Genomic DNA, 52,858 nt, shown 5'->3' on the forward strand with positions numbered 1-52,858 from the left:
AGCGAGAGCTTCGGGGTGACCCGATAGAGCGGCGGGGCAGGCGACGACCACCGAGCCGGGTGGCCCGACCACCGAGCCGGGTGGCCCGACCGCGGAGCCGGGTGGCCCGACGGGCCGAGCCGGACGGCGCGACGGCCGAGCCGGCCTGCCTCACCTGAACGGCGATCCGCAGGGCCGGTCCCGCTCCGGAGGCTGCCTCTCAGCCGGTGAGCGGTCGGACGAAGATGGTCGTCACGCTCGACGACCGGCAGCCTGTCGTCGGGTGCGGAATGTATTTCGCGAGGGTGGAGCCGGGCACGTAGACGCGGAGCCCGTCGACGGGTGTGGGCAGGCACGTGGCGGCGGGGTAGTTCCGCGCGTCGACCATGCGGATCGGGCTGTCGGCGTGCTGGCCGGGGGCCAGCGTGATGGTGCGGACGGTGCCCGTGTCCCACGCGGCTGCGCGTCCGATCTGGGTGCCGTTGCCGTAGCCGACGTAGGACACCCCGGGATATCCCCTCGTCCAGCAGGAGCCGGCCGCGACGTTGGTGAGCCGTAGGTCGCCGACCTGGCTGCCCGCGGTGCCCTGGAGGTTGACGAGGCTGGCGCGCAGGTCGGAGTTGGCGCAGTACGGGATGGTTGCGTGTGCCTGGGCCGGGAGCGCGCTGAGCGTGACGGCTGCCAGGGCGGTGGCGCAGGCCGTCGCCACCTGTGATGTTGTCTTCATGTTCGATCGACCCCCTCGTGGTCGTGCCTGGCGGGCGATTGCTCGCCACTTCCTAGGACGTCGTGGGTCGAACGGGGGTTGGACATACCTCAGACGGCGAGGTCGCCGGCTGCGGGTCGGGGTCGGTGGTGACCACCTGTCCGGATACCTCGAATGCGGGACGTGTGGGGATGGCCCGGCGTCCCCGGCCGCCCGGCGGCGGACGTGCGTGGTGCAATTGAGATCGAGGCACGGTGCGACAGCGGACGGGAGCGGAACGGGCGATGACGAGCTGGAGTGAGCGACTTGGCACCGTCGGGGTGTGGCGAGGGGTCACCGACGTCGACCCGGCGCTCGCCAGGACCATCGAGGGGCTGGGCTACGGCACCGTCTGGCAGGGCGGTTCGCCGGGCTCGGACCTGCGCGCGGCGGAGGCGCTCCTGGACGCGACCGCGAGCATCACGGTCGCCACCGGCATCGTCAACATCTGGAAGTCCGACGCCGCGGAGCTGGCCCGCGCCTACCACCGGATCCGGGCCACCCACCCGGGTCGCCTCCTTCTCGGCATCGGCTCCGGTCATCGGGAAGCCACCCCCCAACGGACCCGGCCGCTCGAGGCGATGGCCCGCTATCTCGACGTCCTCGACGAGGCAGGCGTTCCCGTCGCGGACCGCGTGCTCTCCGCTCTCGGGCCGCGCATGCTCGCGATGGCAGCCGAACGCAGCGCCGGCACCCACCCCTACCTGTCGATCCCGGAACAGACGGCGCAGGCGCGGGCCGCGCTCGGCCCGCATGCCCTCGTCGCACCCGAGCAGACCGTCGTCCTGGATACCGACGCTGCAGCCGCCCGCCGGACGGCTCGCGCGTTCCTGCACCACTACCTCGGTCTGGCCAACTACACCGGCACCATGCAGCGTGCGGGATTCACGGCCGCCGACGTCTCCGGCACGGGCAGCGACCACCTCGTCGACCGGATCGTCGCCCACGGCGACGCCGCACACCTGGCCGATGCCGTCCGCGCCCACCTCCGAGCCGGGGCCGACCACGTATGCATCCAGGTCCAGCCCGTCGCCGCCGACGTCACTCCGGTCCTGCGCGCCGTCTCCCGCGAGCTGGGCCTGGCCACAGCCCCGGCCTGACGTCGGCCCCCGAGCCACGGCATGGATGACCGCAAGGTTCCGAGGCTGCCGCCGGGCGTCCGCGGTCATCGGCCGACGTGTCGGCCGCTCGTCGAGGCGCGGACGTCGCAGACGGCAAGAACGCCGTCGAGCCAGTCGAAGGCCCGCTGGTGGAAGACCGCACGACCGGACATCTCGCAGTGCCCGGTCACGCCGTCGGCGGCGGAGAAGGTGACGGACTCGTGCGGGGCAGCGAGGGCAGCGGCGAGCTCGCCCGCACGGCTCGCGACGTCGTCGCCTTGGGTCGTGCACACGAAGGTCGGGCACTCGATGAGCTGTTCGTGGCCCCGCAGCGTGTAGTCGGCGGTGAGGTCGACGTAGTCGAGGGGATCGTCGACGCCGTGGACGTACATGCCGCGGCGCAGCCCCCAACCGGCGGTCGGCCTGGCGAGCATCCGACGCATGATGCGGGCCAGGAGTGCCCTCGCGACGGGGGAGCCGTGGACCACCCGTCGGCGCAGCGGTCCGGGGATCCGGTCCAGGGTCGCCGCTCTCAGATCGTAGGGTCCGGAGTCGGAGATGCAGGCGGCCAGGCGGTGCTCCGCCGTCGCGGCGCGTGGCGCGAGGTAGCCACCGAAGCTCCAGCCCATCAACGCGACTCGTGAGGTGTCGACGCCCGGGAGGGTGGGCGCGAGATCCAGGACCGGGGTGATGACGGCCTCCCAGTCCGGGCGCATCGGCAGCCGTTGCTCGGTGAGCACCGACCCCTGGCCGGGGCCGTCGAAGACGAGGACGTGGTAGCCGCGCCCCAGTGCGGCCGCCGCGTTGGCGAAGTACAGCTCCTCGGCGGTCCCGTCGTAGCCGTTCGTCACGACGAGCAGCGGCCGAGGTCGATCGTCGGTCACGGGATCGACGGTCGGGAAGAAGTACCCGGGAAGGTGGGTGTCGGCATACGGGATCCGCACCGGCGTCGGGGGTACGTCGAACAGGTCTGCGGCGCAACGGAAGGCGTGCGCCTGCCGGCGGATGCTCTCGGCGAAGCGGGGATCCGGGCCGATGAGGAACAGCCCGGCCGTCCGGTGGTAGTTCGAGGCTCGCAGCCAGGCGCCGCGGGCGCTCACGCGGTGCCCGTCGGCCAGGCTCTGGACGGCGATGCGCTCCAGGCGATCGGCGGTGGCGAGCCACTCGTCGTACCACTGGGTCGCGTCGACGCGGGTGATCCGTCGAGCCGTCTCAAGACACTCGCCGAGCTCCGCGCCGCCCTGTGCGGCATAGGCGACCGTGCGCGTCAGCTGGGCATCGAACAGCTCGTCCGCGAAGTGCAGGGTGCGGGTCATGGACAGAGCCTCCGTCCGGAAGGGGTCGCTCGGGGACCGGGAAGGTGGTGACGGTGTCGTCGGTTCACGCGGTTCATGACGTCTGCTCCGGGTCTGGTTGAGGGTCTCGGCAACGCCATGGACGCTAGGGAGCCCACCTCTCAAACGCCTCACACGGACGCGCGGGATCCCCCGTGCGTCCGGCCCGGCACACCGGATGTGAGCCGTCCGTGAGGTGGACGACCGACCATGGCACGGCCGCATCCCAGGAAGGCGTGACCCGATGACGATGGCCCCTGTCCGACCCTCCGGCGACGACGATGTCGTCGTCGTGACGGCCTTCTTCGCCGATGCCCGCGCTGCGCGCGGTGCCGAGGCGGGGTTGGGCGACCTGTCCGCCGACGGTGCCCTCGACGTCCTCGACGGGGCCGTATGCGACTGGTCGGGTCCCCCCGCGGCACCGCGATGGCGCCCGGTGGAGAACCTCGTGCGGCTGTCCCCGTTGCCCGCCTCCGTGTGGACCGACCTCGCCGACCATCTCGTCGAGGGCGGGCGCCGGGGCCGGGTGCCCCTGCCGGACGGCGCGGCCCTGCATCCCGGTGGGTATCTCCTCGTCGTGTTCCTCGCGGACGGGTCGGCGCCGGCCGGGCTGTGCTGTCGCTGGGGACCGACGACGCGGTGGGCGGCGGTCCCGCCCGTGAGCTACCTCAGCCTGCTGGACGGCGGACGGGCATAGCTCACTCGCCGTGCGCAGGGTGCGAGCAGCCCGGGACGCGCACGCTAGTCGCGGGTCGTGCCGATGCGCCGGGACAGCTGGAGGTCCTCCCAGCCCGTGAGCTCGCGGATGGCCTGACGGCTGGCCGAGAGGTGCGGCCAGGAGGTCCCGGCGCGCATCGCCTGCTGTCGAGCCTGTGCCAGCAGGCGGGTTCCGCGATCGAGGTCGCCGGCCAGGACGGCGAGGACGCCGGAGTGCTCGAGGACGCTCGCGGTCGGCAGCGATCCCATCCGGCGCTGGAAGCCGTCGACCTGCCCCATGAGGTGCTCGCCCGTCGCGACGTCCTTGGTGAGGATGGCGCAGACGACGCCGATGAGGCCGGCGAGCCACGCGCCGTACAGGCTGCCCAGGCGCAGGGCCCGGTCGAGCAGCTCACCGGCGCGGGGCGCCACCGCTCGCGGCCCGTCCACGAGGGTGGCGCCCCGGGTGGTCAGCAGGTCCGCATACAGCCGTGCCCGCTCGTCCCCGCTCCTCGCGAGATCCGCCAGGACGTCGTCGACGAACTCCAGCCCGGTCCCCTCGTGGAGAAGGGTGATCCAGCGGACCGACACGAGCATCTGGAGGTACAGGCCGCGGTCGTCCAGATCCGTGCACCGCAGCGCCTCGCGCACGAGCGGCTCGGCGAGGTCGGACCGGCCCGTGAAGGAATGCACGCTGGCCAGCCCCAGCTGCGCCAGGGCCCGGTCCAGGGGAGCGGCGTCCGTCTGCTGGACGGCGAGGGTCATCCAGCGGCGCGCCTCGATCATCCGGTTGCGGAAGTACCAGTAGATCCCCGTCGTCGCCATGATGCGGACCCCGAGCGGATCCGGATCGGTGAGGAGGGTCTGGTGGAGGACGGCCGTCACCGTGTCGTGGTTGTCGGCCACCCTGAAGATCCACGGACCGGTGTCCGCGACGTCGGCGACGGGTCGATCGGCCATCAGGCCGGCGACGAATCCGGCCCGCCGGTCGCGGGCGGCCGCGGATCCCTCGCTGGACTCCAGCGCCCGCTCGGCGTGAGCGCGGACGGTCACCAGCTGGCGGTATCGAGTGGGCCGGTCGGGTCCGTCGGGCCGGACGACGTCGAGCAGGGAGCGATGGACCAGCTGGGAGACGAGGCGGGGGACCGCCGCGGGTGGGACGCCGTCGTCCCCGACGACGGCCGTGGCGGCGTCGATGGTGAAGACGCCGGGCAGGACCGACAGGCGGGAGTGGGCGATCCTCTCCTCCGCGGTGAGCAGTCGGACGCTCCAGTCGATGGAGCGCTCGATGGTGTCGTGGTGGTCCGGTCGGTCGGCTCCGACCCGCGACAGGTCCGCGAGGCCCTCGGTGATCTGGGTGAGGATCTCCTCGGGTCCGAAGCTGCGGATCCGCGACGCCGCGAGCTCGATGCCCAGGGGGAGGCCGTCGAGGGCCGCGCAGATGGCCTCGACGACAGGGTCGTCCTCGGCGAGGTCGAGCTGCGGCTCCAGGCTCTGGGCGCGGAGGTGGAAGAGCCGGGCCGCGGGTGTCGGTCCCGCCTCCGGCCCGCCCTCGCCGAGGGTGTCCCGGGTCGGCAGGGGCGCGAGGCTCCACAGCACCTCGCCCGCGATGCCGAGAGGCTCCCGGCTCGTCGCGAGGATCCGGCTCTCGCCGGCGACGCCGAGCAGCTCCACCGCGAGCGTCGCGAGGTCGGGCAGCAGATGCTCGCAGTTGTCGAGGACGAGCAGGATCCGCCGGTCATGCAGGTGGCCGCGCAGCATCCCGAGCGCGTCTCCCGTCACCGACGCCGCCACGCCGAGGGCGGAGGCGATGGCATACACCGCCTCGGCCGGGCTCTCGACGGGGGTGAGGTCCACCAGCCACACGCCGTCCGGTGAGGCCTCCCCGGCGGCTCGAGCCGTCTCGATGGCGAGCCGCGTCTTGCCGCAGCCGCCGGCTCCGACGACCGTGACGAGGCGATGTCGACCGAGCACCCGGGCCAGCCGGCTCACCTCCTCCTCCCGGCCGACGAGAGGCGTCAGCGTGACGGGCAGGTGCATCGACACCGGCTCGGCGCGCCTCGACGGTTCGTCGACCGCCCGTGGGGCCTCCGGTCGGGGTCCGAGGGCGGGATCCTGGCTGAGGATGCCCTGGTGCAGCTCACGCAGCAGCGGCCCCGGCTCCATCCCGAGCTCGTCCAGCAGGAGCCGCCGCACCTGGCCGAACGTGGCGAGGGCCTCCTGTGTCCGGCCGGCCCGGTAGCGGGCGAGCATGAGCAGCATCCAGGTCCGCTCCCGCAGCGGCGAGGAAGCGGTCATCTCCTCGAGGAGGACCATCGCACGGTCGGCCAGACCCGCCTTCAACAGGGCGTCGGCGTACTGCTCCTGCACCTGGGCGTGGAGCTCGGTGAGGCCCGCGACGCTCGCGGCCGCCCACTCCAGATCCGCGATCGCCTCGAACGGCCGACCGCGCCACAGCGCGAGAGCCGTGGCATACCGCTCCACCGCGCGCTCCGTGTCACCGGCGGCGAGCAGGGCGTCCCCCTGCTCGGCGACCTGGGCGAACCGCAGGGAGTCCGCCCGCTCGCGGTCCACGACGAGGCGGTAGCCACCCCTGTCGTTGACGAGCACGGTCCACGGGGTCCCGCGTCGATGGTCGGGTTCCAGCACACCGCGCAAGCGCCAGATCAACGACTCCAGCGGGCCGGCCACCTCGCTGGCCGCGCGATCCCCCCACCCCACCGCCACGAGGTCGTCCCGGGAGACCCGGCTGTTGGCATGGGCCAGCAGGGCCGAGAGGATACGTGCCGGCTTGGGGCCCCCGACCGGCGTGGATCCGACGACCCTGCCCTGCGCCTCGACGTCGATGGCGAGCGGACCCAGATCTCGCAACCGAAGGACCGTGCGCGAGGACGCGGCGCCCTCCCTCTCGGCTCGGCTGCCCACGGCCGAATCGTAGTCACGGAGCGTCGAAGAGCTCAGCGAGGCCGAGCCGAAGTGCCGACACGTCGGTGTCGACGGCGACGACGTCGAGCGGCGGGAGGAGGGGTTCCAGGGACCGGCTCCCGGAGAAGGCGCCGGCCAGGATGCCGTGCCGGCGCGCCGCGGCGGCGACCGCGCTGATGGCGGCGGCGACCTCGGGGTCGGCCACCGTGGGGCGGCCGAGCGAGAGGGACAGGTCGTAGGGACCGACGAAGACACCGTCGATCCCGGCGCAGCCGGCGATCTCCTCGACGGCCGCGAGGCCCTCTCGAGTCTCCACCATGGGCAGCAGCAGCGGCCGTGCGGGGCCTCCGACGAGCGCACTGCGCGAGGCGCCGGTGCTGCGGCGGCCCTCGGGCGGCACGCGGCAGGCGGCGACGAGCGCTGCCGCCTCACTGCCCGAGCCGACCCCGGGGACGATGACGCCGGCCACCCCGGTGTCGAGGACGCGAGCCAGGTGGGCCGGGTCGCCACTGGCCGTCCGCGCGAGGACCGGGACGCGGCAGACTCGCAGCAGACCGGGGAGGTCCGACACCTCGAGCGCGCCGTGCTGGAGGTCGACACCGATCCAGCCGATCCCCTCGGTGACCACCGCGCCCGCGGTGAGCACCGCCTCGACGACATCGGCCGTGAGGACGGTGAGCCACAGGCCCCGCAGCGGGCCGGAGTCCGCGGATGCCGCGGCTCGCAGGGTCTCGGCGCTGTCGCTCATAGGTCTCCGTTCATCGGCCGACATCGGGTGGGGACGCGTCAGGCAAGGATCTCGCCGCCTTGGACGACGGCGACCCGTGCGTCCTCCCGCCAGAGGACCGACGGCTCCTCGAACGGATCTGCCTGCAAGAGCATGAAGTCCGCGACACAACCTACCGCCACCCGGCCGAGGTCAGGGCGCCCCAGGATCGCCGCGTTGCGGGAGGTCGCCGAGCGCAGGGTCTCCAGGACGCCGAGCGCCTCGGCCTGCAGGCGCAGACCAAGAAGCTGGTCGTCCTCGAGTGGACCCATGAGATCGGTGCCGAAGCCGACGGTGACCCCGGCCCGATGAGCCAGTTCGAGCGAGGTGAGGCCCGCTTCGAGGACCTCGAGGTTCTTGTCCCGCGAGACCCGAGGCATACCCAGACCGGCACCACGCCGCGCCATCGCGTCGTAGGCGATCAGGGTCGGGACCAGCGCCGCTCCGCGCTCGCCCATGAAGACGGCCGTCGGCTCGTCGAGCAGGTTGCCGTGCTCCACGGACCGGACACCGTTCTCGACGGAGTGACGAATCGCTTCGGGGGAGTAGGCATGGGCGGCGACGTAGCTGCCACGTCGTGCTGCCTCGTCGGACACCGCCGCGATCTCCTCCGCGGAATACTGGGCGACGCGGAGGGGATCGGCGGGCGAGACGACACCTCCGGACGTGAGCAGCTTGATGGCGTGGGCGCCCTGCCGGAACCGGTCACGGACGGCGACGCGCAGGGCGTCGACTCCGTCGACCACCTCTGCGGTATGCCCGGTGGGACAACACATGTCCCAGTCCGGGTGCCGTCCGTCCCCGTGCCCGCCGGTCTGGGACAGGGCCGGGCCGGTGAACAGATAGCGCGGCGAGGGGAGCAGCCCCTCACCGATCGCCCGCGCGAGCCCACCGTCACCCCCGGCGACGTCGCGGACGGTCGTGAACCCGCGCCGCAGCGCCCGCCGGAGCCGGGGCGCCGCGGCGAGCGCCGTGTAGCTCAGCCGCGGCGCCTCGAGATCGACGAGCCCGAGGCTGTGGCCGTAGGCGTGGAAATGGGCGTCGACGAGGCCGGGAACGAGAGTGCCGCCCCGGCCGTCGATGACCGGACCGTCGACGGCCCGGCCGTCGTGCGCCTCGGCCGATCCGACCGCGGCGACGCGTCCGCCTCGGACGAGGACCGGGCCGTCGAGCAGGTCGCTGCTGATGCCGTCGAACACCGTGACGTTCGTGACGAGCAGATCACCCGTCATGGCCGCTCCGGGTCCGTCGCAGCGTCGCCGTGGCGGCGGAATCGATCGCGAAGGTCGTCGGATCGACGACGACGCCGTAGTCCCGGGCGGCCGCCGCCACGCTGACGAACTCGTTGCGGACGTCGCGGGCGACGAGGGCGGGGTCACGGTCGAAGGGATGACCCCACCCGCCACCGCCTCCCGTGTTGTTGACGAGGACGTCTCCCGTCGCGAGGTGGTTGTAGCTGGGCCCCTTGACGACCTCGTCAGGTCGGCCCGGGTTGATGATCACGTGGTTGTTGTCGGCTTCGCGGCCCTCGCCGATCCCCCACGGCCGGGTCCGCGTCTTGTAGGTCATGCAGATCCCGGTCGACGGCGCGGTGAACCGGTAGGCCCGCCCGACGCCCACGCCACCGCGGTGCGCGCCGGCACCGGCGGAGTCCTGTCGGTAGCCGTAGTGCTCGATGAACATGGCGGACTTGGTCTCGAGCACCTCGACGGGATTGTTGCGGCAGCCGGGCTCCGACATGTGCATGATGCCGTCCTCGCCGTCGCCGCCGGCGTGACCGCCGAAGCCGACCGCCTCGTTCGTCGCCTCCAGCCACTGCTCCCCGGTGCGCGGGTTGATCCCGAGGCCCATCATGCTGCAGACGTCGCCGCCGGAGCTCGCGGGAACCCGGTCCGGCATCCCTTGGGCGAGGGCCTTGAGGACGACGTCGGTGGCGAGCAGTCCGGTCCACAGCGTGAAGGTCGCCATCGGGGGCACCGCATGCATGACCGAGCCGGGTTCGGTGACGACGCGCAGCGGCCGGAAGTTGCCCGCGACGACCGGGGTGTCCGGGGTGGTGAGGGACTTGAACACCAGACACGACAGTGCTTCGGTCAGACCACGGGGGACGTTGATGGGCCCCTTGACGCCGGTGTCGCTGCCGGTCCAGTCGACGACGAACTCCTCGTCGGTGATGGTGACCGCACACTGCATACGCACGAGCTGACCGATGTCGACCCCGTCCTCGTCGACGAAGTCGTGGGCCGTCCAGGTGCCCTTCGGAAGGTCCCGGAGGGCGAGCCGGGCGAGCCGTTCACCGTGGTCGTTGATGGCGGCCATGGCGTCGACGACGGCGTCGGTGCCGTACTTCTCGGCGATCTCCTGGATGCGACGAACGCCGGTGACGCATGCGGAGACCTGGGCATGGATGTCGCCGATCGTGCGCTCCGGAAGCCGGCTGTTGAACCGGATGAGGTTGAAGATGTCGGCGTTCTCCCGGCCGCGGCGGTACAGCTTGGTCGCCGGGAAGAAGATGCCCTCCTGGTACATGTCCGTGGAGTCCAGGACGTAGCCGGGGTCCTTCTGCTTGAGGTCCAGCACGTGGATGCGACAGGCCGTGAAGCCGATGAGCCGGCCGCCGTGGTGGATCGGCGCGAGCACGAGGGGGTCGAGGGTGTGGGCCGAGGACCAGTAGGGGTAGTTGAGGATCAGCACATCCCCGGGCTCGAAGGTCTCGCGGCCGAGGAACTCGACAGCCTTCTTGATGCCGTAGTCGTTGGCCCGCGTGAAGATCGCGATGCCGGGCGCGTCGGCGACGATGTTCCCGTCGGCGTCGTGGATGCCGAGACCGTAGTCGTGGATCTCGTAGACGACGGTGTTGTATGCCGTGCGGCACAGGCTGCGGGACATCTCCTCGGCGGCCGCCAGCATGCCGAACCGGATGATCTCGGTGGTGATGGGGTCGGTCATGGTGATCACTCCTGGGCTGCGACGTGGATGATGAGCTCGCCGTGGGCGCCGACCTCGCCTCGGTCACCTCGGTGGAGCACGGTGGTGGCGGTGTGCTCGGCGATGACGGCGGGTCCGTCGATGTGGTCCCCCGGCGCGAGGGACTCCCGTATGTGGAGGGGGTACGGAACGGCCGGCCGGTCGGAGCTGACGTACACCGACCGGGTGGACCGTGCCACGAGCGGGTCGCCCGGTCGTCTGCCGGACCCCTCGGGGACGGTGGGCTTGTCGACGGTGCCGATCGCCTGCACCCGCGTCGTCGTGACCTCGACCGGATCGGGCATGACATGGCCGTACTGGGCCTCGTGGACACGTGCGAACTCGGCCGCGATGCGTTCCCGAGGGTTCTCGGCATCGGGATACGGGATCGTGACCGAGTGCTCCTGCCCGAGGTAGCGGACGTCGAGCAGCCGCCTGTGGGTCTGGTCGGGCGGTGCGAAGCCCTCGGACTCCAGATGCGCCCTCGCCTCGGCCTCCATGGCGCTGAAGACGCTCTCGGCATGGTCCGCGGTGAGGTCGTCGAGCGGCATGACTCGCGTGCGGGCGACGTCGTGCTGGACGTCGGCCATCAGCATGCCGAACGCGCAGAAGGCGCCCTGGCCCGGTGGGACGACGACGCGGCCGATCCCGAGCTCCCTCGCCACCTCCACGGCGACCAATCCGCCGGCACCGCCCAACGACAGCAGGGCGAAGTCCTTGGGGTCTCGGCCGAGGTCGACGGTGATGGCTCGGACGGCACCGACGATCTTGGTCGTCGAGATCCGCACGATGCCCCGAGCCAGCTCGGGGACCGGAAGACCGAGGGATGCGGCGAGCGGTGCAAGCGCGGCGGCGGCGAGCTCTGCGTCGAGGGCGAGGGTCCCGCCGAGGGCCGCGTCCGAGCCGAGGTACCCGAGCACCAGCGCAGCATCGGTGAAGGTCGGATCGGTGCCCCCGCGGCCGTACGACGCCGGCCCCGGCGCGGCGCCCGCGCTCTGTGGTCCCACCTGGAGGACGCCGGCCGCGTCGAGCCAGGCGATCGACCCGCCCCCGGACCCGATGGTGTGGATGTAGAGCGAGGGCATGTTGATCGGCATCTGCTCGAACTCCGCGCCCTGGTAGAGGACCGACTCGTGGTCGAGGATCAGCGAGGCGTCGAGGCTCGTGCCTCCCATGTCGATCGTGATGAGGTTCGGCTCGTCGACGAGGCGGGAGAAGGTCGCCGCGCCGACGACGCCGCCGGCGGGCCCGGAGAGGACCAGCGAGACCGGCATCTCGCGCGCGGCCGCCGCGGTCATCGCGCCGCCGCCGGAGCGAGTCATGAGGAACCGTCCGTCGAACCCGCCGTCGGACAGCTCCGACTCGAGCCGGTGGAGGTAGGTGGCGACGATGGGCTTGATGTAGGCGTCGATGACGGCAGTGCTCGTCCGCTCGTACTCGCGGTACTCCCGCGACAGCTCGTGCGACAGGGTGACGGCCACCTCGGGCGCCAGACGGGTGAGGACCTCGCGCATCCGCAGCTCGTGGCTGGGGTTGGCATACGCGTGGAGGAAGGCGACGGCGACCGCCTCGTACCCGCGGTCGGCGACCAGCCGGGCCACCCGCTCGGCGTCGGCCACGTCGAAGGGCTCGTGGACGGAGCCGTCGAAGAGGCTGCGTTCCCGGACCTCGAAGGTGTCGCAGCGCTCGAGCAGGGGCGTGGGCTTCCGGTAGGTGATGTCGTAGTTCACGGTGCGGTCGGTCCGGCCGAGCAGGTAGACGTCGCGGAACCCTGCTGTCGCGATGACGGCCGTCCGGGCACCGGTCCGGGTGAGCAGCGCATTGAGCCCGAGCGTCGTGCCGTGGGTGAACAGCTGGACGTCGGCGGGGCTGGCGCCCACCTTGGCGAAGGCGTCGAGGACGCCGCGCGTCGGGTCGGAAGGAGTCGTCGGGACCTTGTCGAACAGGATCCTTCCCGTGTCGGGGTCAAGACGGACGACGTCGGTGAACGTGCCCCCGACGTCGACGGCGAGGCGGGTGGTGACCATGAGCGGTTCTCCCTTGGCGGTGGTGGACGAGTGATCTGGTGGGCGGTCGTGGAGGGCAGTTCGGGCGGGCCCCGCGTCGGCGGTGCGAGGGTGTCCGGTGCCGTCCTCGTCGGCTCGACGGGTCCCGCCGGACTCTCACGAGGGACACCATGGCGGTGGTGCCCTCGTCGTGTGGATGGGCAGATCGCATACCGGCCTGGAGGTCCGGGGTCGTTCCGCACATCGTGCCCTCCCGAGGGGGAGACCTAGCGTGGCCGCCAACGTCGTTCCGCTCAGGAAGGAACCATCGAATGCGACGCATCGCCTCAGAGGACCTGGACCACCTCACGCTCGGCGCCACGCTCCTCGGGACCGGGGGTGGAGGTGACCCGTTCATCGCCAAGCTCATGGTCGAGCAGGCCATCGAGGACTTCGGCCCCATCGACGTCGCGACGCTGGACGAGCTCGACGACGACGCGCTCGTCGCGACGGTCGCCGTCCTCGGAGCACCGACCGTCATCATCGAGAAGATCCCCTCGGGCAGCGAGTTCACCGACGCGGTGCGGGCCCTGTCCTCCTACATGGGACGGAAGATCCAGGCGATCATGCCCGTCGAGGTCGGGGGGATGAACACGCTCATCCCGTTGGCGGTCGCCACCGAGCTCGGAGTGCCCTGCCTCGACGCCGACGGGATGCGTCGTGCCTTCCCCCAGATCGAGATGACGAGCTTCACCCTCGCCGGCCTCAGCTCCTCGCCCATGAGCCTGGCCGACGAGAAGGGCAACAAGATCGCCTTCGAGACGGTCAGCAACCAGATGGGGGAGAGGCTCGTGCGCGGGTCGGCGATGATGCTCGGCCTCGCCAACGCGGTCTCGCTCTACCCCATGACGGTCGCCCAGGCCAAGGACGCCGCGGTGTGGGGGTCGATGCGGTACTGCAGCGAGCTCGGCGGTCACCTGAGGGCCGTGCAGCGTCAGGAGCCGGATGCGTGGGACCGGCTGCTGGCCTTCACCGGGGGGCGGATCGCGTTCGAGGGCAAGATCATCGACCTCGACCGGCGCACCACGACGGGCTTCGCGCGCGGCACGGTGACCATCGAGGACTTCGCCGACCCGACCCGGACGATGCGGATCGAGATCCAGAACGAGCTGCTCCTCGCCATCGAGGACGGTCGGCCGGTGGTCACTCCTCCCGACCTCATCTGCATGCTCGACCATGAGACGGCCGAGCCCATCACGACCGAGACCCTCGCCTACGGCCAGCGGGTCCGGATCCTCGCTCTCCCGTGCGCCCCCGAGCTCAAGCGCGGGGACTGGCTCGACGTGGTCGGTCCCTCGGCATTCGGCTACGACGTCGACTACGTCTCCCTGGAAGGTTGATCATGAGCTACAAGATCGGAATCGACGTCGGTGGCACCAACACGGACGCCGTCATCGTCGACAGCCGCGGCGAGGTGGTCGCCGCGACGAAGTCCGCCACGACACCCGACCCGTTCGACGGCATCCGCGAGTCCCTCGCCAAGGTCATCGCCCAGGTCGACAAGGCCCAGGTGACCCAGGCGATGCTCGGCACCACGCATCCGGCGAACGCCATCATCCAGCGTCGGGATCTGCAGCGGGTCGGCGTCATCCGGCTCGCCGCGCCCGCATCCATGGGCGTGCGACCGGGTGTCGCGTGGCCGAAGGACCTGCTCGGCGCGATCGTCGGGCCGATCGACATCGTGGGCGGCGGCAACGAGTTCGACGGCTCGGAGATCGCTCCCCTCGACGAGGAGGCCGTGCGCCGGTTCGCCGAGAAGTGCGCGGGGCAGGTGGCGGCGATCGCGGTCTCCGCACCGTTCTCGCCCGCCACCTTCGACCACGAGGAGCGGGCCGCCCGGATCTTCGCCGAGGAGCTCGGACCGGACGTCGCGGTGTCGATGAGTCATCGGGTCGGGGCGCTCGGGCTCCTGGAGCGTGAGAACGCCACGATCCTCAACGCCTCACTGCTCGGCGTGGCCCGCAACGTCGTCGAGGGGTTCCACGCGGCACTGCTGGGCAACGGGCTCGACGTGGAGTCCTTCATCACGCAGAACGACGGGACCCTGCTGTCGGCCGAGGAGGCCGTCCGGTTCCCCGTCCTCACCCTCGGCTCCGGACCGACGAACTCGATGCGCGGAGCCTGCTCCCTCGCCGGTCTCCCCGACGCGCTGGTCGTCGACGTCGGTGGCACGTCGGCCGACGTCGGAATCCTCGTCGACGGATTCCCCCGTGAGTCGACGGCGGCCATCGAGGTGGGCGGGGTCCGGACGAACTTCCGGATGCCCGACCTCATCTCGATCGGCCTCGGCGGCGGGTCCGTCGTCCACGACGGGACGGAGGGCGTCACCGTGGGCCCGGACTCGGTCGGCTACAAGGTCGTCACCGAGGCGCTCGTATGCGGTGGAAGCACCCTGACGCTGTCCGACGTCTCCGTCCGCTCCGGCCGGCTCACCGGCTTCGGCGACCCCGGGCTCGTGGAGTCGATACCGGAGGAGACGGTCACGGCTGCGCTCTCCTGGGTGGACGAGCAGATCCGGATCATGGCGGACCGGATGAAGGCCAGCCGCCACGAGCTCCCGCTCATCGCGGTCGGCGGTGGCTCGCACCTCGTCCCGGACGCCGTTCCCGGCGTCACCGAGGTCGTGCGGCCCAACCACCACGCGGTCGCCAACGCCTACGGAGCGGCCATCGCCGAGGCCTCCGGGAGCATCGACCGGGTGTTCCGGTTCGGCGAGCGCGGGCGCGAGGCATGCCTGGAGGAGGCGCGCAGCCTCGCCTCGGAGGCCGCCATCCGCTCCGGCGCCGACCCCAACAAGGTCCGTATCACGTCCGTCCACGAGGTCCCCTTGTCCTACGTCCCGGGCCAGGCCTGTCGCGTGCAGGTGAAGGCCGCCGGCCCCCTCGCGTCATGAGCCGCGACGCACGGGCCGTGTGGCTCGCATACAACGAGGCGGAGAACTCCTCGGACTACCCGGCGATGATGGCGCTCATTGCACCCGACCTCGCGGTGACCGTCAACGGGCGTCCCGCCGTGTCCTCCGCCGAGGACGACGAGCGCGCCATGCGCGCGCTCAAGCAGGCCTACCCCGACTACCGGCGTGACGTCGAGGAGGTGATCGGTGCCGGTGACCGGGCCGTCGCCCGGTGGCGGATGATCGGCTCGCCGGCGTCACCGGACCTCGCGCCGCTCGACGTCCCCGGCTGCTCGGTCGTCCGGACGGTCGGCGAGGTGATGGTCGAGGCCTACCTCTACCACGACGGGGCCGCGTTGGACGCCGTCCTCGAGGCGGCCGGAGCCACCTCGTGACCGCCTTCGTCGCCGACTGTCACAACGACCTCCTGCTCGCGGTCCGCCATCAGCGGGAGCGCGGGATCGAGGACCCCTTCGGAGAGCTGTGGCTGCCGCAGCTGCGTGCCGGTGGCGTCCGGCTCCAGGTCCTGCCGGTATGCACCGAGGACCAGTTCGTCGGAGAGGGTGCCCTGCGCCGCAGCCTCCTGCTCATCGAGGAGGCCCGGAACCTCGCAGCGGTCCACTCCGACAGCGTCGCCATCGTCGAGACCGGCGCCGGGCTGCGGGAGGTCCTCGCCTCCGGACGGATCGCCCTCGTGCTGGCCATCGAGGGAGCCGAACCCATCGGGAACTCGCTGGAGCTCGTCGACGTCATGGCGCGGGCCGGCATCCGCATGTGCTCGCTGTCCTGGAACCGGCGCACCATGATGGCCGACGGCATCGCCGAACGCGACACCGGCGGCCGGCTCACGCAGCTCGGCGTCGACGCCGTGCGGCGGATGGAGGACATCGGCGTCCTCGTCGACGTGTCGCACCTGTCCGAGGCCGGGTTCTTCCATCTGGCCGACGTGGCGACGAGACCGTTCATCGCCTCACACTCCTCGTGTCGCGCGGTCCACGACCACCCGCGCAACCTCACCGACGACCAGCTGCGCGTCGTCTGCGACACCGGAGGCTTCGTGGCGCTCAACGCCTTCGGGCCCTTCCTCGCCGAGACCTGCCCCACGGTGCACCACTACGTCGACCACATCGAGCACGCGGTCTCGGTCGTCGGGCCGGACCGCGTGGGTCTCGGGACCGACTTCATCGTCGACGTGCAGGACATCGTCGACACCCCGTTCACCGGTGTGCTCGTGGACTGGCGGGACATCCCGCAGACCCGGGACCTGCAGCGACCGGCCGACTTCGTCGGGCTCGCCGGGTGCCTTCGCGAGCGGGTCGGCGGCGAGCTCGCGGAGAGGATCCTGGGTGCCAACCTCGCCGACTTCCTCGGCGGACACCTCGCCTGAGGAGATACTGAGCGCGTGCCGAACCTGTGGGACGCCGCATACCAGGTGCGGGTCCGCAACGTCCTGGCGCTCCACCGTCTCGCCGGTGCGACGCGACTCGGTGGCCGAGGCAGCGAGGACCGGCTGGTGTCCCGGGTCCGGTTCGCTCCCGCCGGACGCCATCCCCATGGCGACTACGCCCAGACCGCCGTCATCCTCGACGGCGGGCGCCTCGACAAGGACACCTACCTCGTCGACCTCACCCTCCGCTGGATGAGCGAGGCAGGGGCGCCCCTGCTCATCGTCGTCTCACCCGCGCACGAGATCGGCCTGTCTGCACGGCGGTTGGCCGACAAGCTGTCGACGGCCCTCGTGGTGACCGACGACTACCTCCTCGAGCTGGCCGACGACATCCGGGAGGTCGTCGAGGCGCCGCTGCGCCTCCTCGCCACGACCGTCGTCGACGCGGTCGACCGGTTCGGGCGGATCAGCCCGAACCAGGGGGTTCCCGAGCTCCTGGGGATCGTGGACGACACTCTCGCCGCCAGTGCCTCGCTCATCGGGCTCGAAGGCGAGGTCGTCGCCGGGCCACCGCTCGACCCCCCGATCGCACGGCGGGACCGCGTCACCGTCCCCGTCCGGACGCGGATCGAGAGCGTCGTCCGGCTCGTGCAGCCTGTCACGCTCGCCCGCGGCGAACGCCCGACCTTCTGGCTGGTGCTGTCCCGGGAGGCGCCGACACCTGCCTGGGAGGAAGCCGCCTCCCGACTCGTCCAGCTCGCCGCGAGCTACATCGGGACCCGGCTGATGTCGAATCGGCTGGAGCAGGAACGCGATGCCCGGGTCCGGCTCGGTGCCCTCAACGGCATCATCGCCCTGACCGATCGCCCGAGCGCCTCGCTGACCCAGCAGATCGGCACGCTGGGCTGGAAGACCGACGGCTGGTGCAGCGCCATCCACATGAGGGTTGCGGGGCAGGCGGACTCGCTCCGGGTCCTCGCACTCACCGACCCCCTGTCACGCGCGCTGTCGGGCACCATCGACGGGCCCCTCGTCGAGCGGCCCGACGGCTGGACATCGTGGCTCGCCGAAGCCGCCGAGCCGTTGCCGGCCTCGTTCGGGCAGCTCGTCGTCGCCATCCGGCGGGCCGTCCAGGACTTCGTCGCCGACCGGGACGGACTGCGCGTCTACGTCGGGATCGGGCGTCCGTATGCCGGCACCTTGGGCCTGCGACGGAGCCTCGCCGAGGCGCAGGAGGCCGCCACCATCGCCCAGGCGAGCGGGCTGCGGACCGCGGTCCAGCACATCGACGAGCTGGGGGTCCAGCGCATCCTCGTCGGCTGGTACACCTCGGAGGAGTTCGGCGACGTCGCCCGCACCCTCCTGCGGCCCGTCACCGAGGTCGACAAGGACGAGGACCTCCTGCGCACTCTCGAGGTCTACCTCGACAACGAGTCCTCTCCGACGGCCACCGCCGACATCATGGGGCTGCATCGGAACACGGTCATCAAGCGGATCGCCCGGGTGCGGCACGTCGTGGCCGTCGACCTCGACGACCCCGACCAGCGGCTCGCGGTGCAGCTGGCCTGTCGCGTCGTCAACCTGGCGCGCTAGCACTTCGCCACGACCCGCGGGCTGGCGCGACGCTCAGCATCGCCTTGGACGCACGCTCCTGATCCCCGCACCGCTGTGGGCGATTCGCAGCCTTTTTCGGCTCTGTCGTGGGCAAAGTGCATCTTCTCGCGGGTGTCGCCGTCGCCATACGGTCATCCCACATCGCAGGGAGCAACCCGAACAGGAGCACCACATGACCATCCGCACGCGGTCCCTGGCAGCCGCCACCGCGACGCTGTCAGCCCTGACCATGGTCAGTGCCTGCGCTGTCACCCAGAAGGCGGACAGCGCCACGACGACCGGCGAGACCCAGATCGCCTTCCTCACCGCAAGCTCCGCCAACACCTGGCTCACCGCGTCCCTGAAGGCGATGAACGAGGACGCGGCGAAGCAGAACGTGAAGATCACCGTCTTCGACGCCAAGTTCCAGCCCGGCACCGCGTCCAAGCAGATCGAGGACGTCATCGCCGCGAAGAAGTACAAGGGCATCGTGCTGGCCACCGTGGACGGGTCGGCGGCCATCCCCGCCGTCCAGGACGCGTTGGACGCTGGGCTCAAGGTCGTCGTCCTCAACCAGGTCGTCGGCACCAAGCTCGACACCGCGGACCCACAGGTCGCGGGCATCAGCGCCTCCGTCCTCGCTCCACCTCAGGCGACCGGCGAGCGACTCGGGAAGCTCACCGTCAAGGCCTGTGCCGAGACCAAGCCCTGCGACGTGGTCTACATGTACGGCACCAAGGGAACGCCGTTCGACGACGCCGTCCGCAAGGGGTTCGACGCCCAGATCGCCGGTGACGGTGCGATCAAGGTCGTCGCCGATGCCGAGGGCGGCTTCCTCGGCACCGACCAACCCCGCAAGGCCACCCAGGACGTCATCCAGGCACACCCGAGCTTCGACGTCCTCGTGGGGTCCGGCGACCAGCAGATCCGTGGCGCACTGCTCGCGTTGACCGATGCCGGCAAGACGAAGGTCAAGGTGATCGGCGTCGGTGGATCGGAGCCGGCCATCGCCGGCGTCAAGGACGGCACCTGGTGGGGAGACGTCGCGGGCGCCCCGGTCACGGAGGGCCACGCCGCGTTCGCCGCCATGATGGACGCCGTCAAGAACGGCAAGGACGAGGGCGGCGTCGACGTCACCGACCAGCTCGTCGACAACGGCCTCATCACCAAGGCCAACGTCGACAAGTTCACCGCGCAGTGGCCGGGCTGAGCCGACATGACCGCGCCTGCCATCTCCCTGCGAGGGATCTCCAAGTCGTTCGACGGCGTCCAGGCCCTCGTCGACGTCAGCGTCGACATCATGCCGGGCACGATCCACGCCCTCGTCGGTGAGAACGGCGCCGGCAAGTCGACCTTGGGCAAGATCCTGGCCGGTGTCTACCACGCCGACGAGGGCCAGGTCCTGCTCGCCGGTGCCCCGGTCACCCTGGCCGGCCCTCGCGAGGCCCTCGTCCACGGAATCACCATCGTGGCCCAGGAGATCGCCCTCGTCGGCACCCGTTCGGTCCTCGAGAACGTGTACCTCGGCTCGGAGTCGCATACCGGCCCGTTCGTCCGGACCCGGACCCTGCGCCGGCGGTATGCCGAGCTCGTCGCCGAGACGGGCATCGACGTCGACGCCGACACCCTGGTCGACCAGCTGTCCATCGCCGACCAGCAGAAGGTGGAGATCCTCCGCGCGCTCGCCCGGAACGCCGACGTCATCGTCATGGACGAGCCCACGGCCCGGCTGGCGACTCACGAGGCCGCGACGCTCATGACGATCTTCCGGGGACTACGCGACCAGGGTCGGACGATCGTCTTCGTCTCGCACTTCCTCGAGGAGGTTTTCTCGGTCAGCGACCACGTCACGGTCCTCCGCGACGGGCGGAAGGTGGCGGATGCCCTGGCCGCCGACCTCACTCCGACCGAGCTCATCACGATGATGGTCGGCCGTTCGCTCGACGCGGTGTTCCCCGACAAGCGGGCCTCGGCGGACTCGGGCGACGCCGTCCTCCAGGTGAGAGGCCTCACCCGACCGCAGACCTTCGAGGACATCAGCTTCGACGTGTTCCCCGGAGAGATCGTCGTCGTCACCGGGCTCGTCGGGTCGGGACGGAGCGAGGTCGTGCGCTCCGTCTACGGGCTCCTCCCGCACGACGGCGGCGAGGTGTTCTTCGACGGTCGCTCGGTGCGCCACGCCCACCCGCGACAGGCCATCGCCCACGGAATGGCCCTCATCCCCGAGTCACGCAAGGCGGAGGGGCTGTTCCTCGGGTTCCCTGTCGCGGGGAACATCGCCCTGCCCCATCTGCGCCGCTTCACGCGGTGGGGCATCGTCGACGGCTCCTCCCTTCGACGGGCCGCCGCCGAGAAGATGGCGGCGGTGGGGGTCAAGGCAGCCTCACCGGGCGTCGCAGCAGGCCTGCTCTCGGGTGGCAACCAGCAGAAGATCCTCTTCGCCCGTGCCTTCATGAGCGATCTGAGGCTCCTCATCGCCGACGAGCCCACCCGGGGCGTCGACGTCGGCGCCAAACGGCAGATCTACGAGCTGCTCGCCGAGCTCGCCGCGCGCGGCACGGGCGTCCTCGTCGTCTCCTCCGAGATGGAGGAGGTCATCGGGCTGGCCCACCGCGTCATCGTCATGCGACGAGGCCGCATCGCCGGCCAGCTCGCCGGCGACGCCATCACAGAGAACGCCATCGCCCACCTCGCCTTCGGGCAGGACGCGACCGTAGGAACGGACCACTCATGACCATCACCGACGACACCGCGACGACCCCGTCCACCGATCGACCCGCTCGCAGCACCGCGTGGGGCAACACGCTGGGACGCTTCGGCATCCTGGTCGCCGTCGTCGCCCTGTTCATCATCCTGTCGCTGACCACGCCCGGGTTCTTCAGCGGGCTGAACCTGCGCAACCTCCTCGACCAGCAGGCGCCCATCCTCATCGCGGCCGCCCCGCTGACCCTCGTCCTCATCGCGGGACAGTTCGACGTCAGCCTGTCCGCGGTCTACATCACCGCGCCCCTCGTCGGCCTGCAGGTCGAGTCGCATACCGGGTCGATCGCCCTCGCTGTCCTCGCAGGTCTCGTGGCCGGCCTGGCCGCCGGAGCGTTCAACGCGCTGCTCGTCGTCATCTGCCGCATCAACTCGTTCATCAGCACGCTGGCCGCCTCGTACATCATCGCGGGCATCGGGTACCTCGTCAGCGACCAGGCGATCCTCACCCCGTCCTCGCCCGGCTTCCGTGGGTTCGCCGCGACGCGCGTCCTCGGCCTGTCGACGGCCACCCTCATGGCCGTCGTCGTCATCGCCGTCTGCTGGGTGCTGCTCGCCCTGACCCGTTACGGGCGCTACGTCTACGCGACGGGCGCCAACGCCGAGGCGGCCAAGGTGTCCGGTGTCCGAACCCGCTGGATCGTCGCGTCCACCTTCCTGCTCACCGGGGCCGCCGCCGGCTTCGCAGGGATGGTCAACGCCTCCCAGAGCATGAGCGCCCAGGCGACCGACGACTTCAGCTTCGTCTTCGCCGCGCTGGCCGCGGTCGTCGTCGGCGGCACGTCCATCGCCGGAGGCGCCGGCGCCGTCTGGCGGACCGTCGCCGGTGCGCTGTTCATCGCCATGATGAACAACGGCTTCAACCTCAACCAGGTCGACCCCATCTACCAGCGCATCATCCTCGGGCTCGTCATCCTCGGCGCCGTCGGGATCGACGCCCTGACCAGGTCCCGCAATGCCACCTGACGCCTCCGGCCGCCGACGGCGGAGCCACCCCCGACAGAGCCACCGACAACGCGAAGGAGACAGCACCATGGGTCGACGGATCCTGTGGATCAACCCCGTCATGAGCGACGCCTACGACGAGGTGATCGGCGCGTCGCTGCGCGCCGAGGCGAGGCTGGACACCCGACTCGACGTCGCGTCCCTGCACGGCGAGGGGCCCGTCCATCTCGAGTACAACGCATACGAGCTCACCGCGGCCAGGCCGACGCTGGAGACGGTCCTGTGGGCCGAGCAGGAGGGCTACGACGCCACCGTCATCGGGTGCTTCTACGACCCGTTCGTCCGAGCGGCCAAGGAGCTCACGACCCGCATGCCGGTCACCGCCCCCGCCGAGGCGAGCATCCGGCTGGCCCAGTCGGTCGGCGAGCGGTTCTCGATCCTCGTCGGGCGCGACAAGTGGATCCCCGAGATGGAGGAGAACGTCCACCGCTACGGTGCCGAGCGGTCCCTGGCCTCGTTCCGGGTCCTCGGTATGGGGGTCAACGACTTCCAGGTCGATCCCCAGTACACCGAGAGTCGCATCCGCGCGGAGGCCGAGTCCGCTGTCGCCACGGACCGCGCGGACGTCGTCATCCTCGGGTGCACCATCGAGTTCGGCTTCTACAGGAGGCTCCAGGCCGAGATCGGCGTGCCCATCATCGACGCGACCGTGGCCCCGCTGCTGTGGGCCGAGCTGCTGGCCGACGCCGCCGTTCACCAGAGCTGGGTCCACTCCTCCCGGTTGGGTTACGGCACACCGGAACCCGCCGAGCTCGCCTTCGTCCTGCAGCCCGTCAAGCCCCAGCTCTCCGGAGACCCGCGATGAGCGCGACGACCGACACCGTCCTCTACTTCGAGGAGCTGGGAGGCCCCGAGAAGCTCCGGATCGGGCCGTGGCCCCGTCGCCCGCTCCGTCCCGGGGAGGTGCGGCTGCGCGTTCAGGCCTTCGCGCTCAACCGGGCGGACCTCATGTACCTCAACGGCGAGCACTACACGATCCCGGACCTCCCGACCCGCATCGGCTCCGAGGCCGTCGGAACGGTCATCGAGGTGGCGCCGGGCGTGACCGGGGTCGCTCTCGGCGACCGGGTCAGCACCATGCCGTTCTTCACCCCCGACGGCGTCCAGGGCGACGTGGCCGTCGTGCCCGCGGACTATCTCGCGCCTGCCGACGATCGTCTCGGCGACGCCCAGGCATGCTCGGTGTGGATGCAGTACCTGACTCCGTACCTGGCGTTCGTCGAGGTATGCCGGCTCCGGCCCGGTGACGCCGTCCTCGTCACCGCGGCCACGAGCACCGCCGGTCTCGGGGCCGTGGAGATCGCGCGGTCGCTCGGTCTCTCGACGATCGCGACGACCCGATCGCCGGGCAAGGCGGACCTGCTGCGCGAGGCGGGCGCCACGGCCGTGGCCGTCGCTGGCACGGACGATCTCGGACGTGTCATCGCGGAGGCGACAGGTGGCCGAGGGGTGGATGCGGCGTTCGACCCCATCGGTGGCCGGTCGCTCGCCGACTATGTCGACCACCTGGCCCAGGGGGCGGTCGTCCTCGGTTACGGCACGCTCTCCGACGAGCAGCCCGAGATCCCGGTCGCCGCGATGTGCCGAGCGCGGGCGGTGTTCCATCCCTACTCGATGTTCAACCACATCGACGATCCCCGGCAGCGCCGCGGCGCAGTGCGCTTCATCTCCGACCGGATCACGACGGGCGAGCTGACGCCACGGGTGGACCGCGTCTTCCCGTTCGAGGAGACGGTCGAGGCGTACCGCTACATGCAGTCGAACCAGCAGGCCGGAAAGATCGTCGTCACCGTCCCGTGACCGAGCCCCACCCCGTGGAAGGACGAGAGGCCATGACCGGCGACGGTTCCGGACCCAGTGCGGTGGCGACCGCCTGGCTGGAGCGCATCCGCACCGAGGTCGGCCGGGTCGTCGATCCCCACGACGACGGCGTCATCACCACCGACGACCACGGTGATGACGCCGTCTCCACGGTCCGCTTCGCGACCACCGACGAGGTCCCGGAGGTCCACGGCGCCTTCAGCCGCTTCTCGGCTCGGCTCGGGGAGGTCGTCGCCGACGGCGACACCCTCCACGTCGGCCTCGGCGACCTGATGGCCGGCCCTCCGGGCCGGCCCGTCGAGCAGGCTCGCACCGTCGCCGCCCGAGCCGGCCGGCACCTGCCCGCGGACGGGTGCCGGGTCGGCATACCCGCCGAATGTGAGCCTGTCGCAGCGGCCCTGATCGACGGGCTCCGGTCCGGATGCACCACGCCGGGCCGGACCCGGCTGCTCGTCGACGGCCGGTATGCCGAGGCCGCCCGGACCGGCCGACGCCAGGCGGACACGGCCCGCCTCGCGGCGACCCTCACCAGCGCCCCGCCGAACGTGCTGACGCCGAAGGCCTGCGCCGGGATCGCCGAGGACATCGCGCAGCGAGCCGGGCTGGACTGCGAGATCTTCGGGCCGGACGAGGTCTCGAGGCGCGGGTTCGGAGGGCTCGCGGCGATCGGGGCGGGGTCCGCGCACGGTCCTCATCTCGTGCGCCTCACCTACCGTCCGGAGCGTGCCGAGGCATGCATCGCCTTGGTCGGCAAGGGCATCACGTTCGGCAGCGGCGGACTGTCGCTCAAGCCACCAGGTGCGATGCAGACCATGCGGATGGACATGGCCGGCGCAGCGGCAATCCTCGCCGTCATGGCGGCGCTGGCCGTGCAGGGTTGCAGCGCAACGGTGCACGCCATCCTGCCCTTCGCGGAGAACCTCCCAGGGGCCGGCGCCGCACGCCCAGGTGACATCGTCACTGCCTGGAACGGGATACAGATCCAGCTGTTGGACACCGATTTCGAGGGTCGAGTCGTCCTCGCCGACGGCCTCGCCCTAGCCTCCTCCCTGCATCCGGATCTCGTCGTCGACCTCGCCACCCTGACGAATGCGGCAGTGGTCGCGCTCGGCCCCGAGGTCGCGGCGGTCATCGGGCGCGACCAAGGCGCCGTCGACGCCTTCCTCGCGGCGGCCGCCGAAGCGGGAGAGCCCATGTGGCAGCTGCCCTGGGCCGAGCGATACCTGGATCAGGTCCGAACCCCGTTCGGCGTCCGCAACCACCCGCTGGCCGACACCGGCCGCGCGCTGACGGCAGCCCTCTTCCTCGGCGAGTTCGTGCCTGCCGACCTCCCGTGGGTGCACTGTGACCTCGCCGGGCCGGCTTGGCGTGGGACGGCGAGCGAGGAGGGCGGCACCGGCTTCGCCACGAGAACCCTCCTCACCCTCCTCCGCGACCAGGGGTGACCTTCCACATGAACCAGGAGGTCCCTTCGCGTCGCGTCCACACCCGCGAACGGGCACCGCGCCGAGTCAGCATCGTGGGAGCGACGGGCCGGATGGGCCGGCTCACGCAGGCCGTCATCGCGCAGGACCATGGCTTGACCCCTCATCAGCTGCTCGGCTCCTCCTCACGTATCGAGGACCTCGACGACACCGACCTGGTGGTCGACTTCACCCACCTGGCCGTGAGCCGCCGCGTCGTCTCGCGGTGTCTGACACAGGACATTCCCGTCCTCGTCGGCACCTCCGGCTGGACCGAGGACGACCTGCGCGAGCTGGCGAGCCAGCAGACCTCCACCAGCCGTCCCACGGTGTGCGTCGTCCCCAACTTCTCGGTCGGCGTCGTCGTCCTCAGCCGGCTCGCGGCCACGGCTGCCCACTTCTACGACGCAGCCGAGATCGTCGAGACCCATGACATCAGCAAGGTGGACGCGCCCTCCGGGACGGCGATCCGCACGGCAGAGATGATCAGCGCCCGACGGCAGGCCGGGGTCACCGCCGTCGACGCCCCCGCCCGCGGGTTCCGCGTCGGCCACGTGCCGGTCCACTCGATCCGGTTGCCCGGCGGTCCTGACGCGCAGACCGTCCATCTCGCGTCCGCATACGAGTCCGCAGAGATCGCCTACCGGACCACCTCGGTCCTCGCCTACCGTTCCGGCCTACGACGAGCCATCCACGCCGTTACTCCGGGAATGGGGTTCAGGATGGGCCTGGAGGAGATCGTCGACCTGGATGCGGTCTTCTCGATCCGCTGATCGAAGTCCTCGTCGGCTGCTCCGCTGCGGGCTCCTTGCCATGGCAGGTGCCTTCGGAACCGCAGCTCGCCGTCCCTCGGGAGTCCGGCCGTGACCTCGAGGAGCATGCCGAGCCGACCGTCCGAGCGGCCGGTCGGCGGCGCTCAGCCGGCGGGCGGCTCCGACGGCTCCTTCGGCCTCTCGTCCGCCGCCGATCCACCGGAGCGAGGCTCTGTGCGCTTACGCCACGCGGAGCGCACGGCCCAGGCGGCGAGCAGCAACGCGGCGAGAGCCCCGAGGAGCTTGCCGAGCGCGTTGAGCCAGTCGGTCGCCTCGGTCGTGCCGGACTTCAGGTCTTGGCCGAGTGGCGCCGCGACGGATACGTCGATCGTGACCGGAGTGACCTGGTCGGCACTGAGCGACGTCGGTGTGGTCGCCGTCCCGGTCGCCTGCAACAGCGGCCAGAAGCTGACGGTCAGGACGAAGTCCCCCTTGCGCTTCGGCGTGACGGACCAGAGCCACACGGCGTCGTGGGAATCGCTGATCTGCTGCGGCCCACTGGCCACGAGCGACGTCACGACGAACGCGTCGCTACCCGTGAGGCTGGCATTGACGAAGCATGCCGCGATGACGGACAGCGCGGTGGCGGGTACCGACGGCTGCCCGAGCACGTCGCCGGGGGATCGCGTCGCGTCGAGGGTCACGGCCGCCCGCACCGTGGTCTCGGCGCCAACCGTCATGTCGATGTGGCGAGGGAACACGGCCCGTCCCTTGGCCAGGTCCTGCGTGCGTTTCGCACACGCCCTGTTGAGTCGCTGAAGCGGAGTGAGATCCTTCGAGCCGATGACGTCGTCCGGGTTGAGGCTCGACGTGGAACCGGGCTGGTCGACGCTCGTGCTCGGTGGGGCGCCGGTGGACGCCCCCTCGCTGCAGGACGTCAGGGCCAGGATGAGGGTGAGGGCGAGAACGGTCGACGCCAGCCGGCTCCCGGCCACCGCGCGGTGCCGGCCCGATCCATGGGAGGGAGACGAGCGCGGCATGGCATACCCCCGCTTCCGTGAGCAGCACACGGGTCAGGTCCACCACGGCGAACCTCTCCCGTCAAGGCTAGCCTTCGCCATGTCTCGTCGTGGTCCGATTCGCGCTGTCCGTGGGGCGCTGTGAGGGGAACCCGTTGGCGTCGCGCGGCGGGGGCCGACGACGAGGATGCCGGCGTCGGCCACGAGCGCGGTCGGAGCGCAGCAGGTCGGGGACTGGCCGGGGTCCTCTCGTCGTCATCCGTCCGGGGTCGGCAGGCTGTGGGCGATGACGGCCCAGCAGGTGATGGCGCTGGCGATCGTGGTCCAGTAGCCGTACTTCTCGTAGATGGCTGCGGCCTGGGTCTTCTGGGTGGTGAGGTCGGTGCCGGTCATCTGGGGGTCGGAGGCGTTGCGGATGGAGACCCAGGGGGGTGGGTCGGTCAGGTCGGTGCAGGCGAGGCCGAGGGCCGCGTCGTCCATCTCGACGGCGCGAGCGTGCGGATCGTAGGCCCTCAGGCCGTAGTGGTCCTCGGTGTCGTCGAAGGCGAAGAAGTCGGTGCTGACGGCCTGGGCGCGGTGGGCCGGTGCGTCGACCCAGACGCGCGGTGTGTGGTTGCCGTCCGGGACATGCACCGCGTTGACGGGCAGCAGCCGGTGGGTCGCGGTCGTGAGCTCGCCCGGGTGCAGCCGCAGGGGGCTGGTGTAGGTGTCGTGGGCGAACGCGGCGTGCGCGAAGGTGTGGGTGCAGTCCCAGCGGACGGTGCGGGCGAGGACGACGTCGCCGAGCGCGGTGTCGGCCTGGACGCCGCCGGCGGTGCCGGTCGTGATGACCAGCCGCGGCCGGACCTGGTCGACGAGCTGCTTCCAGAGGGTGCGGATCGGCAGGTGGACCCCGTCGGTGGCGGGATGCAGGTCGGACTTGACGACGACGACCCTGGTGTCGCCGATCGTCGTCGTGTGCCAGAGCCCGGCGCGGTTCAGCTCCAGGGCGGGGGCGCGGTGGCCGGTGATGAGCGCTCGCAGGGCCGTCCACCCGTTCCGGTAGGGCGTCCAGGCGGTCGTGTCGACCCCGGGGGTCAGGACGTCCGCGAGGGCATACGCCTCGGCGACGGTATAGGTGACGACGAGGACGTCCCCGGCCGGCAGCGGGTCGGTGTCGGCCGGGGCGGGGTCGATCGTCTGTGGAGTGGGTGCGAGCCCGGCGGGCCAGGGGATGGGGTCGGGGGTGAGCCGGGCTGCCAGCTCCACGGCCTCCGGGCTGCCGGCGTTCGCGGCGAACAGGTAGCGGTCCGGCTCCCGGGGGTCGAAGGTGATGATGTGGCGGGCGAGGTCGGCGGCGCCGGCGTCGCTCGTCAGCTCCGCGACGGTGGCGGTATGCGACGTCATGGGTGGCCCTGTCGTTGTCCCGAGCGCCGGGTCAGACAGCGCGCAGCTTGGCCAGGTCGGCCTGCAGCTGCGCGAGGTCGAACCCTTCGGGGTCGTGGCCGTCCTTGAGGTACTCGGAGGAGACGTAGACGTAGCTCTCGTCGTTGTACTTCTGGAAGAAGGCGTCGGTCATCGGTTGCTCGCGGCCCCAGGTGACGACGACGAACCGGTCGTCGCGTCGGGCGACGGCGCTCACGTAGTGGCCGCCCTCGATCTTGGCTCCCGGCACGACGTCCCAGGGCTGGTGGTTGTGGAACTGGGTCATCGCGGAGTCGGGGAACTCCAGGCCGATGCCGACGGCGCCGAACAGGTAGAGGGCCTGCAGGTGCTGGCCGACGTCGCCGGGGGTGAGGGCCAGGTAGGCGACGATGCGGTGGTGGGCGCCGTCGGCGTCGACGAGACCCGTGTGGCGTCGGTAGCTGGCGGCGTCGGCGACGTCGGTGCCCTTGTCGGTGCTCGGGTCGTCGGGGTCGTAGCCCGTGATCGCCGAGTAGTTGGCGATGGCCGCGGCCTTGTCGGTCGGGGCCGTGGCGGAGCCGTAGTGGCTCCACAGCATCGTCTCGTGCAGGCCGCCCGCGATGACGCAGTCGCCGACGGTGTCGTTGCCCAGCATCTTCCAGTGGCCGACGCCGTGGTCGTGGCCGAACTCGGTCGGCGGCGTGGGCAGCAGCGTCTCCTTGACGTAGGTCGTGAACTTCATCGTGACGGCGCCGGGGCGGGCGGGCAGCTTGCCGAGGCGGAGGGGTGCCGAGGTGGTGGTCTGGGACATGGCGCTCTCCTCACGGGCCCGTGGAAAGGGCCTCATCCACAAGTATCGGCCGAACCGGCCGACCGCGGTATACGCGGTTTTCCCGGCAGCAACCGCCTGGCTGGACCGCATCCACACCGAGGCCGGTCGGCTGCTGCCACGCCGCGACCCTGACCAGCGCTCCGCCGCAGTCCTTGCCATCGAGGCAGCCCTGACCGCGCCGGCCTACTCGCGCGCAGCGGAGGAGATCCTGCGTTTCAAGGGACAGACGTCCCCCTCGACGCAGGAGCGGTCGAACAACAAGCGTCTCGTCCTGAACCCCCGACCCATCGGAGTCGTCGCCGTCATCGCGCCGTACGACTTCCCGACGGACATCAGCTCGATCGCCATCGCCCACGCTCTCGTGGCGGGGAACACCGTCGTGCGCAAACCGTCGGACGACGCTCCGCGGGCCTGCGCGATGGTCGCCGACCTAGCCGCCGAGGTGACGTAGCGGTCCTCGCGACGTCGGCGGTGCGTGCCGCGTTGACCTCGCTTTTGGGCATCAGGCCCGATCCGGCCGCGCTGGAACTCGTGGCGCGGCTGACCTTGTACTGGTTCGAGCGTGGGTGGATCGTCGGGGCGCAGCGCTGGTTCCGGGCGGCCGCGGAGTTCGCCGGCACCGAGGGATGGAGCGCACCGGACGCGGCCGTTGCCGAAACGCTCGCCGGGGTGGCCGCGGCGCTGATCCAGGACCGGGAGGTCGCCGCCCCGCTGATCGCCGCGCGGCTGCCACAGCTGGCTCTTGCGCCGGCCAGTCACCTGCCGATCGGCGCCGAGGTGCTGGTGCTTGTCTCGATCGCGACCTGGGTCTGTCGGTTGACCGATCTCGGGCTGACGGCCGCGCAGGCGACGGTCGAGTTCGGGGAGCGCCTCGATGCCCCCCAGATACCGATCCGCGGCCGCGCCCTGGCGGCGATGCACCGCCTCTGGCTGGGAGAGGTGGACAAGGCCAGTGCCGAGTTGGAGGCGGTCCTGACCGATCCGCGGGGAACGAGTTCGCGGCGTTCGTGGCCGCCTACGGCTGCACCAAAATGGCGCGCGACGCGGGAGACTCATCGGGGGCGCCGGCATGGCTGGATCGGCTGGTCCAGGCCCATAGGACTCTGGCCATGCACCCGACTAGTGAGCTGCTCGAGGACGCACTGCTCCAGCAGCGTCCGCCCGGCGTGTGACCAGTCGCGCTCCGAAGCGGTCCAGGCGCTCACGTCGGCTCCTGTCTGGCCAGGGCGTGCCCGACGGCCGTCAGCGCTCCGACGCTGGCCAGCGACAGGAGCAGGGCGGCAGCGACCGAGCCGAGCGCGTCCCACGCCGTGTGAAGTGTCACCGCCAGGGCCAACAGAGCGACGAACGTCAGCCAGGCGCGCCCGGTGCGGCGAGCCAATGCGAGCCAGAGCCCGGCCACGGCCATGCCGGTCCAGGCGACGTGGGTGGCGGGGGCGAACAGTCCGCGATCGAGCAGGGTCCCATCCACCGCCGGAAGTCGATCGTGTGCCGTGACCAGCTGTTGCGCGCTGTACCCGAGGGTCTCCAACACTGCGAATCCCGCCCCCGAGCACACTCCCACGGTGAGCCCGTCGAGAGGATGACGCGCCCGGATCGCCACCGCCACGATGGCCGGTACGGCCAGCTTGGAGCTCTCCTCGATAACCGCGACCGTGAGCGGGGGGAGCTCCCCGAGCCGGGTCTGCGTGCGGTACTCGAGCAGCGCCGCCACCGAGATCGAGAGCACGCCGCTGACGGCCGCGACGGCGACCAGCAAGAACCCGGAGGTCCGCGGCCTCAGTGACGAGCCGTACAACCCCGCCAGCGTCGCCACCAAGGGTGTGAGTGCACCCACGAGCAGGAGCCCCGGGATCAGGCGGACGTTGCCGGTGACTCGGTAGACCGCGTGGACGACCTCGAACAGCAACAGCCCGACAACGAGCACGACCGCCCAGCCGAAGCGCCCGAGGGTGGTCGAGATGGGAGCCCGAGCCGGGCCACCCAGATGGTGGCCCGACCGGGGCTGGTGGATGGACATCGCGGCGTCCTGTCGGCGACTCGCTGTCACAGGGCTGCCTGCTGTCCCCAGGAGGTGCGAGCGCTCTTGGACGTCGCCAGCGTCAGCCGATCGCCGTTCTCGGTGGTGTCCCGAGTGGTGGACAGGTAGTAGGTACCGGGCTGCCACGGGCCGAACGGGATGGAGAAGGTGACCTGCAGAGCAGTGCCGCCGTCCCCGTTGGGAACCATGGTCCACATGGTGTTCTCCTGGGTGGTGCAGGGCCATTGGTCAATCGTGCCGTCCGTGCCGTTGACTTCCAGGCACTTGCCGGTCGCCCGGTTCATCAGGGTCCCCGCCGCCCCATCGATGGCGTTGCGCTGGAAGGCCCAGACCTGGTTGTCGCCCACGGTGCCGCCCTGCTTCTCCCAGGTATCCACCCGCGCGCCGTCGTAGGTCGCCGCGCCGTTCACCTCGAGCAACTGGTCGACGGTGCCGGTCTTGACGAATGTGTACGAGGCGGTTGCACCGTCGGTCGGCTCCCAGGTGACCTTGACATAGCCGTTGCCCTGGTGCCCGTCGGTGTCTCCGATGGTGGACCAGTCATCGGTCAGTTGGGACATGGACGCGGCGCCCCCACCACCGCCGCTGCCCATGACGCCGCTGGTGTAACCGCCGCGCCCGGCCAGCCACCCGCCGCCGCCACCACCACCGCCGCCGTTGAGGTAGGCCCCGGTCGACGAGGCACCGGTCTTGTTGTTCAACGGGTTATGGGCCCCGCCGCCGGGTCCACCGACGTTGTCGGCGGATTTCGTGAACTGGTTGCCGTCGTAGCCCCAGTAGAAGCCGCCGCTGCCGCCGCCGTTGTAGTTGTCGCCGGCCGCAGTCGGCCCACCCTCACCACCGCCGCCGGCTGCCACGGCCATGACGCGGCCGTTGAGCTGGATCACGCTCGCGCCGCCGCCTCCGCCGCCGTCACCCGAGGTCAAGCCCTTGCTGTGCCCACCGTCGCCGCCCTGAAACGGGGCGATCGACCAGCCTCCCAGCCCATTGGACTTGTTGCCGTTGGGGTTTCCGCCCTGGCCGGCGACCGCGATGGTGAGGACGTCGCCGGCCTTGACCTTCAACGTCCCGCCGATGATCGCGCCCCTGCCTCGGGCGCTGCCCAACAGGCGGTTCCAGCCGTCGTTGGCGTTGTCGTTCCCGCCACTGCCGCCGGCCATCTCGAGGTCGGCGTACCCGACGCCGTTGGGCACGGTGATCGTCTGCAACCCCCCGGTGTACTGGAGCGTCGTGGAGCTATCGGTGCTGAGCGCACTGACACTGGTCGGTCCGGTCTTCTGGCTGGAGGCCTGGATTGACTCGCGTGGGGAGTTGCCGCACGCGGCAAGAGAGAGCACTGCCACACCGGCGGCAGCGCCGGCGCCGACGACGCGGAGGGCTCGCCCTCGCAGGGTTGAACTGAGGTGGCGAATCACCATGGTCTTGGTCCCTTCTCAATGAGTTGGCTTGGTGCGACCACCCTGGCGAGGACGACTCTCACGGCACTCTCAAACCAGATACGCGAACGCCCGGGCACCTCGAGAGCCAAGGATCTGAACCCGGCCACGGTGCGGAACCGGGTGGAGGACGCCGAGCGGGCTGATGGTCTCCGTCCGTCGGCCGCGGCGCGTTCGAGTGAGTCCGAAGAGCTGCGGGCGTTGCGCACGGAGAACGCCGAGCTGCGCCGGGCGAACGAGATCCTCAAGACCGCGTCGGCGTTTTCGCACAGGCGGAACTCGACCGCCGCCTGGAGTGATCGTGGCCTACCTCGTCTCCTCCCGGAGCCGGTTCGACGCCCGTGCCGATCTGTGCCGTGCTGAGCGAGCACGGCATCCCGATCGCGCCGTCCACCTACTATGCCCACCCGGCCCGCCCGGTCTCGCCCGCGACGTTGGAGCAGGCCTACCTGGCCCCAACGCGCTGCCGGGGCTATGGAAGGCCGACTGGGGAGTGGAGGGGGCTCGTAAGCCGCAAATCGCCCCCCGCCGCGCCGGCTGCAGGTCGGTCTGGACGAGGTGGCTCGGCTGATGCGGATCGCCGGGATCGTCGGCGCGGTCCGGGGCCGGCACGTCGGACCCCGTTCGAGATGGAGGAGATGTCGAAACGCCGTGACCTGGGCAGATGGTGCGCCATCAGGGACTCGAACCCCGAACCCGCTGATTAAGAGTCAGCTGCTCTGCCAATTGAGCTAATGGCGCGCGAGGCAGAACACTAGCAGCGCCCGACCCCAGGCCGGAAATCGATCGGTCGCCCCGCTCACGCGCCCGTGGCGGCTCTTGGTCGAGCACGCCCAACGCACCGCCTCACGGCGAAAGGCGGGCGCGGCGAGCGAGTCCCAGGACCCGGGGCCGTCGCCAGCCTGCACGCGTCGAACGGGTCCGCCGCCCGGTCAGATCACCGCCCTCGCGGCTCAGCTCGAGTGCCCGGTGGCTGGTGGCTCGTCACCGCGCTGCTCCGTGTGACGCTCTCGAAGGCGTCGCTGGCGTCGGAGCGCCCGCACCCAGCCGAGCACCCCGAACACGATGAGCGCCACGGCGATGAACCACAGCACACCCGACGACGCGGTGCTGCTGGAGGATGTCGTGGGCCTCGGCGTCGCCCCTGGGGTCGAGGAGGTGCCAGCCGAAGTGCTGGTGCCGGGCGTCGCTGTCGCGGGTCCGGCTGCTGCCGCCGTCGCGGTGAACGTCGAGGTCCCCGACACCGGATGCCCGTCGTCGCTCACCACCTTCCACGAGATCGTGTAGGTCCCCGCCGGCAACCGGGTCGCGAGGCGCTGGGTGAGCGTGGCACCGGCCGCTGACGGCTCTCCACGAGCGGCATCCGTGCCGTCCATGCCGCGCACCGCGACGACCGACAGGCCCGTGGTGACCGGCTCGTCGAAGGTCAGGGTCACGACATCCGGCGGCGTCGGGAGCGTCGCGCCGTCCGCGGGGGTGATGGCCACGAGGCTGGCATGCGCGCTCGCCCCGCCGGCCCCGACGAGTCCGGTCCCGAAGCAGACGGCGAGGCCGAGCACGATGACCCACAACCGACGACGGTATGCCGGGAGAGACGTTCGGCGGGGAGGTGTCACGCGCCCATCGTGCCCCACTCTCTCGGCGCCCCGGGATGGGCACGGTGACCCGGCGGACCGAGGTCGCGCCGCGCATACGGATGAGCGTGCGCCGACACCGAGTCCACTCAGCCGGCCATGAGCGCCGGCCTGCGACTTCTTCGAGGGTCCCGTGGCCGTCGCGCGGCACGATGGCGCTCGGAGACGGACATGACCCACGGAAGGGGCAGGTGCTGGATCACCGCGGTGCTCCTGGCGATCCGGTCCGCCTCCGGGGTCGCCGGGTCAGCCACAGGCAGATGATGAAGGCGAGGCCCCAGACGAAGAACCAGGGATCCCACAGGTAGGCGTGCCAGGCCAGCGCCTTCGGGTCGCTGGCCGGCCCGACATCGAGCACGGAGGTCTGGATGAGCAGGCCCGGGATCGTGAGCAGGGCTCCGTAGACCGCGAGGACGCACGCCGCGATCCAGCTGAGGATGCGGGCCACCCGGCCTCGCGTCCACGGTGGCAGCGAGGGCGGCATACCGACGACAGCCGGTGCCGCCAGCGCGACCCCGGCCTTCAGCACGGCGACCGCCCACAACGCCGCGACGACCGACCCCTCCCGTTGCCGCCCCCATCGCTCGATGTCCCCGCCGACCGTGTCGAGCAGCCCAGTTCCTCCCGACGCCCAATACGCGCTGATGCCAGCGCTGCCCAGACCGAGCAGCACCGCGACGACCGCCGCCAGGGTCGCATACCGAGGACGGGGCATCGAGCCTGCCGTGTCCGTCGTCATCCTCGCGCGAGCAACCCACCGGCCGTGCCACGTCGGGGGATCCGGGCGTCCGGATGCCCGACCTGCTCGCCGCGCTCGAACGCCGCCTCGAGGTCGTTCGCGGCCGTGAAGGCCCTGGGCATCGGTCAGGCCTCCACAGCGTGAAGGAGTGCCTCGAGCTGTCGAGCCGTTGCCGGCAGTGTCTGCGGGTCGATCGCCGCTTGGAGTGAGGCATGGGAGTCCCCGAAGAGCGCGTCGCCCCTGCGCACGAGTGCGGTGCCAGCCTCCGTGAGGGCGAGGGCGTGCTCGCGGCGGGTGTGCTCGGCGGTGGCGACGGTCATCAGCCCGGCGGCGACGGCGGCGTCGATCTGCCGGCTCACCGTCCCCTTCGTCAGGCCGAGCCGGTCGGCCACCGCCTGCTGGCTCAGCGGCCCGGGGTGCGCATCCACGACCGACAGCACGAGGAACTGTGCGAGCGAGACGCCGAGCTCTCGCCGGAACAGCGCCTCCCCCTGTCGATCCATCGCTCCCGCCAGCCGGCGGATCAGGAACCACAGCGTCGCCACCTGATCCGGAAGGGCCGGCAGCCCGCTCTCAGGCTGGGTGGGGAGCCCGCCCTCCGGTGGGGCGGGTGCCTCGGCGAGCGTCCGGCGGGCCATGCGCTCCAGCATACCGATTATTCGTTTGACAGGCGACGGTTGTGTATGCAACTGTCGCCTGGACGAACATTCAGCGTTCCGGAAGGACGCGTTCGCGACCGGACACGGCGACGGCAGGCGATCCATCGTCCCGCGCAGCAACGGATGGACGTCGACCGGGGCCCTGCGGCATGGTCCTTCGAGGCGACCAGAGCGGAGGGCCTGGTCGGGGTCGCCGACCGGGGCCTTCTCAGGAAGGACATCACGTGATCGATGTGATCATCGCGGGCGCCGGGCCGACCGGCGTGTGGTTGGCGAGCGAGCTGCGGCTGCAGGGTGTCGACGTGCTCGTCGTCGAGAAGGCGGAGCGCCCGACGCCGGTGGTCCGAGCACTCGGCATCAACGCACGGACGGTCGAGATCCTCGACATGCGCGGATTGTGGGACGCCTTCACCGAGTTCGCGCAACCCCATCCCCTCACCGGGTATGTCGCGGGCATCATGAAGCCCCCGCCCGCGGACCTGGACACCACCTATCCGCATGTCTACGCGATCCACCAGACCGTCACCGAACGGCTGCTGCGGGAGCACGCCGCCCAGTCGGGGGTCGAGGTGCGGTACTGCGTCGGGGTCGTCGGCCTCACACAGACCCACGACCGCGTGCGCGCTCGGCTGGCCGACGGGACGGAGCTCGAGGCGAGGTTCCTCGTGGGATGCGACGGCGGGCGAAGCACCGTGCGCAAGGCGATCGGCGTCCCGTTCGACGGCGAGCCGAGCACGAGCGAGTTCCTCCTCGGTGAGATGGAGCTCACCGATCCATGGGAGCGCATCGTCGAGGTGATGTCCGAGGTGCGCCAGAGGGTGCACGCCTTCGGTGCCGTCCCGCTCGGAGACAGCATGTATCGCGTCGTCGTGCCCGCGTCGGGTGTCGCGGACCGTGAGGCTGCGGTGTCCCTGGAGGAGGTGCGGTCGCAGCTCGTGGCCTTCGCCGACACGGACTTCGGCGCACGGTCACCGCGCTGGCTCTCCCGGTTCGGTGACGCGACTCGGCTCGCGCAGACCTACCGGGTCGGCCGGGTGCTGCTCGCCGGGGATGCGGCGCACATCCATCCGCCGTTCGGCGGTCAGGGACTCAACCTGGGTCTGCACGACGCGACGAACCTCGGTTGGAAGCTCGCGGCGGAGGTCGCCGGACGGGCACCGGCGGGCCTGCTCGACAGCTATGAGGCGGAACGACGACCGGTCGCCCTGGACGTGCTGGGCACGACCCGCGCGTTCGGGGAGATCCTGTCCATCGGTCCGGGACCGAAGGCCGTTCAACACCTGGTCGAGCAGCTCATGGAGTTCGAGGAGGTCAACCGCTTCCTCGTGGAGAAGGTGACCGCGATCGGCGTGCGCTACGACCTCGGCGACGACGACCCGCGTGTCGGCCGTCATCAGCGCGACATCCCCGTGGGCACCGGGCGGCTGTACGAGCTGCTCCGTGGCGGCCGCGGTCTCCTGCTCGATCCCACGGGGCGCCTGACGATCGACGGCTGGCAGGATCGGGTCGACCGAGCGTTCATCGATGACGCACCTGCCGGCCCTGCGACCCTCATCCGGCCGGACGGCCACGTCGCCTGGCGCGGAGACGACGAGGACGGGCTTCGCGCCGCACTCCGCCGCTGGTTCGGCGAGGCGGACCCCGAGCCGGCCGTCGTCGCGATGCCCGGAGCGGCCAGATAGCGAGCGCAACCACCTGGCGGGACGCGACCACGTGACGGCGCACTCGAAGCCGCCCAGCGGCGGTCGTGGGCGAGGCAACCGACGGACACCCAATGCTGCTCCGACCCCGTGCCGGTCGTGCTCGGTGCGCGGTCTCTCCTCGGGCCCGCGGGGGTATTGGGTGTCGGTCGGCCCCACCGACAGGCATCGGCCCCACCGACAGGCAATAGAGGCGACGGCTGCCCCGAGGCCTGGCCTCGTGAGCACGGCCGGCGCCCCACCGGCGGGCCGTCGCCGCCTATTGCCTGTTCGTCGGGCCGCCCGGACCGTTGGTGAGTGCCCCAGCGGCTCGGGGGATCGGCGCCGTCAACCAGGCTGACCAGCCGGGGGTCGGCCAGGAGAGTGGCGCTGACCGGCGCATCCGTGGAAAGTGGCTCGGCCCCAGCATCGAGATGCTGGGGCCGAGCCGTGGGGTGAGTGACGGGACTTGAACCCGCGGCCCTCTGGACCACAACCAGATGCTCTACCAGCTGAGCTACACCCACCATGCGAAGCGACCGGCATACCGCCGGCCGCGCAGCGGCGACAATCGTACCTAACTCTGAGGGGTGCTCGTGACCGGCCGGCCGTGATCGACGATATGGCGCTCGCCGAGGGCCTTGAGGGTGTCGCTGTCGAGGCCCGGTGGCGGGATGAAGACGGCCTCGCGGTAGTACCGCAGCTCGGCGATCGACTCGCGGATGTCGGCGAGCGCGCGGTGGCCGCCGGACTTGGTCGGCGCGTTGAAGTAGGCGCGGGGGAGCCACCGTCGCGACAGCTCCTTGATGGAGGAGACGTCGATGACCCGGTAGTGCAGCCACTCCTCGAGCTCGGGCATGTCTCGCGCGAGGAAGCCGCGGTCGGTGCCGACGGTGTTGCCGCCGAGCGGCGCCTTGCGTGCTTCGGGGACCCATTCCCGGACGTATGCGAGGACCCGCCGCTGCGCCTCCTCGAGCGTGACGCCGTGCGCGAGGGCGTCGAGGAGACCCGAGGTCGTATGCATCTCGTGGACGAAGTCGTTCATCTGCTCCAGCGCCTCCGGTGGGGGAGCGATGACGACGTCGACCCCGTCGCCGAGCTGGTTGAGGTCGAAGTCGGTGACCAGGGCGGCCACCTCGATGAGGGCGTCATGCTGCAGCGACAGACCGGTCATCTCGCAGTCGATCCACACGATGCGGTCGGAGAGGGCGCGCTCGGTCGGGGCGGAGGTCATTGCGCCACTCTATTGCCGAGGGCCCGGTCGGGCCGGTCGCCCGCCGGGGCGCACCGTGGTCTGACGTGCGGAAACGCCGCTCGGATACCCTCGCCCTCATGACCACGCCGAACCCGTGGACTGGTGACGACCGGCCCCAGCCACCCGGGGTGCGGACGTCCTGGTCCGGGCAGGTCTCGGCATACGACCCGGGCAGCGAGCCGGGCCCGGGGTCGCAGCGCAGGTCGAGTCGCGCCCGGATCCGGACGTGGGCCATCACGGGTCTCGTCGTCGTCGGGTTCGCCTTCTCGGGTCTCGTCCTCGCCGTCAACGTCGGCGGTCACCTCGGGCTCGTCACGACGCTGCTCGCGGTCCTCGCGGCCGCCCTGCCGCTCGGGATCGTCGTGCCGACCTTCCTCTGGCTCGACCGGTTCGAGGCGGAGCCGACCCGGCTGCTCGTCTTCGCCTTCGCCTGGGGCGCCCTCTTCGCGGCGGCGATCGCGGCCTTCCTCAACACCAGTGCCCTCGCCGTCTTCCGGGCGGCGACGGACCCGACGTCCGCGCTGCAGACGACCGCGGTCGTCGTCGCGCCCTTCGTCGAGGAGGCCGCCAAGGGGCTGCTCGTCCTCGTCGTGTGGCGGTTCCTGCGGCGGGAGTTCGACGGGATCATCGACGGGATGGTGTATGCCGGCCTCGTCGCCGCCGGGTTCGCCTTCACCGAGAACATCACCTACCTCGGGCAGGCGTACCAGGAGGGCGGCGGCCCCTACCTCGCCGCGACGTTCGTCCTCCGAGGCGTCTTCAGCCCGTTCGCGCACCCGATCTTCACCTGCATGACGGGGATCGGGATCGGGATCGCCGCGACGTCGGGGTCCCGGTGGCTCCGGGTGGTCGCCCCGCTCGCGGGCTATCTCCTCGCGGTCCTCGCGCACTCGATGTGGAACCTCGCCGCCACCCTGGGCGGCCACGGCATGGTCGTCTTCTACGTCCTCGTCGAGGTGCCCATCTTCGTCGCGTTCCTCGCCCTCATCGGGTGGGCCCGGCGCCGGGAGGGTCAGCTCATCGGGATCTTCCTCAGTCCGTATGCCGCGGCCGGCTGGCTCTCCCCGGGCGAGGTGGCCATGCTCTCCTCGATGTCGCGCCGCCGGGAAGCCCGGATGTGGGCGCGCACGAACACCGGGCCACGCGGGCTCGCGGCGATGCGCGCCTTCCAGGACGCGGCGAGCGAGCTGGCCCTGCTGCGCCGGCGCATGTACAACAGCATCGCCGACGCGCAGGCCCTCGGCACCGAGCGGCAGCTGCTCGACGCCCTCGTCGCTCGGCGCCGCGAGTTCATCGGCACGACCCTCGTCTGACGGGGAGGGCGAGGGGACCGTCGGCGGCGGGCCCCATGGGGGCCCGCCCGGTGACAGGGAGGGAGGCGGACCCTCGGCCACGGGCCGTTGTGGGGAAGGTGGCCGGAGTCCTGGGTCTGGCTATCTTCCCCACAAGCATCCGGCGCCGCGCCCACGAGCATCCGACACCCCTCGCCACAAACGGGTTCGGCGCGACCCTCGTGACCCTGGGTCTCGGCTCAGCCCCGGCCCATGGCGTAGAACTCGGGGTTCGGCCGCAGGCTCGTGACGTTCGCGATCCGGTTCGACATGCCGAAGAACGCCGAGATCGCGGCGATGTCCCAGACGTCCTCGTCGGTGAAGCCGTGCGACCCCAACGTGTCGAAGTCGGCGTCGCATACCGCGTAGGCCTCATTCGCGACCTTGAGCGCGAAGTCGAGCATGGCCCTCTGCCGCTCGGTGATGTCGGCCTTGCGATAGTTGGCCGCGACCTGGTCGGCGATGAGGGGGTCCTTGGCACGGATCCGCAGGATCGCCCCGTGCGCGACGACGCAGTACTGGCACTGGTTGGGGCTCGACGTCGCGACGACGATCATCTCCCGTTCGGCCTTCGTCAGGTTCCCCGGCTTGTCCATCAGCGCGTCGTGGTAGGCGAAGAAGGCGCGGAACTCCTCGGGCCGGCGCGCGAGGACGAGGAAGACGTTGGGGATGAACCCCGACTTCTCCTGCACGGCGAGGATCCGCTCACGAATGTCCTCGGGCAGGTCGTCGAGCTGAGGAACCGGATAGCGGCTCACGGCGGGTGTGTCGGTCATGGCTCGGAGTCCTTCTCTTCGGTTGGCCGCATGCAGCGTCTCTAGACTGATCTGCTGGCAAAGTCAATCCACCTCGACGTCGATCCGCCTCGACCAGGAAGGGAGTTGCCAGCGAATGGTCAGGAGCGTCACCTTCGACACCACCGTCACGGCGACGGGCCGCAACACCGGGATCGTCGTACCCGACGAGGTCATCGAGCAGCTCGGCGCCGGGAGGCGTCCGGCTGTGCTGGTGAACCTCGACGGCTACGAGTACCGCACCACCGTCGGCGTCATGGGCGGCCGGCACCTGGTCAGCATCAGCGCCGCGGTCCGCACGGAGACCGGGCTGCAGGGCGGCGACCCGATCCACGTCGTGCTCACCCTCGCCGAGGGGCCGCGTGAAGTGGTCGTGCCCGACGATCTGGCCGCTGCCCTGACGGGAGAGCCGGCTGCCGAGCGCTACTTCGCGACGCTCTCCAACAGCCTGCAGCGCTACCACGTCGACACCATCAACGCCGCCAAGGCGCCCGAGACGCGGCAGCGCCGGGTCGACAAGGCCATCGCCCTCTTCCGGGAGGGGAAGCCCCGCTGAGCGTTGGCGGCGGAGGAGGAATGGATTGCGCGGGGCCTCATGGGCCGCGTCTGATCGGCACGTAGTGTCGGGACGGTGAGATCCGTCCAGACGCTGAGCGAAGCCGATCGTCGTCGGGTCGCCGCCTGGGCCGCCGACTGTGCCGAGCGGGTTCTCGGGCTGTTCGAGGCCGAGGCGCCCGCTGACGACCGTCCTCGGGCGGCCATCGCCCGCGCCCGGGCATACGCCCGTGGAGAGCTGGACACGGCCGAGGAGATCCGCCGCCGCTTCGTCGGTGGGGTTCCTGCGGGTGAGGTGACGGCGCCCGCCGCGGCCGCCGCTGCCCGATCCGCGGGTCAGGCCGTGGCCGTATGCCACATGGGGGCGCATGCACTCGGCGCCGCGGCATACGCCGTGAGAGCCGCCGGCCTCGCGGACCCCGACCGGCCGGAGGTCGTCGACGACGAGATCCGCTGGCAGCTCGACCAGATGACGGCAGACGTCCGCGCCGCCCTGCGAACCCTCCCGCCCGTCGGCACGGACCGGTCCGGACCCCTCGGTCCGGGGCTCCTTGCGTCGGGGCAACTCGGCGTCATAATCGGTGAGCTCCAGGCCGGGCTCGCCGCGCCTGACGGGGGCTGACCCGCCGGGCGGATGGAGGTCAGAAGGACCGCTTGACCTTTCTCGATCGAGGTATAACCCTATAGGGGTTAGATACGGGTTAGAGCGAGGATCGCCATGCCGAAGATCAATGTCTACCTCCCCGAGGCGCTCGCGTCCGCCGTCAAGGAGGCGAACGTGCCGGTGTCGGCGGTATGCCAGGCGGCGCTCACCGATGCGGTGCAGCGCATCGGACGGACCCGCAAGGGCATCATGGCGCTGCGGGACCCGGCGACTCCCGCCGCTCTCCTCGGACGGATCGGCGAGGGCATCCGCACGCGGATGACTCCGCGACTCCTCGCGGCGCTGGAGACCGCGGGTCGGGATGCCAAGGGTCGAGCCCGCGGCCCGGTGTCGTCACTCGACCTCTTGCGCGGCCTGCTCGACGACGGCGAGAACCTCGCGGTGCGGCTGCTGCTGTCCCAGGGCATCGACATCGATGCGCTTGCGGGGGCGGTCCGAGCGAGCCACGCGGACGAGTCCGGGCCCACCGCCGTCGAATCCGCCGACGCCTTGCTCGGGCGGCTCACGATGCCAGGGCGTCTCGCGTGTGCTGCTGCTCTGGAAGCGGTCGTGGAGCTCGGGCACAACTACCTGGGGTGCGAACACCTCCTCCTCGGGCTTGTCGCAGGCGACGGCCCGGCCCACGACATCCTGGTCGACCACGGCGTCCAGGCCCCGGCACTCCGTCAAGCCATCAACGCCGCCGCCGCAGGGGTCGTGCTGGAGCGAAGCCGGTCGGCCGAGCGCAGCGACGCCACGGTCGCCGAGCTCGCCCGCCGGCTCGACGCCATCGAGCGCCGACTCGCCGCAGGCCCCGACGAGTGATGCCAACCGCCAGCCGAAGCGGCCCTGGAAGGCGCGACCGATCCTTGTGGGGAAGATGGCTGGCGCTCTGGGGCCCACCATCTTCCCCACAGAGCGCGCAGGCGCTGGGGGTCGTGCCGAGCGCGACCCCCGACATGACCTGTCAGGCACCGGCCGACAGCCGGCGCGACGAGCGAGCTCACGAATCGGTGTCCTGCAGTGTCCATGCCCGTCGTTGCAGACGCCAGTGTCCTGGTGGCGGATTCGCTGCGTCGGTGAGGACTTGCTTCGCTGCGGCAGCGCGCCCCCGGCAGGAGCCGTCGTCGCATACGACGCTCGTTCCTCGCGTCGCGCGCTCCTCCTCCCATCGTCCTACCAGAGGCGCACGGCCTTGCTTCGCTGCGGCAGGGTGCCCCCGGCAGGACTCGAACCTGCGACCTAGAGATTAGAAGGCTCTTGCTCTATCCAGCTGAGCTACGGGGGCTGGGCGGCCCAAGTCTAGGTGGACGTGCCGAGGGGGAAGGTCTCGACGATGTCGTGCCGCGGGTGGCCGCCGGCCCCCTGACCGAGGTGGGACTCGATGAGGACTATGTCGGTCAGCGGGAACGACGGGCCGACGTAGGTGTCGAGGAGCCGCACCCAGCGGGTGGCCTCGACCGGAGGCCGGAAGCGACCGAGGGTCACGTGGGGCCGGAACCTCGCCCCGTCCGGCTCGGCACCCGCCGCCGAGCACGCGTGGCGGACCGAGCGCGACAAGGATGCCAACGGCGTGCTCCCGTTGGCTCTCTCCCCATGGCCTGGGCTGTCGGTTCGGTCAGGCACGGTGGGTCGGGCAACCTCGAGGGACCTGGTCGGATCCGGCGATGCACTGGCGGCGGAAGGCGGGGCGAGGGGAGAGGCGTGGACGCCGGCATACAGGACCTTGGCGGAGCCGACGTGCGGGAAGGCGCCGCCGCCACGGACCTGGAGCGACAAGGGTGTCCACCGCGCCGAGCGCTCGGCAAGGCGCTCGAGGAGCCCGTCGAGCCGACGCTCGGGCGCGCTTCCCATGAACGACAGCGTGAGGTGCCACTGCGAGGGGGCGGACCAGTGTGGCGCGCCCGCGGCGGAGCGCCGCGGCTCGAGGAACTCCTCGAGATCCTCGACGACACGGGGCGGAAGGAGGGCGGCGACGAACAGGCGCATGAGGGCTCCATTGTCGGTCTGTCGCGACCGGCGGCGCTACGTCGTCCGAACTAGCATGGCGCCCGTGACGACGACGGCCGAGGAGGCGGGTCCGCTCATCGGGGCCGTCGAGTCGCTTCGCGCGCAGGTCGCCGCGGCGCGACTGCCTCTCGACCTCGTCGTCACGGCGGGCGCGCGGAGCAACCGGGGTGCGCTGCTCCACCAGCTCGACGACTACGTCCTGCCCCGCCTGAGATCCCTCGACGCACCGCTGCTCGCCGTCATCGGCGGGTCGACCGGAGCGGGCAAGTCGACGCTCGTCAACTCGATCGTCGGCAACGAGGTGAGCCGCAGCGGGGTGCTCCGTCCGACGACGACGAGCCCGGTCCTCGTGCATCACCCCGACGACGAGGCCTGGTTCTCCGACCGGCGGATCCTCCCCGGTCTCAGCCGTGTGACAGGTGCCCCGGGGAAGCACCCGGAGCCCGGCACGGTGCGCCTCGTCGCGTCCTCGGCACTCCCCGCCGGCATGGCGCTCCTCGACGCACCCGACATCGACTCCGTCGTCCACGCCAACCGGGCGATCGCCGAGCAGCTCCTCATGGCGGCCGACCTCTGGCTCTTCGTCACGACGGCGGCTCGGTATGCCGACGCCGTCCCGTGGGACCTGCTGCGCGACGCCTCGGCCCGAGGCACCGCCGTCGCCATCGTCCTCGACCGCGTCGAACCCGACGTGGTCGACGAGGTCCGGCCCCATCTCGTCGAGATGCTGCGTGACCAGGGCCTCGGCACGTCGCCGGTGTTCACCGTGCCCGAGAGCTCCCTGACGCCCGAGGGGCTGCTCCCGGAGTCCGCGACGAGCCGGCTGCGCGCGTGGCTCGAGGCGCTGGCCGGTGACGCGAGGGCGCGGTCGATCGTCGTCGCCCAGACGCTGCGTGGCGCGATGGCCTCGCTCGACGGCCGCGTGGACGAGCTCGTCGACGCGACCCGGGTCCAGGCGGCGGCCGCCGACGCGCTGCGCGACGCCGTCGAGACGGCATACGCATCGGCCCTCGCGGCGGTCGAGGAAGGAGTCTCCGACGGCACGCTCCTGCGCGGGGAGGTCCTCGCCCGGTGGCAGGAGCTCGTCGGGACGGGCGAGTTCTTCAAGCAGGTCGAGACGACCGTCTCCCGGGTACGCGACCGGATGACCGCGGCGGTGACCGGGCGGCCCCGGCCCGAGGAGGGCCTCGACGAGGCGCTGCATACCGGCGTCGCCGCGCTCGTCCGGGCCCACGGGGAGTCCGCGAGCTCCACGGTGGCTCGCGCGTGGCGCCGGCTGCCCGGCGGCGCGCAGCTCCTCGATGACCGGCCGGAGCTCGCCTCACCCGACGACCCGCTCGGCGACCGGGCCGACCGGCTCGTCCGCGACTGGCAGGGCCAGCTGCTCCAGCTCATCCGCTCCGAGTCCGGGAGCCGGAGGACCAACGCGCGCGTCGCGGCATACGGCGTCAACGGCGTGGGCCTGTTCCTCATGCTCGTGACGTTCGCGCACACCGGGGGACTCACCGGCGCGGAGGTCGGCATCGCAGGCGGCACGTCGGTGCTCGCCCAGCGCGTCCTCGAGGCGATCTTCGGCGACCAGGCGGTGCGCTCCATGGCGGCGAAGGCCCGTCGCCTGCTCGTCGAGGACGTCACTGCGCTGTATGCCGCCGAACGCGGCCGTTTCGAGGCCGCCCTCGAGGACGTCGGTGTTGCCGACGGCCAGGCGGAGGGCCTCGCGCGGGCGATGGGCGCGGTCCGTGAGGCGAATCCGTGAGCCCCCTGCGGAGGGGCTCGGCGAAGGTTCCCGGTGTGTCGACCGAGGAGCTGGGCGAGCGGGCCCTGGCCCTGGAGATCGCCCTCACCCGGGGAGGTGCCGAGCTCGACGCGGACGCGGCGGCGCGGGCGAGCGCCGTCGTCCAGAAGATCCGGGAGCGGACGGCCCTCACGGGCGACTTCACCGTCGTCGCGCTGGCGGGCGCCACGGGGAGCGGCAAGTCGAGCCTCTTCAACGCCCTCGTCGGAGCGCCGGTGGCGACCGTCGGTGTGCGACGTCCCACGACGTCCACGCCGACGGCGGCGGTGTGGGGCGAGGCGGACGCCTCCGCCCTGCTCGACTGGCTCGCCGTCGGATCCCGTCACCACCTCGACTCCGGCACCGTGGAAAAGACCGCGGGAGTGCTCGTGGAAGGGGCTGCCGGAGGGCATGCGGGAGGGACCGTGGGAAGGCCGTCGGGCAGGGCGGCGGACGTGCGCGCGGAAGGTGACCGTCGCGGGGCCGGTGGCACCGGGACGTCCGAGGCCGGCGCCGTCGGCGCCCTCGACGGGCTCGTCCTCCTCGACCTGCCCGACGTCGACTCGCGCGACCTGCGGCACCGGGCCGAGGCGGAGCGGGTCCTCGAGCTGGCCGACGTGTTCGTCTGGGTGACCGACCCGCAGAAGTATGCCGACGCGCGGCTGCACGACGACTTCGTCGCCGCCCTCGCGACGCACGATGCCGTGTCCGTCGTCGTCCTCAACCAGGTGGACCGGCTCACGCCGGAGCAGGCCACCGAGTGCGCCGGCGACCTGCACCGCCTGCTGCGTGCCGACGGCCTCCACGACGTCACGCTCTTCTCGACATCGGCGACCCAGGGCACCGGAGTGGACGAGCTGCGCCAGCGGCTCGCCAATGCCGTCGCCGGCCGCGGTGCCGCCCGGATGCGGCTCGCGGCCGACGTGTCTGCGGCCGCGGCAGCTCTCTTGCCGGACGTCGCCGATCTCGACGGGGCGTCCGTCGACAGTGCCGGCCACGGGCTTGGAGGGGCCGGCCATGGGCCTGGCGTCGACGGGGCCGGCCGGGAGAGGCTCGTCGACGCGCTCGTCCGGGCTGCCGGCATACCAACCGTCGTCGCGGCGGTCGAGCGTGACTACGTGCACGAGGCGCTCGGGCGGACCGGCTGGCCTTTCACCCGCTGGGCGCGCTCGCTCCGTCCGCGACCGCTGCGCCGGCTGCGGCTCGAGCAGGTCCCAGAGGTGTCGCAGGCCGACGTCCTCGCCGTGACCGGCCGGTCGTCCCTGCCCCCGCCAACCCCTGCGGCGCGTGCGGCGGTCGACCTCGCGACCCGTCAGCTCGGTGACACGGCCGCGGCCGGCTTGCCGGTCCGCTGGGCCGAGGCCGTCCACGACGCCGCCGCCCCGCCGGGACCCGACGTCGCCGACGCGCTCGACCAGGCCATCGTCCGTACGCCGCTGCGGGAGCCGCCGCCGCGCTGGTGGGCCTTCGTCAATGCCGCGCACGTGGTCCTGGCGGTCGCGGCCGTCGTCGGGCTCGCATGGCTCGTCGTGCTTGCGGTCATGGGGTGGCTGCAGCTGCCGGACGTCCACACGCCACACCTCGGCTGGTTCCCCGTGCCGACGGTGCTGCTCGTCGGAGGCCTGATCCTCGGGCTGCTCCTGTCGACGCTGTCGCGGTGGCTGGCGCGGATCGGTGCACGTCGCCGCGCCCATCGCGTCGAGCGCCGGCTCCGGTCGGCGGTCACCGAGGTCGCCGACGATCGGATCGTCGCACCCGTCGAGGCCGTCCTGGCCCGCCACGCCGAGACCCGGACCGCGCTTGCGCGGGCGAGGGCCCTCCCTCGTGGGTGACCTGGCCGACGTTCTCATGTAGGCCAGGTCACCGACGAGCGAGCGCTCGCGCGGGTGCGGGGCCGGCTGTGGCAGGTCGTCCACAGGGGCATGACGCCGACCTCGGTCGTCCACAGGGTTCATCGCCTGCTTCCCCGCGTATGCCGACCCTCGGCATCGTCGGTGCTGTCCGGTCCCGGAGATGGCCGGCCGACCGAGAAGGGGACACCATGACCAACGAGAACACCATCGTCGTCGTCGGCAACGTCGTCGACACCCCGACGCTCAGGCAGACCAAGACGGGGGACACCTTCGTGTCGTTCCGCGTCGCGTCCACATCGCGGCGCTGGAGTGCGGAGAAGGGCGGCTACGAGGACGGCCACACGAACTTCTACCGTGTCGCCGCCTTCCGGGCGCTCGCCGTCAACGTGCACGCCTCGCTCGAGAAGGGCCAGCCCGTCGTCGTCACCGGCCGCCTGCGGATCACCCAGTTCGTCCGCGCCGACGGCACGTCGGGCACCGGCGTCGACATCGACGCGACGGCCGTCGGCCACGACCTGTCCCGGGGGCGCACCCGCTTCACCAAGCTCGCCGGCATCGTCGCCGTCGACGACGGGGACCGGATGGGTGACCCCGCCGTCCTCGCCGCCCACGCCGGGGATGGATACGAGGCCTACGGGGACGACCGGGAGTATGCCGACCTGGAGCTCGACCCCGACGGCCTGGAGGACGGCTCGCAGGGTGTCGAGGTCGTCGACCCGGTGACCGGGGAGGTGGTCTCCCGGATGCGCGGCTCGCGTGACGACGGCGACGGGTCCCGCTCGCTCGCGGCGGTCTGAAGCGTCCGGTCGGGCGCACCGGGGGTGGTTCCCGGTTCGCCGGGCGGTGCGCCCGCGCCGAGCGTAGGTCCGGCATGCCTCGAGGTGGCGGTTCGGCGTGCCGAGCCGACCGTGTCCGGCGTGGTGGATCTGCGTGCCGAGCCGCCCGTGTCCCGGCCCGGGACGATGCCGCGCGGATTCGGGGTGTGGGGGCGTGGCTGGTTAGCCTTGACCCCATGCCCGAGTTCATCTACGTCATGTCGCATGCCCGCAAGGCCCACGGCGACAAGGTCATCCTCGACGACGTGTCGATCTCCTTCTACCCGGGGGCCAAGATCGGCGTCGTCGGCCCGAACGGCGCGGGCAAGTCGACCGTCCTGAAGATCATGGCGGGGCTCGACCAGCCGTCCAACGGGGAGGCTCGGCTGACCCCTGGCTTCACGGTCGGCATCCTCCTGCAGGAGCCGGAGCTCAACGAGGAGAAGACCGTTCTCGGCAACGTCGAGGAGGGTGCCGGTGAGATCAAGGCCAAGCTCGACCGCTACAACGAGATCTCGGCCCTGATGGCGGAGCCCGACGCCGACTTCGACGCGCTCATGACGGAGATGGGCCACCTGCAGGAGGCCATCGACGCCGCGGACGCCTGGGACCTGGACTCCCAGCTCGAGCAGGCGATGGACGCCCTGCGCTGCCCGCCGCCGGATGCGGACGTCACCGTCCTCTCCGGAGGCGAGCGCCGGCGTGTGGCCCTCTGCAAGCTGCTCCTCCAGAAGCCTGACCTGCTGCTCCTCGACGAGCCGACCAACCACCTCGACGCCGAGTCCGTCCTGTGGCTCGAGCAGCACCTCGCGAGCTACCCCGGCGCGGTCGTGGCCGTCACCCACGACCGCTACTTCATGGACAACGTCGCCGGCTGGATCCTCGAGCTCGACCGCGGCCGGGCCTACCCCTATGAGGGCAACTACTCCACCTACCTGGAGAAGAAGCAGGCCCGGCTCCAGGTCCAGGGCAAGAAGGACGCCAAGCTCGCCAAGCGGCTCGCCGACGAGCTGGAGTGGGTGCGATCGAGCGCGAAGGGACGCCAGACCAAGAGCAAGGCGCGACTGGCCCGCTACGAGGAGATGGCGGCGGAGGCCGAGCGGACGCGCAAACTCGACTTCGAGGAGATCCAGATCCCGCCGGGGCCGAGGCTCGGGTCGAAGGTCATCGAGGTGAAGGACCTCCGAAAGGGCTTCGGCGACCGCCTGCTCATCGACGGTCTGTCGTTCACGCTGCCCCGCAACGGCATCGTCGGCGTCATCGGTCCGAACGGCGTCGGCAAGACGACCCTCTTCAAGACGATCGTCGGCATCGAGGAGCCGGACGGAGGGGTCGTCGACGTCGGCGAGACAGTGCGGATCTCCTACGTCGACCAGGAGCGGGGCGGCATCGACCCGAACAGGAGCCTGTGGGAGGTCGTGTCCGACGGCAACGACTTCATCCAGGTCGGCAAGGTGGAGATCCCCTCACGCGCCTACGTGTCGCAGTTCGGGTTCAAGGGACCCGACCAGCAGAAGAAGGCCGGCGTCCTCTCCGGCGGTGAGCGCAACCGGCTCAACCTCGCCCTCACCCTCAAGGAGGGCGGCAACCTCCTGCTGCTCGACGAGCCGACGAACGATCTCGACGTCGAGACCCTCGGCTCGCTGGAGAACGCCCTCCTCGCCTTCCCCGGCTGCGCCGTCGTGACGAGCCACGACCGATGGTTCCTCGACCGGGTCGCGACCCACATCCTCGCCTACGAGGGCACCGAAGAGAACCCGGCCGCGTGGTACTGGTTCGAGGGCAACTTCGACGCCTACGAGAAGAACAAGGTCGAGCGACTCGGCGAGGAGGCGGCTCGCCCGCACCGCGTCACCTACCGCAAGCTGACCCGAGACTGAACCCGTTCCCGCGGGCCACGTGCACGACACGAGGATCGCCTCCCCGTCGGCAGAGCCGGTGCGGCAGCGACGACGGCGCGCGCACCCTCGGGTCGCCGCGAGCGGAGGACCCGGCATACCGTCGAGGTGTGTCGACGACGCTCGAGTTCTCCGACGAGGCGGGTCCGTTCGCGCAGGCGGCCGGGCCGTTTCTCGCCGCGGGTCCCGTCCTCAGCACCGTCGTGTCGACGGTCCTCGAGATGGAGGGCGACGGGAGGGGCCGGGACCGCGCCGTGCGCGAGGGCTATCCCTACTGGTTCGTGATCGCCCGCGACGACACCGGCGAGGTGGCCGGCGTCGCGATGCGCACCGCGTCGTTCGAACCGCATCCCGCATACGTTCTCACCCTGCCGGACGAGGCCGCCGTCCGGCTCGCGCGGACGCTCCACGAGCGGGGGGAGGCTCTCGAGGGCGTCAACGGATCGCTACCCGCCGCCCGGATCGTCGCCGAGGAGACCGCGCGCCTCACCGACGGTGCCGTGTCGGTCTCCATGCCGACCCGACTGTACGAGGTTCGCGACGTCATCGAGCCGCGGCGCCCCGAGGGCAGGCTGCGGCCGGCGACGAGGGACGATGCCGACCTCGTCGTCGAGTGGTTCGACGCCTTCGACCTCGACGCGGCGGCCCAGGCGGGTCGTACCCCGTCGGCGCTCGACCACCCGATCGTCGACCGGCCCGAGATCCGCCAACGGATCGACGAGGGCGGCGTCTGGCTCTGGGAGACACCCGCCGGCCGCCCGGTGCACCTCACGTGCGTCCGGCCACCGGCATACGGGGTCTCGCGGGTCGGGCCGGTGTACACACCGAGGGAGCATCGCGGTCGGGGGTATGCCGGTGCTGCCGTCGCCGAGGTGTCGCGCCGGATCCTCGCTTCAGGGCATCGCGCCTGCCTGTTCACCGACCAGGCGAACCCGGTGTCCAACCGTCTCTACGCGTCGCTCGGATACCGGCCCGTCGTCGACATGGCGAACCATGTCGTCGGGCCGAGTCGCCGCTGATTGGGCTGGTCCTCGCCCGGCCGACCGACGGACACCCCATCGGCTCGAGTCCCCGGCCGGGGAGCGGTCGGCCGAGCACGAACCCGGGCTCGGGACGCGATCGAGGCGCCACCATTGGGTGTCCGTCGGTCGCGTCCGGGCTGGTAGCGGCGGACTCGAGGGCCACGCCGGGGCACTGGTGCCGGCCGCGCCGCTGGGCAAGGCGCAGGATGGGCCCATGAAACTCGGCACCCAGGTCTCGTACTTCACCTGGCCGGACGCCCCGGCGTCGATCGGCCCCACCTTCTCCGCCATCGCGAGGAACGCCGAGCAGGCCGGCATGTCGAGCCTGTGGGTGATGGACCACTTCTGGCAGATCCCTGCCATCGGGCCTGCCGAGCTCGACATGCTCGAGGGCTACACCGCCCTCGCGTATGCGGCTGCCCTCACCGAGCGCATCGAGCTCGGTACCATGGTTAGCGGAGTGTCGTACAGGTATCCCGGGATCCTCGCCAAGACCGTGACGACGCTCGACGTCCTCTCCGGCGGGCGGGCGTGGCTCGGCATCGGTGCCGCGTGGTACGAGGAGGAGCACGCGGGACTCGGGGTGCCGTACCCCCCGACGAAGGAGCGCTTCGAGCGCCTCGAGGAGACCCTGCAGATCTGTGGCCAGATGTGGGCCGAGGGCGACGCGGCATACGAAGGGGTCCACTATCGGCTCGCGCGGACCCTCAACGTTCCCCAGGCCATCCGGCGACCGCACCCTCCGATCCTCATCGGCGGCGGGGGCGAGCGCAGGACGCTCCGGCTCGTCGCACAGTATGCCGACGCGTGCAACATTTTCGACTTCGGCGAGCCGGGTGCTATCGCCCACAAGTACGACGTCCTCCGCGGGCACTGTGAGGACGTCGGGCGGGACTACGCGGACATCGAGAAGACGGTGCTCGCGAGGTTCGCGCTGTCCCGCACCCCGGGAACGGCGTCCTCGGGAGAGCCGTTCTCCTCGGTCGACGAGGTCGTCGAGCGGATCGGCCGCCTCGCCTCGATCGGGACGGACACGGTCATCGCCGGGATGGCCAACAACACCGACCCCGCGGCATACGAGCTGGTCGCCGAGGTGGTGCGCCAGATCGAGCCGATCGTTCCCGCCGGCCGGTGAGTATGCGGCGCCACCCCGGCCCGTCGCCGGACGGGTGGTGCACAGGCCCCGATCGGGTGCCAGATGGCCGGGTGGGGTCGGCTGGGGTGGTGCACAGGCCCCGATCGGGTGGCAGATGGC

At 71.3% G+C, this 52,858-nt stretch carries 45 protein-coding genes and 3 tRNA genes; 26 read left to right on the forward strand and 22 right to left on the reverse strand.

Annotated elements, in window-relative coordinates:
* Positions 1 to 199 precede the first annotated feature (199 nt).
* A complete protein-coding gene (locus BN12_RS00550; RefSeq protein WP_083454292.1) occupies positions 200 to 706 on the reverse strand; it encodes a DUF4232 domain-containing protein in 507 nt (168 codons plus the stop codon).
* Between the two features lie 263 nt (positions 707 to 969).
* Between BN12_RS00550 and BN12_RS00555 the strand changes: the two genes are divergently transcribed.
* Positions 970 to 1,824, forward strand: coding sequence for a TIGR03620 family F420-dependent LLM class oxidoreductase (locus BN12_RS00555; protein WP_048549579.1), 855 nt, complete (start codon positions 970 to 972; stop codon positions 1,822 to 1,824).
* Positions 1,825 to 1,889: 65 nt separating this feature from the next.
* Here the strand turns inward: BN12_RS00555 and BN12_RS00560 are convergent, their stop codons facing one another.
* Positions 1,890 to 3,140: an alpha/beta hydrolase family protein gene (locus tag BN12_RS00560; protein WP_048549580.1), complete on the reverse strand. Its 1,251-nt coding sequence runs from the start codon at positions 3,138 to 3,140 to the stop codon at positions 1,890 to 1,892.
* Between the two features lie 262 nt (positions 3,141 to 3,402).
* Between BN12_RS00560 and BN12_RS00565 the strand changes: the two genes are divergently transcribed.
* Positions 3,403 to 3,855 (forward strand): hypothetical protein, encoded by a 453-nt coding sequence (locus BN12_RS00565; RefSeq protein ID WP_048549581.1) that lies wholly within the window; start codon positions 3,403 to 3,405, stop codon positions 3,853 to 3,855.
* Between the two features lie 44 nt (positions 3,856 to 3,899).
* On the opposite strand, the gene BN12_RS00570 is transcribed toward BN12_RS00565, so the two are convergent.
* The 5 genes from BN12_RS00570 to BN12_RS00590 are packed head-to-tail and all read right to left on the reverse strand — an operon-like array spanning position 3,900 to position 12,539.
* Positions 3,900 to 6,779: an AfsR/SARP family transcriptional regulator gene (locus BN12_RS00570; protein ID WP_048549582.1), complete on the reverse strand. Its 2,880-nt coding sequence runs from the start codon at positions 6,777 to 6,779 to the stop codon at positions 3,900 to 3,902.
* A gap of 13 nt (positions 6,780 to 6,792) precedes the next feature.
* Positions 6,793 to 7,527 carry an HpcH/HpaI aldolase family protein gene (locus BN12_RS00575; protein WP_048549583.1) on the reverse strand — a complete coding sequence of 245 codons (735 nt, stop codon included), beginning with the start codon at positions 7,525 to 7,527 and terminating at the stop codon, positions 6,793 to 6,795.
* Positions 7,528 to 7,565: 38 nt separating this feature from the next.
* Positions 7,566 to 8,777 carry a metal-dependent hydrolase family protein gene (locus BN12_RS00580; RefSeq protein ID WP_048549584.1) on the reverse strand — a complete coding sequence of 404 codons (1,212 nt, stop codon included), beginning with the start codon at positions 8,775 to 8,777 and terminating at the stop codon, positions 7,566 to 7,568.
* Positions 8,767 to 10,494 carry a hydantoinase B/oxoprolinase family protein gene (locus tag BN12_RS00585; RefSeq protein ID WP_048555845.1) on the reverse strand — a complete coding sequence of 576 codons (1,728 nt, stop codon included), beginning with the start codon at positions 10,492 to 10,494 and terminating at the stop codon, positions 8,767 to 8,769. The genes BN12_RS00580 and BN12_RS00585 overlap by 11 nt, the downstream gene beginning before the upstream one ends.
* Before the next feature lie 5 nt (positions 10,495 to 10,499).
* Complete coding sequence (locus BN12_RS00590; RefSeq protein WP_048549585.1) at positions 10,500 to 12,539, reverse strand: hydantoinase/oxoprolinase family protein; 2,040 nt, start codon at positions 12,537 to 12,539, stop codon at positions 10,500 to 10,502.
* 290 nt (positions 12,540 to 12,829) lie between these two features.
* On the opposite strand from BN12_RS00590, the gene BN12_RS00595 reads away from it, so the two are divergent.
* The 12 genes from BN12_RS00595 (at position 12,830) to BN12_RS00650 (ending at position 26,252) form a co-directional block, all read left to right on the forward strand.
* Positions 12,830 to 13,897: a DUF917 domain-containing protein gene (locus BN12_RS00595; protein WP_048549586.1), complete on the forward strand. Its 1,068-nt coding sequence runs from the start codon at positions 12,830 to 12,832 to the stop codon at positions 13,895 to 13,897.
* 2 nt (positions 13,898 to 13,899) lie between these two features.
* Positions 13,900 to 15,450 carry a hydantoinase/oxoprolinase N-terminal domain-containing protein gene (locus tag BN12_RS00600; protein WP_048549587.1) on the forward strand — a complete coding sequence of 517 codons (1,551 nt, stop codon included), beginning with the start codon at positions 13,900 to 13,902 and terminating at the stop codon, positions 15,448 to 15,450.
* A complete protein-coding gene (locus tag BN12_RS00605; protein ID WP_048549588.1) occupies positions 15,447 to 15,845 on the forward strand; it encodes a nuclear transport factor 2 family protein in 399 nt (132 codons plus the stop codon). Before BN12_RS00600 ends, BN12_RS00605 begins: the two co-directional genes overlap by 4 nt.
* On the forward strand, positions 15,842 to 16,837 hold the full coding sequence (locus BN12_RS00610; RefSeq protein WP_048549589.1) for a dipeptidase: 996 nt from the start codon (positions 15,842 to 15,844) through the stop codon (positions 16,835 to 16,837). Before BN12_RS00605 ends, BN12_RS00610 begins: the two co-directional genes overlap by 4 nt.
* Positions 16,838 to 16,852: 15 nt before the next feature.
* Positions 16,853 to 18,430, forward strand: coding sequence for a PucR family transcriptional regulator (locus tag BN12_RS00615; RefSeq protein ID WP_048549590.1), 1,578 nt, complete (start codon positions 16,853 to 16,855; stop codon positions 18,428 to 18,430).
* A gap of 193 nt (positions 18,431 to 18,623) precedes the next feature.
* Positions 18,624 to 19,640 (forward strand): sugar ABC transporter substrate-binding protein, encoded by a 1,017-nt coding sequence (locus BN12_RS00620; RefSeq protein WP_053079914.1) that lies wholly within the window; start codon positions 18,624 to 18,626, stop codon positions 19,638 to 19,640.
* A 6-nt stretch (positions 19,641 to 19,646) separates the two neighbouring features.
* Complete coding sequence (locus tag BN12_RS00625) at positions 19,647 to 21,164, forward strand: sugar ABC transporter ATP-binding protein (RefSeq protein ID WP_048549591.1); 1,518 nt, start codon at positions 19,647 to 19,649, stop codon at positions 21,162 to 21,164.
* Entirely contained in the window at positions 21,161 to 22,156 is a 996-nt protein-coding gene (locus BN12_RS00630) for an ABC transporter permease (RefSeq protein WP_083454296.1), read from the forward strand. The genes BN12_RS00625 and BN12_RS00630 overlap by 4 nt, the downstream gene beginning before the upstream one ends.
* Positions 22,157 to 22,223: 67 nt before the next feature.
* On the forward strand, positions 22,224 to 23,000 hold the full coding sequence (locus BN12_RS00635) for an aspartate/glutamate racemase family protein (protein ID WP_048549592.1): 777 nt from the start codon (positions 22,224 to 22,226) through the stop codon (positions 22,998 to 23,000).
* Positions 22,997 to 23,995 carry a zinc-dependent alcohol dehydrogenase family protein gene (locus BN12_RS00640; RefSeq protein ID WP_048549593.1) on the forward strand — a complete coding sequence of 333 codons (999 nt, stop codon included), beginning with the start codon at positions 22,997 to 22,999 and terminating at the stop codon, positions 23,993 to 23,995. Before BN12_RS00635 ends, BN12_RS00640 begins: the two co-directional genes overlap by 4 nt.
* A 32-nt stretch (positions 23,996 to 24,027) precedes the next feature.
* On the forward strand, positions 24,028 to 25,461 hold the full coding sequence (locus BN12_RS00645; RefSeq protein ID WP_048549594.1) for a leucyl aminopeptidase family protein: 1,434 nt from the start codon (positions 24,028 to 24,030) through the stop codon (positions 25,459 to 25,461).
* 74 nt (positions 25,462 to 25,535) lie between these two features.
* The gene (locus tag BN12_RS00650) at positions 25,536 to 26,252 is read left to right on the forward strand and encodes a 4-hydroxy-tetrahydrodipicolinate reductase (RefSeq protein WP_162233006.1); all 717 of its coding nucleotides are present in this window, start codon (positions 25,536 to 25,538) and stop codon (positions 26,250 to 26,252) included.
* A 143-nt stretch (positions 26,253 to 26,395) separates the two neighbouring features.
* On the opposite strand, the gene BN12_RS00655 is transcribed toward BN12_RS00650, so the two are convergent.
* From BN12_RS00655 to BN12_RS00665, 3 genes are all read right to left on the reverse strand, one after another.
* Positions 26,396 to 26,992: a hypothetical protein gene (locus tag BN12_RS00655; RefSeq protein WP_162233007.1), complete on the reverse strand. Its 597-nt coding sequence runs from the start codon at positions 26,990 to 26,992 to the stop codon at positions 26,396 to 26,398.
* A 513-nt stretch (positions 26,993 to 27,505) separates the two neighbouring features.
* Positions 27,506 to 28,636, reverse strand: a complete 1,131-nt coding sequence (locus tag BN12_RS00660) for a phosphorylase family protein (protein WP_048549596.1) — start codon at positions 28,634 to 28,636, stop codon at positions 27,506 to 27,508.
* A gap of 31 nt (positions 28,637 to 28,667) precedes the next feature.
* Positions 28,668 to 29,444, reverse strand: coding sequence for a hypothetical protein (locus BN12_RS00665; protein WP_048549597.1), 777 nt, complete (start codon positions 29,442 to 29,444; stop codon positions 28,668 to 28,670).
* Here BN12_RS00665 and BN12_RS00670 point away from each other — a divergent pair.
* Positions 29,428 to 29,916 (forward strand): aldehyde dehydrogenase family protein, encoded by a 489-nt coding sequence (locus tag BN12_RS00670; protein ID WP_235432260.1) that lies wholly within the window; start codon positions 29,428 to 29,430, stop codon positions 29,914 to 29,916. The two genes, BN12_RS00665 and BN12_RS00670, sit on opposite strands and share 17 nt — an antisense overlap.
* 750 nt (positions 29,917 to 30,666) lie before the next feature.
* On the opposite strand, the gene BN12_RS00675 is transcribed toward BN12_RS00670, so the two are convergent.
* The 7 genes from BN12_RS00675 to BN12_RS00700 all read right to left on the reverse strand — a co-directional run bounded on the left by BN12_RS00675 (position 30,667) and on the right by BN12_RS00700 (position 35,953).
* Positions 30,667 to 31,485 carry a PrsW family intramembrane metalloprotease gene (locus tag BN12_RS00675; protein ID WP_048549599.1) on the reverse strand — a complete coding sequence of 273 codons (819 nt, stop codon included), beginning with the start codon at positions 31,483 to 31,485 and terminating at the stop codon, positions 30,667 to 30,669.
* A 26-nt stretch (positions 31,486 to 31,511) separates the two neighbouring features.
* Positions 31,512 to 32,924 (reverse strand): RICIN domain-containing protein, encoded by a 1,413-nt coding sequence (locus tag BN12_RS00680; RefSeq protein ID WP_157635268.1) that lies wholly within the window; start codon positions 32,922 to 32,924, stop codon positions 31,512 to 31,514.
* A gap of 683 nt (positions 32,925 to 33,607) precedes the next feature.
* Positions 33,608 to 33,683, reverse strand: a tRNA-Lys gene (locus BN12_RS00685).
* 212 nt (positions 33,684 to 33,895) lie between these two features.
* Positions 33,896 to 34,513 (reverse strand): copper resistance CopC family protein, encoded by a 618-nt coding sequence (locus BN12_RS00690; RefSeq protein ID WP_048549601.1) that lies wholly within the window; start codon positions 34,511 to 34,513, stop codon positions 33,896 to 33,898.
* A gap of 262 nt (positions 34,514 to 34,775) precedes the next feature.
* On the reverse strand, positions 34,776 to 35,315 hold the full coding sequence (locus BN12_RS00695; protein WP_048549602.1) for a DUF3995 domain-containing protein: 540 nt from the start codon (positions 35,313 to 35,315) through the stop codon (positions 34,776 to 34,778).
* On the reverse strand, positions 35,312 to 35,437 hold the full coding sequence (locus BN12_RS26440; protein WP_268806992.1) for a hypothetical protein: 126 nt from the start codon (positions 35,435 to 35,437) through the stop codon (positions 35,312 to 35,314). Before BN12_RS26440 ends, BN12_RS00695 begins: the two co-directional genes overlap by 4 nt.
* Positions 35,438 to 35,440: 3 nt before the next feature.
* The gene (locus BN12_RS00700; protein WP_162233008.1) at positions 35,441 to 35,953 is read right to left on the reverse strand and encodes a MarR family winged helix-turn-helix transcriptional regulator; all 513 of its coding nucleotides are present in this window, start codon (positions 35,951 to 35,953) and stop codon (positions 35,441 to 35,443) included.
* Between the two features lie 245 nt (positions 35,954 to 36,198).
* On the opposite strand from BN12_RS00700, the gene BN12_RS00705 reads away from it, so the two are divergent.
* Positions 36,199 to 37,656 carry an FAD-dependent monooxygenase gene (locus BN12_RS00705; protein WP_048549604.1) on the forward strand — a complete coding sequence of 486 codons (1,458 nt, stop codon included), beginning with the start codon at positions 36,199 to 36,201 and terminating at the stop codon, positions 37,654 to 37,656.
* A 448-nt stretch (positions 37,657 to 38,104) separates the two neighbouring features.
* Here BN12_RS00705 and BN12_RS00710 read toward each other — a convergent pair.
* Together BN12_RS00710 and orn are read right to left on the reverse strand one after the other, a co-directional pair.
* A tRNA-His gene (locus BN12_RS00710) sits at positions 38,105 to 38,180 on the reverse strand.
* A 50-nt stretch (positions 38,181 to 38,230) separates the two neighbouring features.
* Positions 38,231 to 38,887 (reverse strand): oligoribonuclease, encoded by a 657-nt coding sequence (orn, locus tag BN12_RS00715; protein WP_048549605.1) that lies wholly within the window; start codon positions 38,885 to 38,887, stop codon positions 38,231 to 38,233.
* Between the two features lie 98 nt (positions 38,888 to 38,985).
* Here orn and BN12_RS00720 point away from each other — a divergent pair, with 98 nt between their 5' ends.
* A complete protein-coding gene (locus BN12_RS00720; RefSeq protein WP_083454301.1) occupies positions 38,986 to 40,221 on the forward strand; it encodes a PrsW family intramembrane metalloprotease in 1,236 nt (411 codons plus the stop codon).
* Between the two features lie 218 nt (positions 40,222 to 40,439).
* On the opposite strand, the gene BN12_RS00725 is transcribed toward BN12_RS00720, so the two are convergent.
* A complete protein-coding gene (locus tag BN12_RS00725) occupies positions 40,440 to 41,015 on the reverse strand; it encodes a peroxidase-related enzyme (RefSeq protein WP_048549606.1) in 576 nt (191 codons plus the stop codon).
* 115 nt (positions 41,016 to 41,130) lie between these two features.
* On the opposite strand from BN12_RS00725, the gene BN12_RS00730 reads away from it, so the two are divergent.
* The 3 genes from BN12_RS00730 (at position 41,131) to BN12_RS00740 (ending at position 43,056) form a co-directional block, all read left to right on the forward strand.
* The gene (locus BN12_RS00730; RefSeq protein ID WP_048549607.1) at positions 41,131 to 41,589 is read left to right on the forward strand and encodes a YdeI/OmpD-associated family protein; all 459 of its coding nucleotides are present in this window, start codon (positions 41,131 to 41,133) and stop codon (positions 41,587 to 41,589) included.
* Between the two features lie 75 nt (positions 41,590 to 41,664).
* Positions 41,665 to 42,210: a putative immunity protein gene (locus BN12_RS00735; protein WP_048549608.1), complete on the forward strand. Its 546-nt coding sequence runs from the start codon at positions 41,665 to 41,667 to the stop codon at positions 42,208 to 42,210.
* A 96-nt stretch (positions 42,211 to 42,306) separates the two neighbouring features.
* A complete protein-coding gene (locus BN12_RS00740) occupies positions 42,307 to 43,056 on the forward strand; it encodes a Clp protease N-terminal domain-containing protein (RefSeq protein WP_048549609.1) in 750 nt (249 codons plus the stop codon).
* A gap of 389 nt (positions 43,057 to 43,445) precedes the next feature.
* Here BN12_RS00740 and BN12_RS00745 read toward each other — a convergent pair.
* A tRNA-Arg gene (locus tag BN12_RS00745) sits at positions 43,446 to 43,519 on the reverse strand.
* Between the two features lie 14 nt (positions 43,520 to 43,533).
* Positions 43,534 to 44,220, reverse strand: a complete 687-nt coding sequence (locus BN12_RS00750) for a 2'-5' RNA ligase family protein (protein WP_048549610.1) — start codon at positions 44,218 to 44,220, stop codon at positions 43,534 to 43,536.
* Between the two features lie 55 nt (positions 44,221 to 44,275).
* Between BN12_RS00750 and BN12_RS00755 the strand changes: the two genes are divergently transcribed.
* From BN12_RS00755 to BN12_RS00780, 6 genes are all read left to right on the forward strand, one after another.
* Entirely contained in the window at positions 44,276 to 45,997 is a 1,722-nt protein-coding gene (locus BN12_RS00755; protein ID WP_048549611.1) for a dynamin family protein, read from the forward strand.
* A 35-nt stretch (positions 45,998 to 46,032) separates the two neighbouring features.
* Positions 46,033 to 47,847 carry a GTPase gene (locus BN12_RS00760; RefSeq protein ID WP_235432261.1) on the forward strand — a complete coding sequence of 605 codons (1,815 nt, stop codon included), beginning with the start codon at positions 46,033 to 46,035 and terminating at the stop codon, positions 47,845 to 47,847.
* 209 nt (positions 47,848 to 48,056) lie between these two features.
* Positions 48,057 to 48,665: a single-stranded DNA-binding protein gene (locus tag BN12_RS23295; protein WP_162233009.1), complete on the forward strand. Its 609-nt coding sequence runs from the start codon at positions 48,057 to 48,059 to the stop codon at positions 48,663 to 48,665.
* Positions 48,666 to 48,880: 215 nt separating this feature from the next.
* Entirely contained in the window at positions 48,881 to 50,563 is a 1,683-nt protein-coding gene (ettA, locus tag BN12_RS00770; protein ID WP_048549613.1) for an energy-dependent translational throttle protein EttA, read from the forward strand.
* Positions 50,564 to 50,691: 128 nt separating this feature from the next.
* Positions 50,692 to 51,600, forward strand: a complete 909-nt coding sequence (locus BN12_RS00775; protein ID WP_048549614.1) for a GNAT family N-acetyltransferase — start codon at positions 50,692 to 50,694, stop codon at positions 51,598 to 51,600.
* A gap of 217 nt (positions 51,601 to 51,817) precedes the next feature.
* On the forward strand, positions 51,818 to 52,738 hold the full coding sequence (locus BN12_RS00780) for an LLM class F420-dependent oxidoreductase (protein WP_048549615.1): 921 nt from the start codon (positions 51,818 to 51,820) through the stop codon (positions 52,736 to 52,738).
* Positions 52,739 to 52,858 lie beyond the last annotated feature (120 nt).

The organism is Nostocoides japonicum T1-X7 (assembly GCF_001046855.1).
Taxonomy (GTDB): Bacteria; Actinomycetota; Actinomycetes; order Actinomycetales; family Dermatophilaceae; genus Nostocoides; species Nostocoides japonicum.

Bases quoted from the DNA above. Each gene is read 5' to 3' on its own strand.
- BN12_RS00550 (WP_083454292.1), bottom strand. From the start codon at position 706: ATGAAGACAACATCACAGGTGGCGACGGCCTGCGCCACCGCCCTGGCA.
- BN12_RS00555 (WP_048549579.1), top strand. From the start codon at position 970: ATGACGAGCTGGAGTGAGCGACTTGGCACCGTCGGGGTGTGGCGAGGG.
- BN12_RS00560 (WP_048549580.1), bottom strand. From the start codon at position 3,140: ATGACCCGCACCCTGCACTTCGCGGACGAGCTGTTCGATGCCCAGCTG.
- BN12_RS00565 (WP_048549581.1), top strand. From the start codon at position 3,403: ATGACGATGGCCCCTGTCCGACCCTCCGGCGACGACGATGTCGTCGTC.
- BN12_RS00575 (WP_048549583.1), bottom strand. From the start codon at position 7,527: ATGAGCGACAGCGCCGAGACCCTGCGAGCCGCGGCATCCGCGGACTCC.
- BN12_RS00580 (WP_048549584.1), bottom strand. From the start codon at position 8,777: ATGACGGGTGATCTGCTCGTCACGAACGTCACGGTGTTCGACGGCATC.
- BN12_RS00585 (WP_048555845.1), bottom strand. From the start codon at position 10,494: ATGACCGACCCCATCACCACCGAGATCATCCGGTTCGGCATGCTGGCG.
- BN12_RS00590 (WP_048549585.1), bottom strand. From the start codon at position 12,539: ATGGTCACCACCCGCCTCGCCGTCGACGTCGGGGGCACGTTCACCGAC.
- BN12_RS00595 (WP_048549586.1), top strand. From the start codon at position 12,830: ATGCGACGCATCGCCTCAGAGGACCTGGACCACCTCACGCTCGGCGCC.
- BN12_RS00600 (WP_048549587.1), top strand. From the start codon at position 13,900: ATGAGCTACAAGATCGGAATCGACGTCGGTGGCACCAACACGGACGCC.
- BN12_RS00605 (WP_048549588.1), top strand. From the start codon at position 15,447: ATGAGCCGCGACGCACGGGCCGTGTGGCTCGCATACAACGAGGCGGAG.
- BN12_RS00620 (WP_053079914.1), top strand. From the start codon at position 18,624: ATGACCATCCGCACGCGGTCCCTGGCAGCCGCCACCGCGACGCTGTCA.
- BN12_RS00625 (WP_048549591.1), top strand. From the start codon at position 19,647: ATGACCGCGCCTGCCATCTCCCTGCGAGGGATCTCCAAGTCGTTCGAC.
- BN12_RS00630 (WP_083454296.1), top strand. From the start codon at position 21,161: ATGACCATCACCGACGACACCGCGACGACCCCGTCCACCGATCGACCC.
- BN12_RS00635 (WP_048549592.1), top strand. From the start codon at position 22,224: ATGGGTCGACGGATCCTGTGGATCAACCCCGTCATGAGCGACGCCTAC.
- BN12_RS00640 (WP_048549593.1), top strand. From the start codon at position 22,997: ATGAGCGCGACGACCGACACCGTCCTCTACTTCGAGGAGCTGGGAGGC.
- BN12_RS00645 (WP_048549594.1), top strand. From the start codon at position 24,028: ATGACCGGCGACGGTTCCGGACCCAGTGCGGTGGCGACCGCCTGGCTG.
- BN12_RS00660 (WP_048549596.1), bottom strand. From the start codon at position 28,636: ATGACGTCGCATACCGCCACCGTCGCGGAGCTGACGAGCGACGCCGGC.
- BN12_RS00665 (WP_048549597.1), bottom strand. From the start codon at position 29,444: ATGTCCCAGACCACCACCTCGGCACCCCTCCGCCTCGGCAAGCTGCCC.
- BN12_RS00675 (WP_048549599.1), bottom strand. From the start codon at position 31,485: ATGTCCATCCACCAGCCCCGGTCGGGCCACCATCTGGGTGGCCCGGCT.
- BN12_RS00680 (WP_157635268.1), bottom strand. From the start codon at position 32,924: ATGGTGATTCGCCACCTCAGTTCAACCCTGCGAGGGCGAGCCCTCCGC.
- BN12_RS00695 (WP_048549602.1), bottom strand. From the start codon at position 35,315: ATGACGACGGACACGGCAGGCTCGATGCCCCGTCCTCGGTATGCGACC.
- BN12_RS26440 (WP_268806992.1), bottom strand. From the start codon at position 35,437: ATGCCCAGGGCCTTCACGGCCGCGAACGACCTCGAGGCGGCGTTCGAG.
- BN12_RS00700 (WP_162233008.1), bottom strand. From the start codon at position 35,953: ATGGCCCGCCGGACGCTCGCCGAGGCACCCGCCCCACCGGAGGGCGGG.
- orn (WP_048549605.1), bottom strand. From the start codon at position 38,887: ATGACCTCCGCCCCGACCGAGCGCGCCCTCTCCGACCGCATCGTGTGG.
- BN12_RS00720 (WP_083454301.1), top strand. From the start codon at position 38,986: ATGACCACGCCGAACCCGTGGACTGGTGACGACCGGCCCCAGCCACCC.
- BN12_RS00725 (WP_048549606.1), bottom strand. From the start codon at position 41,015: ATGACCGACACACCCGCCGTGAGCCGCTATCCGGTTCCTCAGCTCGAC.
- BN12_RS00730 (WP_048549607.1), top strand. From the start codon at position 41,131: ATGGTCAGGAGCGTCACCTTCGACACCACCGTCACGGCGACGGGCCGC.
- BN12_RS00740 (WP_048549609.1), top strand. From the start codon at position 42,307: ATGCCGAAGATCAATGTCTACCTCCCCGAGGCGCTCGCGTCCGCCGTC.
- BN12_RS00750 (WP_048549610.1), bottom strand. From the start codon at position 44,220: ATGCGCCTGTTCGTCGCCGCCCTCCTTCCGCCCCGTGTCGTCGAGGAT.
- BN12_RS00755 (WP_048549611.1), top strand. From the start codon at position 44,276: ATGGCGCCCGTGACGACGACGGCCGAGGAGGCGGGTCCGCTCATCGGG.
- BN12_RS23295 (WP_162233009.1), top strand. From the start codon at position 48,057: ATGACCAACGAGAACACCATCGTCGTCGTCGGCAACGTCGTCGACACC.
- ettA (WP_048549613.1), top strand. From the start codon at position 48,881: ATGCCCGAGTTCATCTACGTCATGTCGCATGCCCGCAAGGCCCACGGC.
- BN12_RS00780 (WP_048549615.1), top strand. From the start codon at position 51,818: ATGAAACTCGGCACCCAGGTCTCGTACTTCACCTGGCCGGACGCCCCG.